This is a genomic window from ANME-2 cluster archaeon (assembly GCA_014237145.1).
In the GTDB taxonomy this organism is placed as follows: domain Archaea; phylum Halobacteriota; class Methanosarcinia; order Methanosarcinales; family Methanocomedenaceae; genus Methanocomedens_A.
The window spans coordinates 1-57,671 of record JAAXOC010000044.1; the positions used below are offsets into that span (position 1 = coordinate 1).

General features: G+C 43.6%; 61 protein-coding genes, 2 tRNA genes and 2 pseudogenes (1 of these 65 running past the window's edge). 33 read left to right on the forward strand and 32 right to left on the reverse strand.

What is annotated here, in order from left to right:
* Positions 1–123 precede the first annotated feature (123 nt).
* Entirely contained in the window at positions 124–930 is an 807-nt protein-coding gene (locus HF974_06090; GenBank protein MBC2697906.1) for a hypothetical protein, read from the forward strand.
* Between the two features lie 614 nt (positions 931–1,544).
* Here the strand turns inward: HF974_06090 and HF974_06095 are convergent.
* From HF974_06095 to lysA, 4 genes are all read right to left on the reverse strand, one after another.
* Positions 1,545–2,681, reverse strand: a complete 1,137-nt coding sequence (locus tag HF974_06095; protein ID MBC2697907.1) for a class II fructose-bisphosphate aldolase — start codon at positions 2,679–2,681, stop codon at positions 1,545–1,547.
* Positions 2,678–3,904 carry an NAD(P)/FAD-dependent oxidoreductase gene (locus tag HF974_06100; GenBank protein MBC2697908.1) on the reverse strand — a complete coding sequence of 409 codons (1,227 nt, stop codon included), beginning with the start codon at positions 3,902–3,904 and terminating at the stop codon, positions 2,678–2,680. The genes HF974_06095 and HF974_06100 overlap by 4 nt, the downstream gene beginning before the upstream one ends.
* Positions 3,901–4,074 (reverse strand): 4Fe-4S binding protein, encoded by a 174-nt coding sequence (locus HF974_06105; GenBank protein MBC2697909.1) that lies wholly within the window; start codon positions 4,072–4,074, stop codon positions 3,901–3,903. The genes HF974_06100 and HF974_06105 overlap by 4 nt, the downstream gene beginning before the upstream one ends.
* A gap of 115 nt (positions 4,075–4,189) precedes the next feature.
* Positions 4,190–5,470 (reverse strand): diaminopimelate decarboxylase, encoded by a 1,281-nt coding sequence (lysA, locus tag HF974_06110; protein MBC2697910.1) that lies wholly within the window; start codon positions 5,468–5,470, stop codon positions 4,190–4,192.
* A gap of 264 nt (positions 5,471–5,734) precedes the next feature.
* Here lysA and HF974_06115 point away from each other — a divergent pair.
* The 3 genes from HF974_06115 to HF974_06125 all read left to right on the forward strand — a co-directional run bounded on the left by HF974_06115 (position 5,735) and on the right by HF974_06125 (position 8,007).
* Positions 5,735–5,839: transfer RNA gene (locus HF974_06115), tRNA-Ala, on the forward strand.
* Positions 5,840–5,908: 69 nt separating this feature from the next.
* Positions 5,909–6,730, forward strand: coding sequence for a diaminopimelate epimerase (locus HF974_06120; protein ID MBC2697911.1), 822 nt, complete (start codon positions 5,909–5,911; stop codon positions 6,728–6,730).
* A complete protein-coding gene (locus HF974_06125; protein MBC2697912.1) occupies positions 6,727–8,007 on the forward strand; it encodes a DUF1743 domain-containing protein in 1,281 nt (426 codons plus the stop codon). The genes HF974_06120 and HF974_06125 overlap by 4 nt, the downstream gene beginning before the upstream one ends.
* Before the next feature lie 31 nt (positions 8,008–8,038).
* Here the strand turns inward: HF974_06125 and HF974_06130 are convergent.
* Both HF974_06130 and HF974_06135 read right to left on the reverse strand, forming a co-directional pair.
* Positions 8,039–8,110, reverse strand: a tRNA-Arg gene (locus tag HF974_06130).
* Positions 8,111–8,163: 53 nt separating this feature from the next.
* A pseudogene (locus HF974_06135) lies at positions 8,164–8,516 on the reverse strand (hypothetical protein).
* A 208-nt stretch (positions 8,517–8,724) separates the two neighbouring features.
* Here HF974_06135 and HF974_06140 point away from each other — a divergent pair.
* Complete coding sequence (locus tag HF974_06140; GenBank protein MBC2697913.1) at positions 8,725–10,050, forward strand: ATP-binding protein; 1,326 nt, start codon at positions 8,725–8,727, stop codon at positions 10,048–10,050.
* Between the two features lie 16 nt (positions 10,051–10,066).
* Here HF974_06140 and HF974_06145 read toward each other — a convergent pair whose 3' ends face one another.
* The 5 genes from HF974_06145 to HF974_06165 form a co-directional block, all read right to left on the reverse strand.
* Positions 10,067–10,600 (reverse strand): flavodoxin family protein, encoded by a 534-nt coding sequence (locus HF974_06145; GenBank protein ID MBC2697914.1) that lies wholly within the window; start codon positions 10,598–10,600, stop codon positions 10,067–10,069.
* Positions 10,601–10,793: 193 nt separating this feature from the next.
* Positions 10,794–11,402 (reverse strand): tetratricopeptide repeat protein, encoded by a 609-nt coding sequence (locus tag HF974_06150; protein ID MBC2697915.1) that lies wholly within the window; start codon positions 11,400–11,402, stop codon positions 10,794–10,796.
* A gap of 20 nt (positions 11,403–11,422) precedes the next feature.
* Positions 11,423–11,860 carry a hypothetical protein gene (locus HF974_06155; GenBank protein MBC2697916.1) on the reverse strand — a complete coding sequence of 146 codons (438 nt, stop codon included), beginning with the start codon at positions 11,858–11,860 and terminating at the stop codon, positions 11,423–11,425.
* 104 nt (positions 11,861–11,964) lie between these two features.
* Entirely contained in the window at positions 11,965–12,720 is a 756-nt protein-coding gene (locus tag HF974_06160) for an MBL fold metallo-hydrolase (protein MBC2697917.1), read from the reverse strand.
* 11 nt (positions 12,721–12,731) lie between these two features.
* Entirely contained in the window at positions 12,732–13,913 is a 1,182-nt protein-coding gene (locus tag HF974_06165; GenBank protein MBC2697918.1) for a cysteine desulfurase, read from the reverse strand.
* Between the two features lie 355 nt (positions 13,914–14,268).
* Between HF974_06165 and HF974_06170 the strand changes: the two genes are divergently transcribed.
* Both HF974_06170 and HF974_06175 read left to right on the forward strand, forming a co-directional pair.
* Positions 14,269–16,125, forward strand: a complete 1,857-nt coding sequence (locus HF974_06170) for a phosphoenolpyruvate carboxykinase (GTP) (protein MBC2697919.1) — start codon at positions 14,269–14,271, stop codon at positions 16,123–16,125.
* Positions 16,126–16,545: 420 nt separating this feature from the next.
* On the forward strand, positions 16,546–17,568 hold the full coding sequence (locus HF974_06175; protein ID MBC2697920.1) for an FRG domain-containing protein: 1,023 nt from the start codon (positions 16,546–16,548) through the stop codon (positions 17,566–17,568).
* A gap of 292 nt (positions 17,569–17,860) precedes the next feature.
* On the opposite strand, the gene HF974_06180 is transcribed toward HF974_06175, so the two are convergent.
* Positions 17,861–18,160: a hypothetical protein gene (locus HF974_06180; protein ID MBC2697921.1), complete on the reverse strand. Its 300-nt coding sequence runs from the start codon at positions 18,158–18,160 to the stop codon at positions 17,861–17,863.
* Between the two features lie 155 nt (positions 18,161–18,315).
* Here HF974_06180 and HF974_06185 point away from each other — a divergent pair, with 155 nt between their 5' ends.
* From HF974_06185 to HF974_06255, 15 genes and pseudogenes are all read left to right on the forward strand, one after another.
* Entirely contained in the window at positions 18,316–18,810 is a 495-nt protein-coding gene (locus HF974_06185) for a winged helix-turn-helix transcriptional regulator (protein MBC2697922.1), read from the forward strand.
* Entirely contained in the window at positions 18,803–19,066 is a 264-nt protein-coding gene (locus HF974_06190; GenBank protein MBC2697923.1) for a DUF3467 domain-containing protein, read from the forward strand. Before HF974_06185 ends, HF974_06190 begins: the two co-directional genes overlap by 8 nt.
* 254 nt (positions 19,067–19,320) lie before the next feature.
* On the forward strand, positions 19,321–19,494 hold the full coding sequence (locus tag HF974_06195) for a hypothetical protein (protein ID MBC2697924.1): 174 nt from the start codon (positions 19,321–19,323) through the stop codon (positions 19,492–19,494).
* The gene (locus tag HF974_06200) at positions 19,484–19,660 is read left to right on the forward strand and encodes a hypothetical protein (protein MBC2697925.1); all 177 of its coding nucleotides are present in this window, start codon (positions 19,484–19,486) and stop codon (positions 19,658–19,660) included. Before HF974_06195 ends, HF974_06200 begins: the two co-directional genes overlap by 11 nt.
* Positions 19,657–19,749, forward strand: coding sequence for a hypothetical protein (locus HF974_06205; protein MBC2697926.1), 93 nt, complete (start codon positions 19,657–19,659; stop codon positions 19,747–19,749). Before HF974_06200 ends, HF974_06205 begins: the two co-directional genes overlap by 4 nt.
* A gap of 174 nt (positions 19,750–19,923) precedes the next feature.
* Positions 19,924–20,616 (forward strand): DUF166 domain-containing protein, encoded by a 693-nt coding sequence (locus HF974_06210; GenBank protein ID MBC2697927.1) that lies wholly within the window; start codon positions 19,924–19,926, stop codon positions 20,614–20,616.
* A 3-nt stretch (positions 20,617–20,619) separates the two neighbouring features.
* Positions 20,620–21,876, forward strand: a complete 1,257-nt coding sequence (locus HF974_06215; GenBank protein MBC2697928.1) for an NADP-dependent malic enzyme — start codon at positions 20,620–20,622, stop codon at positions 21,874–21,876.
* Between the two features lie 281 nt (positions 21,877–22,157).
* Positions 22,158–23,081: a malate dehydrogenase gene (mdh, locus tag HF974_06220; protein MBC2697929.1), complete on the forward strand. Its 924-nt coding sequence runs from the start codon at positions 22,158–22,160 to the stop codon at positions 23,079–23,081.
* A pseudogene (locus HF974_06225) lies at positions 23,078–23,899 on the forward strand (fumarate hydratase). The gene mdh and the pseudogene HF974_06225 overlap by 4 nt, the downstream one beginning before the upstream one ends.
* 129 nt (positions 23,900–24,028) lie before the next feature.
* Positions 24,029–24,661: a fumarate hydratase gene (locus tag HF974_06230; GenBank protein ID MBC2697930.1), complete on the forward strand. Its 633-nt coding sequence runs from the start codon at positions 24,029–24,031 to the stop codon at positions 24,659–24,661.
* Positions 24,662–24,944: 283 nt separating this feature from the next.
* Positions 24,945–26,501 carry a benzoate-CoA ligase family protein gene (locus HF974_06235; GenBank protein ID MBC2697931.1) on the forward strand — a complete coding sequence of 519 codons (1,557 nt, stop codon included), beginning with the start codon at positions 24,945–24,947 and terminating at the stop codon, positions 26,499–26,501.
* An 11-nt stretch (positions 26,502–26,512) separates the two neighbouring features.
* Positions 26,513–27,673, forward strand: coding sequence for a hydroxymethylglutaryl-CoA reductase (locus HF974_06240; protein MBC2697932.1), 1,161 nt, complete (start codon positions 26,513–26,515; stop codon positions 27,671–27,673).
* A gap of 205 nt (positions 27,674–27,878) precedes the next feature.
* The gene (locus HF974_06245; GenBank protein ID MBC2697933.1) at positions 27,879–28,622 is read left to right on the forward strand and encodes a TIGR04255 family protein; all 744 of its coding nucleotides are present in this window, start codon (positions 27,879–27,881) and stop codon (positions 28,620–28,622) included.
* Positions 28,615–28,941 (forward strand): hypothetical protein, encoded by a 327-nt coding sequence (locus HF974_06250; GenBank protein ID MBC2697934.1) that lies wholly within the window; start codon positions 28,615–28,617, stop codon positions 28,939–28,941. Before HF974_06245 ends, HF974_06250 begins: the two co-directional genes overlap by 8 nt.
* Positions 28,942–28,953: 12 nt before the next feature.
* Positions 28,954–29,547: a hypothetical protein gene (locus HF974_06255; protein MBC2697935.1), complete on the forward strand. Its 594-nt coding sequence runs from the start codon at positions 28,954–28,956 to the stop codon at positions 29,545–29,547.
* Positions 29,548–29,704: 157 nt separating this feature from the next.
* Here the strand turns inward: HF974_06255 and HF974_06260 are convergent, their stop codons facing one another.
* The 8 genes from HF974_06260 to HF974_06295 all read right to left on the reverse strand — a co-directional run bounded on the left by HF974_06260 (position 29,705) and on the right by HF974_06295 (position 35,766).
* A complete protein-coding gene (locus HF974_06260; GenBank protein ID MBC2697936.1) occupies positions 29,705–30,223 on the reverse strand; it encodes a type IV pilin in 519 nt (172 codons plus the stop codon).
* Positions 30,224–30,254: 31 nt separating this feature from the next.
* Positions 30,255–31,673 carry an LTA synthase family protein gene (locus tag HF974_06265; protein MBC2697937.1) on the reverse strand — a complete coding sequence of 473 codons (1,419 nt, stop codon included), beginning with the start codon at positions 31,671–31,673 and terminating at the stop codon, positions 30,255–30,257.
* A gap of 79 nt (positions 31,674–31,752) precedes the next feature.
* Positions 31,753–33,210 (reverse strand): RtcB family protein, encoded by a 1,458-nt coding sequence (locus HF974_06270; GenBank protein MBC2697938.1) that lies wholly within the window; start codon positions 33,208–33,210, stop codon positions 31,753–31,755.
* 72 nt (positions 33,211–33,282) lie between these two features.
* Positions 33,283–33,717 (reverse strand): archease, encoded by a 435-nt coding sequence (locus tag HF974_06275; protein ID MBC2697939.1) that lies wholly within the window; start codon positions 33,715–33,717, stop codon positions 33,283–33,285.
* Between the two features lie 68 nt (positions 33,718–33,785).
* On the reverse strand, positions 33,786–34,298 hold the full coding sequence (locus HF974_06280) for a hypothetical protein (GenBank protein ID MBC2697940.1): 513 nt from the start codon (positions 34,296–34,298) through the stop codon (positions 33,786–33,788).
* On the reverse strand, positions 34,295–34,600 hold the full coding sequence (locus HF974_06285; GenBank protein ID MBC2697941.1) for a hypothetical protein: 306 nt from the start codon (positions 34,598–34,600) through the stop codon (positions 34,295–34,297). The genes HF974_06280 and HF974_06285 overlap by 4 nt, the downstream gene beginning before the upstream one ends.
* 80 nt (positions 34,601–34,680) lie before the next feature.
* Positions 34,681–35,310 (reverse strand): mechanosensitive ion channel family protein, encoded by a 630-nt coding sequence (locus HF974_06290; GenBank protein MBC2697942.1) that lies wholly within the window; start codon positions 35,308–35,310, stop codon positions 34,681–34,683.
* Positions 35,311–35,373: 63 nt separating this feature from the next.
* Complete coding sequence (locus HF974_06295) at positions 35,374–35,766, reverse strand: hypothetical protein (protein ID MBC2697943.1); 393 nt, start codon at positions 35,764–35,766, stop codon at positions 35,374–35,376.
* A gap of 118 nt (positions 35,767–35,884) precedes the next feature.
* Here HF974_06295 and HF974_06300 point away from each other — a divergent pair, with 118 nt between their 5' ends.
* The 4 genes from HF974_06300 (at position 35,885) to HF974_06315 (ending at position 39,396) form a co-directional block, all read left to right on the forward strand.
* Positions 35,885–37,312: an ATP-binding protein gene (locus tag HF974_06300; GenBank protein ID MBC2697944.1), complete on the forward strand. Its 1,428-nt coding sequence runs from the start codon at positions 35,885–35,887 to the stop codon at positions 37,310–37,312.
* A 69-nt stretch (positions 37,313–37,381) separates the two neighbouring features.
* Entirely contained in the window at positions 37,382–38,068 is a 687-nt protein-coding gene (queC, locus tag HF974_06305; protein ID MBC2697945.1) for a 7-cyano-7-deazaguanine synthase QueC, read from the forward strand.
* 28 nt (positions 38,069–38,096) lie between these two features.
* Positions 38,097–39,188, forward strand: coding sequence for a GTP-binding protein (locus HF974_06310; protein MBC2697946.1), 1,092 nt, complete (start codon positions 38,097–38,099; stop codon positions 39,186–39,188).
* Positions 39,189–39,192: 4 nt separating this feature from the next.
* A complete protein-coding gene (locus HF974_06315; GenBank protein ID MBC2697947.1) occupies positions 39,193–39,396 on the forward strand; it encodes a hypothetical protein in 204 nt (67 codons plus the stop codon).
* A gap of 229 nt (positions 39,397–39,625) precedes the next feature.
* Here HF974_06315 and HF974_06320 read toward each other — a convergent pair whose 3' ends face one another.
* The 4 genes from HF974_06320 to HF974_06335 all read right to left on the reverse strand — a co-directional run bounded on the left by HF974_06320 (position 39,626) and on the right by HF974_06335 (position 42,449).
* Positions 39,626–40,786: an aminotransferase class I/II-fold pyridoxal phosphate-dependent enzyme gene (locus tag HF974_06320; GenBank protein MBC2697948.1), complete on the reverse strand. Its 1,161-nt coding sequence runs from the start codon at positions 40,784–40,786 to the stop codon at positions 39,626–39,628.
* A gap of 18 nt (positions 40,787–40,804) precedes the next feature.
* The gene (locus tag HF974_06325; GenBank protein ID MBC2697949.1) at positions 40,805–41,284 is read right to left on the reverse strand and encodes an Lrp/AsnC family transcriptional regulator; all 480 of its coding nucleotides are present in this window, start codon (positions 41,282–41,284) and stop codon (positions 40,805–40,807) included.
* A 36-nt stretch (positions 41,285–41,320) separates the two neighbouring features.
* Entirely contained in the window at positions 41,321–41,887 is a 567-nt protein-coding gene (locus HF974_06330) for a flavodoxin family protein (protein MBC2697950.1), read from the reverse strand.
* Positions 41,888–41,969: 82 nt separating this feature from the next.
* Positions 41,970–42,449 (reverse strand): hypothetical protein, encoded by a 480-nt coding sequence (locus HF974_06335; GenBank protein MBC2697951.1) that lies wholly within the window; start codon positions 42,447–42,449, stop codon positions 41,970–41,972.
* Positions 42,450–42,687: 238 nt separating this feature from the next.
* Here HF974_06335 and HF974_06340 point away from each other — a divergent pair, with 238 nt between their 5' ends.
* Together HF974_06340 and HF974_06345 are read left to right on the forward strand one after the other, a co-directional pair.
* Positions 42,688–42,957 (forward strand): UPF0147 family protein, encoded by a 270-nt coding sequence (locus tag HF974_06340; GenBank protein MBC2697952.1) that lies wholly within the window; start codon positions 42,688–42,690, stop codon positions 42,955–42,957.
* 673 nt (positions 42,958–43,630) lie between these two features.
* Complete coding sequence (locus HF974_06345; protein MBC2697953.1) at positions 43,631–44,902, forward strand: ORC1-type DNA replication protein; 1,272 nt, start codon at positions 43,631–43,633, stop codon at positions 44,900–44,902.
* Positions 44,903–44,913: 11 nt separating this feature from the next.
* Here HF974_06345 and HF974_06350 read toward each other — a convergent pair whose 3' ends face one another.
* Both HF974_06350 and HF974_06355 read right to left on the reverse strand, forming a co-directional pair.
* The gene (locus HF974_06350) at positions 44,914–45,456 is read right to left on the reverse strand and encodes a S26 family signal peptidase (GenBank protein ID MBC2697954.1); all 543 of its coding nucleotides are present in this window, start codon (positions 45,454–45,456) and stop codon (positions 44,914–44,916) included.
* Between the two features lie 173 nt (positions 45,457–45,629).
* The gene (locus tag HF974_06355; protein MBC2697955.1) at positions 45,630–46,181 is read right to left on the reverse strand and encodes a S26 family signal peptidase; all 552 of its coding nucleotides are present in this window, start codon (positions 46,179–46,181) and stop codon (positions 45,630–45,632) included.
* A gap of 76 nt (positions 46,182–46,257) precedes the next feature.
* Here HF974_06355 and HF974_06360 point away from each other — a divergent pair, with 76 nt between their 5' ends.
* Positions 46,258–47,775 (forward strand): DNA-directed DNA polymerase II small subunit, encoded by a 1,518-nt coding sequence (locus HF974_06360; protein ID MBC2697956.1) that lies wholly within the window; start codon positions 46,258–46,260, stop codon positions 47,773–47,775.
* Between the two features lie 14 nt (positions 47,776–47,789).
* On the forward strand, positions 47,790–48,752 hold the full coding sequence (locus HF974_06365; protein ID MBC2697957.1) for a 4-demethylwyosine synthase TYW1: 963 nt from the start codon (positions 47,790–47,792) through the stop codon (positions 48,750–48,752).
* Between the two features lie 133 nt (positions 48,753–48,885).
* On the opposite strand, the gene HF974_06370 is transcribed toward HF974_06365, so the two are convergent.
* The 6 genes from HF974_06370 to HF974_06395 form a co-directional block, all read right to left on the reverse strand.
* Positions 48,886–50,799 carry a beta-CASP ribonuclease aCPSF1 gene (locus tag HF974_06370; protein ID MBC2697958.1) on the reverse strand — a complete coding sequence of 638 codons (1,914 nt, stop codon included), beginning with the start codon at positions 50,797–50,799 and terminating at the stop codon, positions 48,886–48,888.
* An 82-nt stretch (positions 50,800–50,881) separates the two neighbouring features.
* Positions 50,882–51,523 (reverse strand): archaeal proteasome endopeptidase complex subunit beta, encoded by a 642-nt coding sequence (gene psmB / locus HF974_06375; protein ID MBC2697959.1) that lies wholly within the window; start codon positions 51,521–51,523, stop codon positions 50,882–50,884.
* Between the two features lie 168 nt (positions 51,524–51,691).
* Entirely contained in the window at positions 51,692–52,651 is a 960-nt protein-coding gene (locus tag HF974_06380; GenBank protein ID MBC2697960.1) for a class I SAM-dependent methyltransferase, read from the reverse strand.
* 40 nt (positions 52,652–52,691) lie between these two features.
* Positions 52,692–53,345 carry a DUF2150 family protein gene (locus tag HF974_06385; GenBank protein MBC2697961.1) on the reverse strand — a complete coding sequence of 218 codons (654 nt, stop codon included), beginning with the start codon at positions 53,343–53,345 and terminating at the stop codon, positions 52,692–52,694.
* A 64-nt stretch (positions 53,346–53,409) separates the two neighbouring features.
* Positions 53,410–54,213 (reverse strand): rhomboid family intramembrane serine protease, encoded by an 804-nt coding sequence (locus HF974_06390; GenBank protein ID MBC2697962.1) that lies wholly within the window; start codon positions 54,211–54,213, stop codon positions 53,410–53,412.
* Positions 54,214–54,891, reverse strand: coding sequence for a cell division protein FtsJ (locus HF974_06395; GenBank protein MBC2697963.1), 678 nt, complete (start codon positions 54,889–54,891; stop codon positions 54,214–54,216).
* Between the two features lie 178 nt (positions 54,892–55,069).
* Between HF974_06395 and mer the strand changes: the two genes are divergently transcribed.
* The 3 genes in view from mer to HF974_06410 are tightly spaced (each overlapping or abutting the next) and all read left to right on the forward strand, a layout consistent with a single transcriptional unit that may run on beyond the window.
* Positions 55,070–56,053 (forward strand): 5,10-methylenetetrahydromethanopterin reductase, encoded by a 984-nt coding sequence (mer, locus tag HF974_06400; protein MBC2697964.1) that lies wholly within the window; start codon positions 55,070–55,072, stop codon positions 56,051–56,053.
* Positions 56,054–57,193 (forward strand): F420H2 dehydrogenase, encoded by a 1,140-nt coding sequence (locus HF974_06405; GenBank protein MBC2697965.1) that lies wholly within the window; start codon positions 56,054–56,056, stop codon positions 57,191–57,193.
* Positions 57,166–57,671 carry the 5' portion of a nicotinamide-nucleotide adenylyltransferase gene (locus HF974_06410; GenBank protein MBC2697966.1) on the forward strand. 19 nt of this gene lie beyond the right edge of the window, so 506 of the gene's 525 nt are visible here — the first part of the coding sequence; its start codon is at positions 57,166–57,168; its stop codon lies beyond the right edge, outside the window. Before HF974_06405 ends, HF974_06410 begins: the two co-directional genes overlap by 28 nt.

Below are 57,671 nucleotides of genomic sequence, written 5' to 3' on the forward strand. Positions count from 1 at the left end.
GTTTTTAAAGAAAACTATTTAGAATTTTTTAGCAATTATCCACTATTGCCACACAGAAAAGTTATTAAGACATATGACTTAAACAATAGTTTCAAAAATAACAGAAAAGACTTACTAAGTTGTATGAAATTATTTGTTATATTTTTAGCTAAGAATGATGTACATATTAATGTAGTTTTTACCACTTTTGATACTAATCGATTACCAGATGGTATTAAAAAATACGGTGTTGGTAGATCTCCAACAAAGACAATAAAAACTTTAAAATTTTTAGATGAACTTAATAATTATTATTCATATATTGCTCCATGGAAAGTTTCAATAAATGAAAAATTTAGAAATATAGATGTTCAACTAGATAGTTTCAATGGTGAACATACAAAAGCATGGAGTGAACTTTGCAGTTTTAACAAAGTTAATGTGGTTCTAAAAGGAGATTTATGTAATTCCTTTATTTCTTCAGCTGATTTAGTAGCCGGATATATTGATGAATATCTGGCCTTAAACCATTTACATTTAGAAGAATCAACGATACAAGAAGCAATAAATGATTGTTTTAATCAGTATAATGATGTAAATTTCCAGACATTTTATGTCGGGCACGAAGATTTAGATAAAATAGTACCACATGAAAATATAAAAATAAATCTTTCAGATTATTATAAACGACCAATGATTTATATCATTAAAGAAAACTTCTTAGAAAATGAAAACAAATTTATTGAAAATTCTCCGCTATGGGACAAATTATTAAATTTCAGTTTTGAAATAAATTCTGGAATCAAATACATGAGTTATACTGAAGATCCGAAATATATCAAAAATGATGATTATTTTATTTATTTAGGGGAAAAAGGCAAAAATGAGGCAGAATATATAAAAAATTTATGGTGCCAGGATGTTAATATAGTTTCTTTAAATAAAATTTGAAAACTCAACGATTTATTAATTATGAAACAATAGTGTTAAATATCATTAAATGCAAACAGTGAAATAGAATATTCCTATACCAAGGGATAATCTAATTCGCACATATTTAATAGAAAAAAGCGCCCCGGTTAAACCGGGGCCAAATCTTATTTAAAATCATATTTTATTGATTCATAAAACATGTATGAATCTGCGAAAATTCTCAACTAGTGTCACGTCAACATCAAAGTGTCGAATTATAAGGCGTATTGATAGCATATTTGGATACATTCTGTAGTTAACTCGACACTAGCGCCAAGTTTCTAAAGAAATAAGCTGGCATCTATATATATATATTTTTAGTGGGGCATGAATTATCTTTCTGCAGTTGCGGTATACCCCGGATAAATGTACAAGGCCTGTATATAGCGTTTTTTCAGGATTATCGTATCCACTTCAAATCTAAGGGTAATTCAAAAATTATTAGACAGGATTAATAGAATCGACAAGATATACCCCAACGTAAACATCCTGTAAATCCGGTCAAAATACCATGCTTTTTGAAGTGAATACGGATTATCCCCTATTAGAGCTCTACTTCAGTCCGCACAGGAGAACAACCTTCTACCCTACCCTCACATCGAATCCCTGACAATCTGCGCCGTGCCCCCGGCATTGAACGCCTTTAAGAACACCAGTGTCTCGGCATACGTCAGCGCAGTAATGGCCTGCTTCGTATCCTCGCCCACACCATAGATCCTGTCAAAGAACTGCTTAATAGCAAACTTGCAGAACTTTCCGAATACCTCATTGTCAGCCTTACCCTTGGCCTGCTCCCTGTAATTCTCCAGCGTCCAGTTCCAGATATCACCGTACAGTTCAGGCTCATACACCTTGAACAGGTCCCACACCAGATTCTGGTAGAACGTAGCCACATTACCCTTGACAACATCCCCGTGCGGGAAATAATTGTGAATCAGGTCGCGGGGCGTACCAGTGATACCGTGCTGGGCAATCCTCACATCCAGGTTATGGTCCCTCAAAGCCTTTGCCACAGCCATGGTCCGTGGGATATCGATAGACACCTGCTCGATAAGGTTACCCTCGGCATCATAAGTATTGCCGTGGGCACTGCCGTTAGCAATGGCCAGCACATGTGGCTTGATGCCGTTCTCGTTCAGCGCCGTAATAAAAGTGACTCCCTCCTCAGGACTTGTCAGTACCCTGCCCGATTCGTCCTCCCTGCCTATCTCACCGACCTCAACCTCAAGGCCGTACCCCCTTCCTGCCATCTTCTCCTCGATATGCCTTCCAATCTCGGTGGTAGCATTGATATTATCGGCCAGCTCCTCCCTCAGGTCGCCGCCCTGGAAATTGAACAGGTGGGACGCATCAATAGCAAATGAGGTAAAACCCGCATCGATCTGGCCGTTTACCAGTTCCTTGGTACCCTCAATATCCTCTGGCGTGCCCTTCTTGATACCGATATGGTCAGCATGCAATGCCCATATGTCAAATCCAACCTCCCTGGCTGTTTCGTTGATCCTGCGCGAGAACTCGGCCGGGTTTAGTCCCGTGTATCCACCTTTCAGGTCACATTCAGACCTGGCAATCTCAACGATCAACGCCGCATCCATATCTTTGGCAGCCTGGAATATACCCTTGCTCACCAGGGCAATTCTGGGATTGGCCGCCAGTATAATACTATTCTTATCTTTCAGGCTGTTAAACAACAAAGCACCGGATTTAGGTCCAAGATCTACATCATTCATGAATTTACCTCCACACTCGCTTCCATTTCGATTTCCTTAATACCCTTAAATATACTCCTTAAGTCCCATAATAGTTTCTTATTAGCCTTGAACAGAGCCCACAAAAGCCCGATAAGTGTAACGCTGCCCAGGTCAATTCCCTCAAGGGAATGGCCCAGCGTATTCAGCTCATCATCTGTCAGTCTCATAAACCGCTCCTTGACAACCAAACTCATGTCCAGGTCACGCCCCAGTCCGGCACGCCATTTCGTCTCATACTCCTGCAGGAACAGAGCAGATACATCCGAATGCTTAATGGCATTGACTGCCACCTTGCCCGCAATATCCCCGGCCCATATGGAATTAAATATCCCGCCACCGGTTACCGGGTCTGACTGGCGTGCAGCATCCCCCACAAGCATGAGCCCGTCGGCCACTGTCCTCTCAATTGTACCGCACACAGGCACCCCCCCAACTATAAATTCTATCACCTTACCGCCAGGGTAACGCTTCTGCACAAAATCATCCAGTAGGTCCTTTGCCCTGACCTCGCCTGACATATTACCTGTAATACCTATCCCGACATTAGCCATATTATTACCTTTCGGAAATACCCAGATATACCCCAATGGAGCGATCTTGTGCCCCACGTAGAACTCACAAAAATCAGTATCAATCTCAATATCGGTCATGAGATACTGGGCACAGGTGCAAATATCCTTTGGCTTTAAGGTTGTATCAATACCGGCCCAGCGGCCTACCTTTGACTCAACTCCATCGGCACCCACCACAATATCTGCCCGGATGTTATATTTTTCATCCATGTGTTCTGCTTTAATGCCTTTAACAAAACCATCTTCCATCAACAATCCGGTTGCCCTTGTCTTGACCATCACCTCAGCCCCGGCCAGTGCAGCATCCCTGGCCAGCGCACGGTCAAACACTTTGCGCTCCAGTACATATCCAACTTCAGCGCCAGCGATCTCTTCACTCATCTCAACCATGGCACCGTCCGGTGCGTATATCTTCGAACCCTTGACCTCGGCAGATATCCATGCAGGGTCCGGCTGGATATATTCCTTAAGATATTTCTTATTCACACCCTCAGCACACCGCACCGGGTCACCTATCTGCTGCCGTTTCTCGATAAGCAGGACATCCAGCCCCGCGTTAGCTGCAGTTTTTGCCGTCATTGAACCTGCAGGTCCTGCACCTACTACGATAACATCATAACGGTCCTTCATTTTGGGACCTCCAGCGCCCCAACCGGACATATTTTAGCACATATCCCACAGTCAGTGCATGTCTCATCCACTTCGATCCATGTTTCAATAAGTTCAAGAGCACCGGGGGGACAGACACTCACACATGCACCACAATATCCACATTTGAACCTGTTTACTTTCACTGTCAAAACCATCGCTCCGGTCCGAAAATTTGTATATTCACTTTCATTTTAAATCCACTTAAACCTGTCGTATTTTTCAGTGAACCCTGGTAAATACTTGAACAATCTTTAAACCAAAATCTCATAAGAACCGTGCCGGAACAAGTTGTTTTGCCATCAGGTCATCAAAGTTCTCGGCCTTCCTGATAACATCCACTTTACCTTCATTGACCAGTATTTCCGCACACCTGGGCCGCCCGTTATACTGGCTGCTCATACAAAAACCATAGGCTCCGGCATCAAGTATGGCAATAATATCACCCTTCTCCACTGCGGGCAGTTCCCTGTCATGTGCCAGTATGTCACCAGTCTCACATATCGGCCCGACCACAGTATATATACTGGAGACCGGGGCAGCCACCTTATTGGCCACTACCACATGGTGATAGCTATCGTACATTACCGGTCTTATCAACAGGTTGAACCCCGCATCTACGCCCACGAACTTCTTTGCCGCCTTCTTCATCGTATTCACAGAGGTAAGCAGGATGGTAGTATCTCCCAGTAAATACCTGCCCGGCTCGATCACAAGCTTTACATCCACACCAATTGCCTGGGACCGCTTCCGGAATATGGGGAGTACTATATCAGACAGGTCCTGTGGTGTCGGTGCGACCTCACCTTTCTTGTAAGGGATACCCAGGCCCGAACCGATATCCAGGAATTCCAGTTCCACACCAAGTCGTGTCACCTGTTCAACCAGGTCCATCATACGGTTGATGGTTTCGCTGAACGGGGATGTGTCAAGTATCTGGCTGCCGATATGGCAGTGCATACCAATAGGGTTTATCCCTTCAAGTTCTACTGCTTCCTTGTAGGCTTCCACAACTTCCTTGTGTGGTATCCCGAACTTGGAGGTCTTGAGTCCTGTACTTATCTTGGGATGGGTTACAGGCGATACATCAGGATTGACCCTCAAGGCTATATCCATGGTCTTTTTCTGTGAAGAGGCTATCCGGCTTAGTGTATGCAGCTCATCCAGTGAATCTACTGATACCCTTACTCCGGTCTCAACCGCCATTTCCAGTTCCCTGTCGGTCTTGGAGTTGCCGTTGAAAAGTATCTTTTCCCTGGGTATTCCTGCAAGCAGGGCAAGATAAAGTTCACCGTCACTGAATACATCGGCACCTGCACCCTCTTGTGCCAGGATACGCATGATTGTTAGATTATTATTGGCCTTGGCAGCATAATAGAGGTCTACTTCGGGAAATGCCTGATGGTACCTGCGGTAATTGTCCCTGATGCGCTGCTCGTTCGTTACGTACAGTGGTGTCCCGAATTCTTTAACCAGATCAATGGTATCCACACCTCCGATTATGAGGTGACCATTGCGTTTTTCAAGATGGTTTTTTATTGTGAACATGGATATCCCCCTTTTAGTATTATGTAATATGTAATAGGAATTTTACGATACAATTAGGATAATATGATAAAAACCTTATCAGGTTTTTAGTTTTGCATTTGAAGTATAGCACTATGAACCCGGATTATTCTTAATAAAAGCGAACATTTCTGTACTTCGGACATTAGGCATTTGGTATTGGGCATTGAGCATAAAACATGATTCCTCCATAAACCAAACAAAAGCTTTATTTCAGATTGGATATATGACAGAACACCCCAATGTGGGCCGGTAGATCAGGGGAAGATCGCTACCTTGGCATTTGGACTGGCCAAACAGGCTGTCCAACCTGAATGGTAGAGGCCTCGGGTTCAATTCCCGACCGGTCCATATTTCATTTTCGTAAAATTTACCTGACAGTCGAAACCCTTATTATAACATCTACCGATTTCTGCTATTATGATACAATTCACCAAGCTCCATGGAAATGGCAACGATTTCATTGTCATCGACGAATACAACGGCTTAGTAGTACCGGATAATAGCAAACCCGGCTTTGCAGAAAAATACTGCGACAGGCGGTTCGGCATCGGCGCTGATGGTGTGATCTTCCTGTCAGTATCAGCTTCATCTGACATAAAAATGAAGCTATTCCAGCCCGACCGTTCAGAAGCAGAGATGTGCGGCAACGGTATCAGGTGTCTGGTGAGATATGCCATGGATTCAGGATATATCTCCCCTGGCACTGCAATGGTAGAGACTATGGCAGGGATACTCCCTGTTGAAGTGAAAGGCCAGGGTAATAAGATGCGAGTGAAGGTGAACATGGGAAAGCCCCTGTTCGACGGTAAGGACATACCCATGAGAGTCAAAGGTGAGTTCATTGACGAAGAACTTGAAAATATGCAGGTATCCCTCGTCAATACAGGCGTCCCCCATGCCGTGATATTTGTGGATGATCTGGAAAGTATCGATATAGACAAACTGGCCCGGCCTATTAGGTACCACTTTGTATTCCCAAAAGGAACAAATGTAAATTTTGTCAATGTTACTCCTGACGGCATCTTGAACGTGCGCACCTATGAACGGGGTATAGAGGGGGAGACCCTTAGCTGCGGTACAGGCTCAGTGGCTGCTGCCGTGATTGCTCACCGTCTGGGCCGGACCGGGAACGAGGTCACAATAAACACACTGGGCGGAATACTCAATATCACAATCGAAAATGATCTTACATTCATGGAAGGCCCGGCTGTTACCGTATTTAACGGAACCATCCCATGATCATAGGAATTGATGATACAGACTCTGTAGATGGGATGTGCACCACCTATCTAACAGCCATTCTCACTGACAAACTAAAAGGACTGGGAGATATCAGGGGGCTGCCACACCTTATCAGGTTGAATCCGAACATAAAATACAAGACCCGGGGCAATGCAGCACTGGCAGTAGAGATAGATGCTTACCCGGATTCTGAAGAGCAGATAATGACTACTGCCATATCCCTTGTGGAAGACATGGCCGACATGGACTGCGAGAATACTAACCCTGGCATAGTCTTTTTAAGCGACAAGGAACGAAACAATCCTGGATTCAGGCAAGACCTGGAAAGTTTCATGTGGCAGGCCATGCGTGATGTATTATTAGTAGAGGATGCCCGCTCCCTTATTGGTAAATACGGGATAACCCACCAGGGATTCAAGAACGGTAGAGGCCTTATCGGTGCCCTGGCAGCATGCGGTTCTGTGCTGTGCGGCCTGCCCGACCACACCTATGAACTTATCGCATACCGCAAGCCAGGGAACTTCGGCACTCCAAGGGAGATCGACAGGGAATCTGTGTTCAGGGCAGACAGGGAGACTTACCCGGGAACATGGGATACAGTGGATATTTCAAATAACACTATTGTATTTGCACCACACTCCCCTGACCCTATACTGTTCGGGATCAGGGGCGACGATATCCGGTCCATTGAAAATGCTTTCGATATTATCGGCTCAGAACCTGCCGGGCTTACACTATTATACAGGACCAACCAGGGAACGGATTTTCACCTGCTTGATGCACAGATCAGTGATGTACTGGAAGAAAGGTCTTACAAGTTGACAGGGACTGTGGTTGACAGGCCAGTAACTATCAGGGGGGGTCATATGTTCTTCACCCTAAAGGGTTCAGGCAGCATCAGGTGTGCGGCCTTTGAGCCAACCAAAGGTTTCAGGAATATTATTAAAGAACTGATACCAGGCGATAAAGTGAGTGTTTATGGTGGTGTTGCAGACGGGACCCTGAATGTTGAGAAGATAAAGATACTTGAACTGGCAGCTTATGAAAAGACCAGTAATCCTGTTTGCCAAACGTGCGGCAAGCGCATGAAATCCGCAGGTAGCGGGCAGGGCTTCAGGTGCAAAGGCTGTAATACAAAAAGTGACGAGGTCGTCAGAACCCCTGTGGATAGAGGTATCAGACCAGGTATATATGAAGTGCCGCCCTGTGCCAGGAGGCATATCTCAAAACCACTGGTCAGGTCAGCCGAACCTGATGTTTATCCTTCGAGATAAGGAATAATTCGTTTGGGAAAGATAAGAAGTACGTCCCGACCGGGACTCGAACCCGGGTCTAAAGCTCCGCAAGCTTCAAGGATATCCGCTACCCTATCGGGACACTGCTCCCTTAAAAACACAAGGAGAGCAAACTTCTTATTCTATCCAATTATCTTAAACCTTATCTATCACCTGTCGAAGGCTGTTCACTTCGCCCCTCAGTTCCTGCAATTCCATGTGTACTTCCATGAGAAGATTGTGGGTGGGACTGCGGTCGTCCTTTACTGCCTGCTGCTGGGAGAACACCATCTTACTTGGCAGGATAAATATGTACACAAATATCATGGCCACAAGCGCAGCAGCAGCCAGGACCCCAGGAACAGCAGGTAATTTGGGAATAACTGGCGCATATACGCGTCGCCGGGGTTGTAGTACTGTATCCTGGTCACCAACACGAAGTTAAACAGGGAGAACAGGAACATGGTCTCACCGAGCAGTATGAGCATTCCGCCTACGGTCGTAGACATGCGTTTTTGTTTTGGTATGAATCTGGTAATGGGCATTGTTGAATCACTCCGATCAGATATTCTTTTGAAAGTATTTAGGGATTGTAGTCTTTGAAATGCAATGTGGGGGCTGTAATGGGTAGATTGTCAGACCAAAACGACAATTTAATACTAAAATTGTCAGATTCAACCGACAATTTCATAAATAATGAACTCAAACTGGATAAATATGAAAGAATACCTGTTTCAGGTTAACAACTGGTGGACAACCGGTAACATCCCGTCCGAATACCAGGATACGATCCCACGTGAAAAAACAAGGGAAATTGAACGGTTCATAGATGACCGGGAGATACTGACGCTAATAGGTCCCCGCAGGTCTGGAAAAACAACCATCATTTACCAGCTTATAGACTCACTCCTGCAAAGCGGAACAAATCCGAAGAATGTCCTGTATATATCCCTGGATGATCCGGAAATAACCCTGGATATGGGAGATGACCTATTTATCAGGCTGTTTGAATCGTATCAGGAGATCATCTTACGAGAATTGAAAAAAGGGAAAATATACATCTTCATAGACGAGATCCAGTATTTCAAAGGCTGGGAGATGTGGCTGAAAAAATACTTCGACCAGTATTCGAATATAAAGTTCATTGTATCCGGTTCAAGTTCACTTGCCATAAAAGATGAATCTGCTGCTCTTACCGGACGCAATTTACGGTTCTTGATATATCCATTTTCTTACCGTGAGTTCATACGGGCTAAGGATAATATCCTGATAGAAAAAACAGTTTTTTCCTACGAAAACTTTGAAGATGCTTATAATGCTGCCCTTCCGGTAAAAAATAAACTGGTACTCTTATTCCAGGAATATCTTCACTGTGGCGGCTATCCAAGAACAGTTAATGAGGACGCTGGCAAATCCAGGGAAATATTAAAACAGTATTTCTATGATACGATATACAAAGATGTTTTAAAAATGTATTCTGTCAAGGATGTAAGGGCTCTTGAGAGTATTGCAGCGTATCTTGCACAGAATATCGGTAACAGGTTTAGCTTTAGGAAAATTTCATCTGCCCTTGGTATTGATGTGGATACCGTGATAAGGTATGTCAGGTATCTTGAGGAAACGTACCTTGTTTTCATGGTGAATTATTTTTCCTATTCATCAAAAGCGGTGATGCAAAAAGAAAAGAAGGTCTACATGATAGATACAGGGCTCAGGAATGCTATTTCCACATCTGCTGATGAACCTGTACTGGTGGAAAATTGTGTATTCACCCATTTGATCAGGAAATTTGAAAACGTCAGTTACTGGCGGGATATTGAAGAGGTGGACTTTGTAGTTTCAATTGATAATGCACTGTTACCTGTAGAAGTTAAATACCAGAATTCAATAGGCCAGAGCGACATCAAATCTGTTTTGAAATTCTGTAAGAGATTCAAGTTAAATAAAGGTGTCATAGTCACAAAGAATGATCTTAAAAGAAAAATAATCAATGGGATTGAAGTCTGGTTCATTCCTGTATGGCTGTTTATAGCAGTAATATAGTTGATGTCATTTATGGCTACAGGGCAGCCCCTATCCTATAAGCCCGGTCCAGCTCTTCGACATTCCCGGAAATCTCGCCTTTCCCGTAAGCCGTTGGCAGCAATACATCTGCTATATCCACACTCAGGTAGTCCAGGGACAGCCTGAACATCGTAACAACAGGCTCACATGCATCAGCCCCCTCGGCAGAAGGGATTATCAGCACTGCCCGTTTGCCTTTCAACTTATCAGTCTCGCTGTATGGTAGCAGCCTGTCCATCAATAGCTTCATTGGTCCAGTGGGTCCGTACCAGTACAGAGGTGTGCCAAACAGGATCACATCAGCAGCATCGATCCTGGGGTAGATGTCCTGCATGTCGTCATCCCTGCTGCAGAACCTGTCACCTGAACTGCAGTTGCGGCAGTCTATGCATGGCAGGAGGTTGAGGTCGTACAAGTATAGTTTTTCAGCCTGGTGTCCGGCAGCCTGTGCGCCGTTAATGACCTTGTCGATCAGTATGTCTGTATTTCCCTCTTTTCTGGGGCTGGCCATAAGTGCAAGTATTTTCATTTGTTCATATCTCCGGTTGGTGCTGATCAATACTCTTTACTGCTACTTCTCTTTTACTCATTGTCTCAATGGCACCGGCGCCCGCCTGTGCCATCTGGCAGAGTGCACCTGCTGGTTAAAAAATGTTTTATACAGGGGAAATGGGAAAATAGGCCATTACCTATTTCATCATTACAAAAAAAACAAATACGTCTTATTTTGTCTTTTTTATCTCTGAAGATATCATTTCAATTATTTCCTCATCTTCCTCCATTTCCTTTGCTTTTTTAAGAGCAATTTTAAGTTGGGTTTGGCTGTCTTTCTTTTTACCCAATTTTAAATATAGGCGGCCCAGATCAAAATTAGGCTCAAAATCTTCAGGAAACTTATCTATTATGTCCTTGTATACCTGTTCAGCAGCCTCATAGGATTTTTCCATTTCAAATTGTTTTCCCATATCCAGCATATCAAACATATCGTACTCAACCATATTATCCATAAAATCGCTGAAAAAGTTTTCAATTATTGAATTATCCAATTCGTTATTTTTTAATTTCTCTAGAAGGTCGCCCATATCCTCTTGTGTTATTATGCCTTTATTGATCAATGCCAAATATAACAACGTTACAGGCATCTCTAAAGATGAGATATTGTCTTCTTCTTCTTCTTCAATCAAACCAAAGTTTCTTGATAAAAAACTCGAAACTGCTATATTTACAAAATCCGAAAAAGAAGCAAAATCGCCATCTTCAACAAGATCAGTTATTTCCCTGTGCAAATAGGGTGATATGCGTATCTTCTCGGTAATCATTGATTTTCCCATAATATCATCTTCCCTTAAGTTTATTTCTCCATCATTTGCTTTTGAAAACGCCTTTTTAACAGTACATCACAATACACATCCATCACATCATCTTTATTGATAGCTACTGCTGTTTTCACCTCATCATCACTCATTTCTTCGAATTCAATAGCAAGTTCTTCAAGTACATCAAATAACACCGCATCTACTTTTGCTTCCGTAAGACCAGTCAGGCAGATAACCTTCCTGAGTACTTCCAGATACGGGACATCTGACTCACCACTAAGTTCAAAAACAACTTCTGCCGCCTGACGAATTTGTTCTTCTTCAGATGGTAAATGCCGGATATGCATCTTTAATTTATCCAGGACAGCATTTTTTCCCAATTTCTTCTTGAGTTTTTTATACTTGAAAACCAGGTCATTAATACGATTTACTTTGGTTTCAGTCAGTTGCTTAAGTCTGCCTCGAAGCTGCATATCGACAAAACTAATTTTGTGTTATTTAAATGTAGCTATTTTGTCTACTTCCTGGCAGAAAAATGCCTTTACTCCTCCGTATATTGCCCTTATTATCCCATGTCTCAAACCTCAATGATCTGCAGGTCATATCCGATCTCCACAAGACACCCGCAGGCTTCTGCCAGCACCTTAACCATCCCGGCCTCGAATCCCCTGGTCTGGGGATACAGGTGGGTAAGTACGATCCGCCCTATTGAAGTTCCCTCGATTTTTTCTGCCAGGGTGCCAGGGGTGGTGTGGTTGGTCACTTCAAAGGTGTCAGGGAACGAACACTCATGGATGAGCAGGTCGATGCCCTCTGACGCTTTTACGATATCATCCACAGGTTCGGTATCTCCTGAATAGAGCATGGTCTTCCCCCCTGATGTTACCTTGAACCCCAGCGAAGGCAGGGCATGGACCGTGTGTAGACATTCCACTTCCAGCCCATCGACCCCTACCACCTGACCGGGCACAAGTTCCGTTATCCTGATATCTACCTTGTCCTGCATGTACGGATAGGCTGCCAGCAGGTCGTCCAGCCACTGCCCGGTACCCACAGGACCCCACAAGTTCATTTTGATTGTATCACAAAGCCAGTTTGCCTTGACCAGTGCCAGCAGGTCGCCGCAATGGTCCAGATGCAGGTGGGAAAGGAACACACTGGTGATGTGGGTATGCCTGTATCCGCTCTGGAAAATTCTCTGCAGTACACCGCAACCGCAATCAAAAAGTACAGGACTATATCCATTATCGCATCCTGCATCCACTATCAGCCCGGACTGCACCCTGTCCTTTTGTGGTATGGCAACACCGGTTCCAAGCAGAATAATTTTCATTTGTGTACCTCTCAGGTCAGGGTGGTAGCTATCTGCTCCACTGTATCTACCAGCAGGTCCACTTCTTCGGTCAGGTTGTATGCACCAAAGGAAGCCCTGATAGTCCCCTCAACCTTGAGGAAGTTGACGCTGGGGATGGCACAGTGATAGCCGCTGCGCACGCAAATCTTGCGGGTCTCATCCAGTATCATGGCTACATCATGGGAATTTAAGCCCACTACATTGAAGGGTACCACAGCAGCCCTGTCCTGTGGTCCGTACACCTCCACCTTATCTATCTCAGAAAGCCGTTTGGCAGCGTCCCTGCCCAGAGCTTCTTCATGCCGCTGAATATCTTCTACGCCCAATGACTTCACATATTCCACACTCCTGCCCAGTCCTATAACGCCCGGAATATTTGGCGTACCATACTCGAACCGCCCGGGCGCATCCTCCAGTTTATAATCGTCCCCGGTCATGGCATAAATTGTGCCGCCGCCAAGGTATACAGGCTTGATGGAATCGGTATCCTTCAAATACAGCACGCCTGTACCCTGGGGTCCGAGCATTCCTTTATGACCGGACACTGCCATGAAGTCGCAATCAATCTTCTTCACGTCAAAAGGCATGTGGCCCACGCTCTGTGCGGCATCTACCAGTGACATGCAGCCATTTCGATGAGCGATCTTTGTTATTTCTTCCACATCCATAACAGAGCCAAATACGTTGGATACATGAGTTAGTGCTACCAGTTTTGTTTGTTCAGTAATGGCACTGTCAATGTCCTTAGGATCAACTGTTCCATCCGGATTTGGTGTAACTGCTGTTATTTCCACGCCTTTTTCTTTTAAACTGAGCCAAGGCAGCAAATTGGAATGATGCTCAACATGGGTGGTTACCACATGGTCGCCGGCCTCCCAGTCAAGTCCCAATGCTACCATATTGATACTCTCGGTGGTGTTGCGGGTGAATATGGTATGTTCGTATTCCCCGCAAAGGAATCCGGCAACGGCTTCCCTGGCATCCTCGTAATGGTTGGTGGTCTCCCTGGCAAGCCTGTGTGCGCCCCGGCCGTGGTTGGCGGCATAATTGTAGAAATAGTCGCACATGGCTTCCACAACCTGGCGCGGTGTCTGGGTGGTGGCTGCACTGTCAAGGTATACATATTTCTCAAGTACAGGAAAGTCCTTGCGTATGTCTGGAGGATTGAACATTGTTGGTTGTATTGACCTTTATTAGAAATATATTTGTTGAATATGGTTGCTTAACTATTTGTACGTTATTTTGGGTGCACTCCAGCACTCGACAGGATTTCTTCTCTGTGTCCTCTGTGAGCTCTGTGGCAGATAAATATAAACAATAATTTATACAAATTTTATTACCCTACTTTTTGAAAGGGATACTTTTAGTCACTTAATAAGCATCATAATTCAGGATAAAGCCAATTCTCTTCCGGTTTCGCAATTAAGTAACGATATATTTAATAGTGATGTATTTTTATTTACACTTGTTTTCGAAGATGAGAACGGTAGAAAAAAGCAAAGTGGAACAGTAGGAGGAAAAGGAACAATGGATACATTACAAGAGAAGTTGGGCGAGGTAAATTACCAGAAACTTATCAAAATAGATAATCCCAAGCTCCATAAATTTATTGCTACATATATTGATCTTTGCAATCCGGATAAAATTTTTATCTGTACAGATTCACCTGAGGATTTGCAGCACATCAGGCAAGAGTCAATAAAAGCAGGCGAGGAAGAAGTGCTTGCTGTAGATGGGCATACAGTACATTTTGACGGCTATTACGACCAGGCAAGAGATAAAGATAATTCCAAGTACCTTTTACCGCCTGGTGTCGAGTTAGGACCTAATATTAATGCGATGGACCGGGAGGAAGGACTCAAAGAAATTAACCCGATCATGAAAGACATCATGCAGGGGCACCAGTTGTTCGTGCGATTCTTCTGCCTGGGACCGCTCAATTCAGAATTCTCAATACCAGCAGTTCAACTCACCGATTCCGGTTATGTTGCACACTCAGAGGATCTGTTGTACAGGCAAGGATACGAAGAGTTCGTAAGACTGGGACAATCTGCACGGTTTTTAAAGTTTGTACATTCCGCAGGAGAGCTGGACGAAAGGAATACCTCCAAAAACATTGAAAAACGCCGGGTTTATATTGACCTTGAAGACGAGACAGTATTTAGCCTGAATACACAGTACGGCGGCAATACAATAGGGCTTAAGAAATTAGCGATGCGTCCTGCAATAAACAGAGCCTCAAAAGAAGGCTGGCTGACCGAGCACATGTTCATTATGGGTGTGGTCGGACCTTCCGAACGGGTAACGTATTTTACAGGCGCATTTCCTTCGCTCTGCGGTAAGACATCTACATCCATGCTGCCCGGAGAGTCTATTGTCGGTGATGATATCGCCTATCTCAGGAATGTGGATGGCACAATACACGCAGTCAATCCCGAAAATGGCATGTTCGGGATTATACAGGGCGTAAACTCAGTAGACGACCCATTGATCTGGAAGGCGCTCCACAGTCCGGGTGAGGTAATATTCTCTAATGTGCTGGTCACTGAAGAGAAAGGCCTTCACTGGATAGGTAAAGATGCCAAGGAGCCGGAAAAGGGGTTAAATTATTCAGGGGAATGGACGCCAGCAAAAAAAGACGAAAATGGTAATATTTTGTCATCTTCACATCCGAATGCCAGGTTCACGCTTGACCTGAAACTATTAGAGAATGTGGATCCAAAACTCAGTGATCCTGATGGTGTGCTTGTCGGTGGGATAATATATGGCGGACGGGATTCGGACACTAAGGTACCTGTTGAGGAATCCTTTGATTGGGTGCATGGTGTTGTTACGATGGGCGCCGCACTGGAATCAGAGACTACGGCTGCTACACTGGGAAAAGAAGGTGTCAGGAAGATCAATCCTATGTCAAATTTGGATTTCCTTTCGATTCCTATCGGAAGATATATCGAAAGTCATCTGGATTTTGGTGCTAAATTGAATAATCCGCCATCTATATACTGTGTTAATTATTTCCTGAAAGATGCAGAAGGGAATTATACAAATGATATAGCAGATAAGGCGGTCTGGCTTAAATGGATGGAACTGCGTTCACATCACGAAGTTGAAGCGATAGAAACGCCTACCGGATTCATACCAAAATATGAAGATCTTAACAGGCTGTTCAGGGAAGTGCTTTCTAAAGACTATCCAAAAGAGAATTATATTAACCAGTTCTCTGTGCGTATAACTGAAAATCTTGCTAAGATCGAGCGAATCCAGGAGTTCTACAAGACTAAAGTGGCTGATACACCACAGATATTGTTTGAGGTGCTGGAGGAGCAAAGGCAGAGATTGATCGAAGCACAAAAGAAATATGGCGATTATATATCGCCATTATAGTGAACCAGTAGAATATTGCGGCAGGAATTACCTGAACTGAAAAAAATGGTGTGAAAAAAGTCTCAGGGAACCAAGCTGCAATCATAGAAGTGTTGGGCATGGCTGGTAAATTGTTGATAAATATATCGCCGGACAAGATAGAAAATCGTGATGCGGAGTATTATAAACAGGCCCTGGACTTAAGTCCGGGGTATAGGTGACTCGCGTAATATCGCAAGTATGGACATCTAATATAAGGTTGGGGATGCCCTGGACTTGTAGTCCGGCGGTGGAACGGCTGGGGCTGCGGGTTGGCTGATTTATGCTCGAATGAGAGATATTCATTTAATAAAAATATTTAATTGTGAGTCAAAAATGATACATTACTATCAACAACGAAAGTAGAATATAATAGTGAAGAGATTGTTTGGTAACGTAGTAATGACAGGAATAGTTTATAGAGACGTTTTTGAAGTAATAAAATGCATCCAACACAAATTTGAAAATATTGAGAGGAGTTTGAACACCAGCCCTACGTGGAGAGGAGAGTTCTACAGAGATTTGCTTTTTCATAAGACAGAAAAATTCTGTCCCACAACGATGCCAGACGGAACAACATGTCTTGTTCCAGATAATCAGCGAATGTTTTTATATAGAGGTCAAACTGAAGATCATCCACAGTGCATCCCTCGACTCTATCGAAAGAATCCGAGTGAAATAGAGATATTTCTTGCTCGTTTGCATACTGTAGAATTTGAGATGGTATTCAGACATCATCCAGCAGTTCAAGAGCTTATTAAAGACGGTTTGTATGTAAATTTTCCAGGCCTTGCTCAGCATTATGGCATAAAAACGGAATTACTTGATTTAACTAGTGATTATTGTACTGCTGCCTTCTTTGCTGTTTGCAAATATAATGAATCTGATGATTCATATCAGCCAATTTCTAATTCAAATGACAAATCTGGCGTCATGTATGAATCTCCGTTTTTAGATCTTTATACACCCACAATAAGTGAACACAAACTTGATGTTGTTGGATTGCAGCCTTTTCCGAGACCAGGTTTACAAAAAGCATATTCTTACAAATTAAGTAAAAATGAGCATTTTCCCGCACATAAAATGCAATTCAAACATTCAGAAGTTGCTTCGAAGAGAATTTTTGAAATGTTTGAAAATGGAAAACGGATAATACCTAAAGACCCCATTCACACAAAAGCAAGCGAAATAATTAAAGGTCTTAAATTTTCCTCTACTGCATTTCAAGAAGTCCTTAATCGCTATCCGTTCAATAAGGATAAATCGTTTTACCTTAATGAACTGGAACATAAAGAGATTCATATTGTGAATTGGCAACCCCACAACTTTTCAACAAAACAGACCAAGTTGTTTAAAAAACAATGGTATCGTGAAAACAAAGAGAAATTCTATCAACAAATCAGTCCACCTCGAATGACATTTTAAGTCATAGTAAATGACAAATCGGACTAAATGTAACCGATTAATGCTATCAACTAATATTTCATCAAACTCGACATAACTATAATTCTTATCACAATTTTATTTAAAGATAAATTAATCTAATTAAATAATACTACCCGAGCATCCCCTTGATGCCCCGTTTTTTAAGTTGTGCCATTTGGCCAGTACTCCTATTTATCTAATTATGCATTTAGCAGGCTGTCCCAAAACCCCGCAGCTCTGCAGCGGTTGGGTGTGCCGTCGTAACGTTTGACTTCTCAAAAAAGCAAAATATTTACGATTTTAACAAAATATGTAATCCTGAATATACGTTATTACGCAATTTTTTTGCCAATTCCTCGGCAATTTTTTTCCCTTTAGCATTTAAACAATAGTTTTCCTTTCTATAAAGACGTAAAATACCTTTGCTAATTAGACTTTTTATTGTTTTTTTTAGATTTGCATGATATTGTTTAGGTAATTTCTTTCGAATCGTACTTTCATTTATATTTTTGTGTTGTGATATATGTAGCCTTCCAAGAACTTCAAGAATCTTTATTTCGTCTTCTGTTAGGGCATCTTCAATATCATTCATTGTGTTATAACTGAGTAAGAGATTTATAAATATTCCGTAATCGAAAAGATTAAAGCGTAATACTTATGTATATTAATTGTACTTTATAGACTATACATTATACTATAGGAATTGATATGTCTGTGTTATCAGAAATTTTTGGAAATTGTCCGCAAATGAAGATTATTGAAACTTTTGCGGAAAACTACAATGACAAATTGTATGCTGCTGATATTGTTCGAATGACAGATGTGCATAAAGCAACTGTTCATTCACATTTAAATAAATTACTGGATGAAGGTTTGATAGAAAAGATAGAAAAAATTGGAAATATACAGTTCTATCAACTTAATTTGGATAATCCAAAAGCAAAAATAATCTTAATGCTAGAAAGTTATATTGTTTCAGAGCGTCTTGAAAAATTAGCTATAGAAAATCTTGAAAAAGAAATAGAAGTTTCAAGTTTAACGCTTACTACTCCTGAGTTAACTGCTTCTAAATCAGTTACTTCTGATCCAGTATATAATGAACTTTCTTCACATGTTGATATCTATAAGAAAAATGAATCCTACTCCATTATTACAAAACTTATTACATTAAAAAATTATATGACTAATTTTTCTAACATAAACGATATATCAAAAACATCAAAGGGGACCACTTATGGCTAAAGAGAATCAAAAAGATATTCCAGTAAAAAAAATTGATGTGAATGAACCAAAGATACGATATGATTATACATTTTATTCTAATGTTGCTCGAGCTACCACAAGCGAGGTAGATGCTTACATTGATTTTATGCAGTTTCCACCAGTAGAAAATATAACACCTGCAGTAAGAATATATTTATCACAAGCTCATCTCAAGCAACTATTTGATGTGTTAAGTAAAATGCCTGGGTTTTTAGAAAAAGAGGATGAAGAGTAAAAGTATTTTTGCTTAATTTTATTTTTTTTATGTGACACATTAGAGCCAATTGTCAACGCTTGTTTCTATTTGCCTATGCGTCCTAAAGATGCCCTGCTTTTCTAAAACAGGATTCGTGACTTCATGGGCGAGGTCGTGACTTTCAGGAGGATGACATGGCGTACATGGAGGTCGGGATGGTCGTGTAGTCGAAAGGTTTTTATGGAGTGGGATTGGTACATAATAATTAAGTGACTCTAAAATATGAGTGAATCATGACTGAAGAAAACAACACAGTATCTAACTTGCATATACTACCAAATTTTCATTCCAATACACACTTTCTAGCACAAGAAGATATGGAAGAAATATATGATGAGACATTCTGGGCTCGTCAACGCGAATTGCTTAAAGAAAAGGATAAGTTTGTAAGCATTGATGAGTTATGAAATACGTCTTCATCCAAAAGCTGCAAGTTTTCTCAATAGGTGCAATCAAGCAACTAAAGAGCAATTAAAATCCAAAATAAGAGTATTGGAGAATAATCCGAAACTCAAACGATCTGGTACTGATATTAAGAAAATCAGAGATGCTAGCCAGAAGCATATAGGTTGAGGATAGGCGATTACAGAGTGATTTATGTTATCGAAGAGGGCATCGTTTGGATCACAGAAATAATGCATCGACAAAAAGGCTATCGTTAGCATTAATTTTTCTGCTATTGTACTCACATGTTCCACGCACCTCAGCTACGCTTACACATGTATGCGACCTTAAGCCCGCGGATGCCCCCAAATTCTATTCGGGGTGGCGCGGACGGGGCTTCAACTGAACATGCCTCCAAACCCTTATCCCTCCTGCATCCCAATATACCCACTATGCTCTCGATAGGAATCATTACCCGCGGCAAGTACGGCAGGCGGCTGCTGGACACTATCACCCGCCGCACAGAATTCACTGTCTCATCCGCAGACATACCCCCCACCCTGCCCGACTTCATCGACGACCCCGCACCCTTCGTGGACAACCTTGACCTTGACCCCGGAGTCCTGTCCTCAGACCTTCTCATAACCTACAGCCTGAATCCCGACATCACACCCGAGATCGTCGAACGTGCAGCCAGTGCGGGAGCAAAGGCCGTCATCATACCAGGAGGCTGGGCCATGGCAGGTGACCCTGAGCAAATGAAGGAGATATCTGCACAGTACGGCACCAGGATACTGGTAGAGGATATCTGCTGCGATATAGGTGGTGATACCTACTCTCCCGACCCCACCATCAACGAATTTGCATCCGTGCTGGGCCGCCCCAAGTTAGAAGTGCAGGTGGGGGACGGGAAAATAAGCAATGTAAAAGTGATCTGCGGTGCTCCATGCGGTTCAACATGGTGGATGGCAGAACATTTAAAAGGCGTCCCAGTCTCAGAAGCACCCGCCTGGGCCGGTTTGCTGGTGCAGCAGTACCCCTGCCGGGCTGTCCGGGGAATGACCGGGGGGATACACCACTCAGCAGAACTGCACAAACGTGCAATGGAAGCAGCAATAAAGAAGTACTATGGCGATAATGATTAGTGTATGGGAGAAAATGATTCGATATATGAAGAATCTTTAAAAGTACACGAACTGCATCGCGGTGTGCTTGAAGTAGCCAGTAAAGTGTCACTGGATGATATGCATGACCTGAGCATTGACTATACTCCAGGCGTAGCTGAACCCTGCAGGGTCATCCAGGCAGACCCGGATGAGGTTTATAAATATACCAGTAAAGGCAATTTTGTTGCAGTGGTCACAGACGGCTCTGCTGTACTGGGGCTGGGAGATATCGGGGCTTCTGCCGCCATGCCTGTAATGGAGGGTAAAGCAATATTGTTCAAACAACTGGGCGGCATTGATGCTTTTCCAATATGCCTGGATACGAAAGATACCGAAGAGATCATAAAGACCGTAAAGCACATAGCACCAACCTTTGGGGGCATCAACCTGGAGGACATTAGTGCACCCCGTTGTTTCGAGATCGAAGAGAGGCTACGGCAGGAACTGGATATACCAGTGTTCCATGACGACCAGCATGGCACTGCAGTTGTGGTATATGCCGGACTGATCAATGCACTGAAAATTGTGGATAAAGATATCAGTAATATCAGGGTAGTAATAAACGGTGCCGGTGCTGCCGGTGCTGCAATTGCGCTTACTCTTATACGAGCGGGTGTACGTGACCTGGTGATATGTGACAGCCGGGGCATACTCGGCCAGTCACGCAGGGAAGGTATGAACTCCATGAAGTTCATGCTTGCTGGCCTGACCAATATCAGGGGTTTGATGGGCGGGCTTAAAATCGCTATGCAAGGATCCGACGTGTTCATCGGTGTATCTGTAGGTGGAATTGTTTCTAAGGATATGGTGCACAGTATGGCTGCAGACCCCATAGTGTTTGCAATGGCAAACCCAGTTCCTGAGATCATGCCAGAGGATGCAATGGATGCCGGTGCCAGGGTGATGGCCACAGGCCGCTCCGATTATCCCAACCAGGTGAACAACGTGCTGGGGTTCCCTGGCATCTTCAGGGGTGCGCTGGATACAAGGGCAACAGATATCAATATCGAGATGAAGATGGCTGCTGCCAGGGCACTGGCAGGTATCATTGAAGATGAAAAACTGGATGATAAGCACATCCTGCCCGGACCGCTTGATAAACGAGTAGTACCTGTTATTGCGGCGGCAGTGGCTGAGGCATCAGTGCGAAGCGGGGCTGCAAGAGTTACACCACATCCAGACGAAGTGGCCAAGCATGCCAGGGAAATGGTGCAGTACAGTAAATTGCACAAAATATAAATTGATTTATAATCAAGAACCAAACAATTCAAACTATCTTTGCGTACTTTGCGCTTTTTGCGGTGACCAAGATCATACACCGCAAAGAACGCCAAGAGCGCAAAGTGTTCAGGGTATATGTCAAAGATATTATGTTCTTGACTATAATATCTGGCAGTGCAGGGTTATTTTTATTGATGTCAACAGATGAACATCAGCAACATCAAAACCTATAAACTTTATGGACTATATAGGATAATAAAATATCAGGATAATATTATTTTCGATCAGGAGGATTCAAATTGACAAAAATTACAGTCGTAGGTGCCGGATTTGTGGGTGCCACCACAGTCCAGCGTATCGCAGAGAAGGAACTGGGCGATGTGATGATGACAGACATTATAGATGGCATGCCCCAGGGTAAGGCACTGGACCTGATGGAATCAGCACCAATTGTTGGTTTTGATGTGAATGTGGTAGGGACCAATGATTACAAGGACATGCAGGATTCTGACATTGTTGTAATAACAGCCGGAATTGCCAGAAAGCCGGGAATGAGCAGGGATGATCTTATAAAAACCAACAGTAAAATAGTAAGCGAGGTCAGTGAGAACATCCAGAAATATGCACCCGACTCCATTGTTATTGTAGTAACCAATCCTCTCGATATAATGACCCATGTAGCCCTCATGAAGACGGGTTTCCATCCCGGCAGAGTGATCGGCATGAGCGGGGTACTGGATTCTGCCAGGTTCGCTACCTTTGTGTCTATGGAACTGGGCTGTTCTACCAGAGACGTTGATGCCATGGTACTTGGCGGACACGGGGACTTAATGGTACCGCTGCCCAGGCACACTACAGTGTCAGGTATACCAATCACTGAACTTATGGACGAAGCTGCCATTGACAGGCTGGTGCAGCGTACAATCAACGGTGGTGCCGAGATCGTAGAACTGCTAAAGACCGGCAGTGCATTCTATGCGCCCTCTGCAGCCATCACTTTAATGGTGGAATCCATTGTACGGGACCAGAAACGCATCCTGCCTGTCGCAGCCTATATGTACGGGCAGTACGGCTATGAGGAAATATACCTGGGCGTGCCTGTGAAACTGGGACGGATGGGTGTGGAAGCGGTAATAGAATTAGACCTTACTGAACCTGAACAGGAGATGCTTGCCCGGTCGGCAGAGGCTGTGAAAGAAGCTATTTCAACACTGGATTTATGAATGCATTAAAAAGCCAGGTAGTGGCAGATGCTGTAGAAGAGATAATCAAACAGGCAGAGAACAGACTGCCTGTTGATGTGATCAAGGCTTTGTTTGGTGCCATGGATGCAGAAACCGATAAAACAGCCACGTCCCAGCTCGATGCCATACTGGAGAACATATCTATTGCAGATGACAGGGCTATCCCAATGTGCCAGGATACTGGAATCCTGGTGTTCTTTGTCGATATTGGCAGGGACGCCCGTATTGGTTTTGACCTGGAGTGGGCCATCCGGGAGGGTGTGAAGCAGGCGACAAACAGCGTGCCTTTGCGTCCCAATGCAGTGGAGCCCATGACAAGGCTAAACTCAGGTGACAATACAGGGGATGGCCTGCCTGATATCAATTATTCCTTTAAGGACGGTAAGGCCATCACTATCACAGTGGCCCCGAAAGGTGCGGGCTCAGAGAATATGAGTGCTTTCAGGATGTTAAAGCCTTCACAGGTGGGTAGTGTCAAGGATTTTGTGGTCGAGACCGTGCAGAAGGCCGGAGGTATGCCATGCCCGCCCATTATTGTGGGTGTTGGTATTGGCGGCAGTTTTGACAAGTCAGCCAGGTTGGCAAAGCGCTCGCTGCTGCGGAGTCTGGGAGATATGGATGAGTATGAACTGGATATACTGAAAGCTATTAATTCACTTGGTATCGGTCCCATGGGACTGGGCGGCAGGACCACTGCACTGGCTGTGCATGTGGAAAAAGCTCACTGCCATACAGCATCGCTACCTGTGGCCGTGAATATACAGTGCTGGGCCAACCGACACGCATCAGTGACCCTGGATGCAGGACATGACCTGGCTCACGTGACTGAACAATACAAAACCAAGTACCACTTAACCGAACAGCACACGAACAAGCACCACCCGGCCAAGCAGAACATAACCAAGCACCAACTAGCCGAGGAAAACATAACCAAGCACCAACTAGCCGAGGAGAACACGAACAAGCATCACCTGACTGAACAGCATAAGACCGGGCAGGACGTGCCCCATCACCTGACCACACCCCTTACCCGGGATGATATTATGGAATTGCAGGCAGGGGACATAGTTTACCTATCAGGCACCATATATACGGCAAGGGATGAAGCACACTTAAGGATTCTGGAACTGACTAACGAGGGTAAGCCGCTGCCATTTGACCTGGACGGTGCTGCCCTTTATCACTGCGGGCCGCTGATGCAGAAAGACAAAGATGGCTGGAGGACAGTTGCAGCAGGACCTACTACCAGTGCCAGGATGACTGACATGACGCCCCAGGTGCTTGACAATTACAATGTCAGGGCCATCATTGGTAAAGGTGGCATGAAAAACATTGCACCAGTCCTGGAGGACAGGTGCGTGTACCTGGCATATACGGGTGGATGTGCGGCTCTGGCTGTGGATATGATAAAGGATGTCAGGGACGTGCACTGGCTGGATCTGGGGATGCCGGAGGCTGTGTGGGTGCTGGAGGTTGAGAACTTCGGGCCGCTGGTTCTGGGAGTGGATGCAAAGGGCAGGGACCTCTATGAAGAGGTACTTGGATTGGCTTTGAAATGAAACGGTTCACGATGTATTGAACCCTCCAATTAGTGATATGCAAATCATCATACTCATACTCTTTGAAAAGCTCTTGTATTTATTATTTTAATTTTTATTTCACTTAAATTTATTGAATTGTGACAGTATCTCCAAAACATTTCCAATTTTCGTATCAGATCTATGAGGATCTGGACCTCTCCAGATAGATCCAAACGGAGGATCTTTTCTATGACTCTGTAAACCAATATATTTAAATATAAAAAAAACAAAAAAACCAGTACAATCATTTTCGGAGGGAATTATGTCCATTGACCTTGATAATCTACCAGAACAATTAAATGCTGCTAGCATATTTATCGATGAGAACATTCGGGATAAAAGAGGGGATAATATTGCGATATACTATGGTGATGAAATACTGACTTATCATGATGTTTTTAATAAGGTAAATAAAACAGGTAATGCCCTGAAGAATTTGGGAGTAAATGTAGAAGAAAGAGTAATGCTACTATTATTCGACTCACCTGAGTTTGTTGCCACTTTTTTCGGAGCAATGAAAATTGGTGCGGTTCCGATTCCCATCAATACAATGCTGAATTCGAAAGATTTTCAATATTACTTAAATGATAGCGGCGCTAAGACATTAATTGTTCAAAGCACACTGTTAAAAGAAATAGAAAACATCAAGGATGATTTAAAATATCTAAAAAATATTATCGTTGTCGGAAGTGAAGAAACTAAGTATCAATCGTTTGATGATTTTATAAAAAATGAATCCAGTGATCTGGAAGCAGCAGAGACTAACAAAGATGATGCCGCATTCTGGTTGTATAGTTCAGGGAGTACTGGATCTCCAAAAGGAGTCGTGCACTTGCACCATGATATGTTCTATTCCAGTGATCTCTATGCAAAAAATGTTCTTGGAATTACTGAGAAAGATATTACATACTCAGTAGCAAAACTCTTTTTTGCATACGGACTTGGAAATAGCCTTTATTTTCCATTCAGGGTTGGAGCTTCAGTAGTCTTATTTCCAGATAAACCTGATCCAGATACGGTTTTCCATATAATTGAAAAATATAAACCTTCCCTTTTTTATGGCGTTCCAACACTATATACAAAAATGATTCAAAGCATGGAAAATATGGATAAGAAACCAAATATGGATTCACTTCGCCTGTGTATTTCAGCAGGAGAACAGTTGCCTGAAGAAATATACCACAAGTGGAAAAATCACACCAGTCTGGAAGTACTGGATGGAATTGGCTCCACAGAAGCTTTGCATATCTTTATCTCGAATTTTAAAGAGAACGTTAAACCTGGAAGTAGCGGTCAAATAGTTCCAGGGTATGAGGCTAAAATTGTAGATGAGAATGAAATAAATGTTGAAACAGGTGAAATTGGCAATTTATTGATAAAAGGAGACAGTAACGCACCCTATTATTGGAGAAATCATGTAAAAACTAAAGAAACAATGATTGGGGAATGGCTTCATACTGGAGATAAATATTATATGGATTCAGATGGATATTTTTGGCATTGTGGAAGATCTGATGATATGCTGAAAGTGAATGGAATGTGGGTATCTCCAATAGAAATTGAAAATATTTTGATGTCTCATGAGGCGGTTTTAGAGTGTGCGGTGGTAGGTAACTTTGGTGAGGATAAACTTGTTAAGCCCAAGGCTTTTGTAGTATTGAAGGAAGGCTTCAGTGAAGCTGAAGAACTTAAAGATGAATTGAAAAAACATGTTATTGATAGGACAACGCCTTTTAAATATCCAAGGTGGATAGAGTTTATTGATAGTCTGCCAAGAACAGCAACTGGAAAAGTACAGAGGTTTAAATTGAGATGTTGAATAGTGAAGGCATGGATAAGATCCCCCGTTCAATCACTGATAATTACTCTGGGGAAATTGTCGAAGAAAGGATTAACTGGCTAAAGAAAAAGACGGAACTTGAACTTTCATGCATAACAGAATATTCTATGTCTCCACAGGATACAAGAGGTAATATTGAAAATTTTATTGGGATTGCACAGGTTCCGGTAGGCTTAGCCGGTCCCATTAAAATAAACGGAGACCATGCAAAAGATCATTTTTTTATTCCATTAGCTACAACAGAAGGTGCGCTGGTCGCAAGTTATAATAGAGGTATGAAAATCATTTCTGAGTCAGGAGGTGCAAATCCCAGACTTTTGAATGATGAAACATATATTGGAGTGATCATTGATTTTAATGACCTTTCCGAAGTTATTGAATTTTTTAACTGGATTGATGACAATTTCAATAAATTGAAAAAAGTCGCAGAATCTACCACAAAACATGGAAAACTGCGACATATTGAAAATTTTGTCCAGGGAAAACGTGCATTGTTAAATTTCTATTATACAACCGGGGATGCAAGTGGTTTAAATATGATTACAGTTGCAACAAAAGCTGTAATAGATATCATTATGAAAAAGACAAAAGCCCAAAAATACATCCTGCCTGTTACTTTTAATGATAAAAAATCCACGTCAATGAATGTCATAAAAGGCAGAGGAAAAAAAGTCTCAGCAGATGTAGTAATCCCAAGAAAGATGGTAGAAAAAGCATTACGAACGACTCCGGAAGAGATGTCTCATAGTTGCTACTCCAATTATCTTATGGCAGGTGCAACCATTGGAACTTTAACATATAACCATCATTTTTCGAACGGGCTTGCAGCCCTTTTTATTGCATGTGGTCAGGATGTGGCTTATGTTGCCGAATCATCAGTTGGTTCCACAATAATGGACACAACAGGAGACGGGGACCTTTATGTAAGTGTCAATTTACCTGATCTGATAATAGCTACTGTGGGGGGAGGCACTGGTCTTGGAACCTCAAAAGAATATCTGGAATTGATTGGATGTTATGGAACCGGAAAAGTTAATAAATTTGCAGAGATAATTGCGGCAGTTTTATTGTCAGGTGAAATTTCCATATGGGGTTCAATAGTCTCAGGAGAATTTACACAGGCACATGACAGATATGGAAGAAATAGGTAGTGTACTACTTTATGTCTGGCATTTTAATTTTAAAAAGTGACGTTCCCAGGGATTTTGCTAACACTCAAATCCGGGGCATCTCGAGGGTGCATAAGAAGAAATAGGTTTATGTTTTTTATATAATTGGAATTCTTCATATCAAGTTACGATAAATTAATAATCGATAAATAGAAATACTATATAGATTAGAGTTGTTGAAGTTATTATGAATTCTACAGATGAGATATTTACTAATCCACCACTTCACGAAGTAGCTTTTGAAGTTCGATTTCCACATTTATTTTACCTGAATCAAAGAATTGGAGAATTTCAATTAGAAATAATGGATGATTTTCCTAAATCTTCACAAATTTTTGAACAAGCATTTGCCATTGATGAGAAGGGGGTTACAGTTAAAGATAATGAAAACCCAATACCAAGTTGGCATTTTGAAAATGAGTCAGGGAAAACTAAAATTACTGTTCATTCAAATAAATTAAATATCATTTCCAATGAATATAAATCATATAATCATCCTTCTGAAAAAAAATTTAGGGATATTATAGAACAAATAGTTACACTTTTTATTAAACAGGTTCCTATTAAAAATTTTACGAGACTTGGTATAAGATATATAGATTATTGCCCATTGGAAAAATTAGAAAATGAATACTTTAAAAATTTTTACACACCTCTTTTTGACATTGACAGATATAAATTGGAAGATATTCTAGAAAATAGAATGTTATTTAGAGTAAGAAAAAATGATTATCAGCTCTTACTTCAATCTGCTATTAGGGAAATTGATGACTCTTACAAATATATTATAGATTTTGATGGTTATGCCATCAATGTTGAAGCGAGTAATTTCATAAATGTTACTGATGATTTAAAACGTCTAATAAAAAAGGAATTTCTTTCTAATATTACTGAGAACTTTAAAGAATATATGAGAAGGACAAATGAATAAGATAAAGAATATCACGGCTAGTTTAATTGTTGAATCTGAAAATACTTCTGATATTGATTCAACGGGGGGGAGTATATTATTTCAAAATTCAGAAAAAAAAGAGTTTGAGGATGATATAGGGGTTGGTTTTGAAGAAATAGAAGGATTACACATTCAATATTTAGAATTCGGAAAATACAAAATCGGTTTAATTGAAAATGATAATCATGAAGTTGTGGGCATTAAGAGTGTCGAAATAATTAAAAAATTGTATTCTGATGAACAAATAAGCAAAAGATATAATTATTGGGATGTTGAAAAATATTATGAGGATGATTAAACGGTTTTTACTATGTTCTATAAAGTCCATCTCGATCAAATTATTAGACAAGGAGATATCATTAAAGGATTGATTAGTCCTGGTGTGATTACTTATAAATTTCTTGATATTGATAATTTTGATCATCCAGATCCTTCTTTTTCTATTGATGTTCGATTTAATCTAGTTGCAGTGATTACACCGTGTTGTACAATTCAGAAAGCAGATTACATATCATTATGTCCTTTAAATCCACTTTTAAAATCTATTAACAAAAATCCATATTTAATTGAAGATCCTACTAGATTGAATCTAAAAGTGAAACCAGAAAATTGTGTACCCCCGGATGTTTGGAAAGATAAGTTACCTCCTGATGAAAAACAAAGAAGAATTGAATTGGGATCTTCATATATTTATTTTCAATATTTTGTTCTTGAAAAACATAATGGCATTATTAACAATGACATGATGATTGATTTTAATAACATTTTTAATATAAGAAGAAAAGACTTAGGTAACAACAATGAAAAAATGTTGCCTTCAAAGTTACTCCAATTGAGTGACGAAACAAGAGAAATGTTGCGCCATAAATTAAGTGCCTATTATTTAAGAGTGCCTGAAGAATAATAATCCTCACGTTTAAAAATGTAATTTATAAACTCTTAATTATTTTTTAAATTCTAATGTAGAAGGATGCGCATGTTTGGCCATTTTGCAGTCACCGGTATACCCCGGACAAGATGTAACGCAGCCTGTATAGCGATTTTTCAGGTGTAATAGTATATCAAACCCGATGCTCAGGTGATGAAATTATCGCTCCCGAGGGGCGGTGATAGATGGTAACCTTGAGGAGGTCGCCGGAGTTTAGTTCCCGATTTGTGGTCTTTGCAATGTTGAAATCGCCCAGGTCACCCGGGTCCCATATGTTATCATAATCATAATTTGCCGTGGCCCCTGATAATTTATGAAGCACTCCGCCAAGAGCGCCATAGAAACCAGTTGTGCTCCCCACCACAGGAAGGTCCTCCAGATTATTATCCAGCGTTTCCCCGTTTACACTAATAAAAATACTGATCTCTGTTACATCAAAAGAATTACCGCCCCTGTGCACCAGCACCACTTCCTGATTGTTGGACAGATCCACACTCTTGATATCAATATTCGCGATCACCGGTTGCTTGAGCTCGTAGACATTGACCACAGTATAAGCAATGGCTGAAGCCGCCACTACTATTGCCGTGATCAGGATAACTCCTATTACTTCCGACATTCCACTGTCATTGCTAATACTCTTGTAAGTCATTCATGTTCCCACACAAATTCTTTTTCAGGTTCTAATCCCTGATCCTGTTGATCAACAGCAATCCCCCAATAATAACAATAAATATCATGACTGAAGCAACAGACCTCCTCGTTGTCCTGCCATCCCACACTATTGTATCACCATTGGAAACCACCGTATCAAACCTCATCAGGCGGTCCACGTCCAGATGCACTGACTGTTCCAGTATATCCTTCCCGTTAAAAACCCTGACAATATAATTGGTTTTTGGTTTTAATCCGGTAAAAATATACATGATATCCCCGGACCCACCAGACACCACTTCAGAACCCTGGATCACCTCCACATCAGATTCACTGTTAACACTGACCCGCAAATCAGCATAATCCTTAACCGGAATTGCCTCCCCGTCAGAATATCTCAGTTGAGCAGGTATATCTAGAATGGAAAGCAAGGTCGGTGCCAGATCCTCCTGGCCGTACCTTCCCTGATCCATACCAGGAGCCACATTGGGAGAGATGATCAATAGCGGTACAGTAACAGCTTCACTTGAATAGTAATCCTCTGACGCATGTCCACCCCTGGACGATTCCGGAGTCTTGAAAGCCATACCATGGTCGGCAGTGATAATTAGTGCAGTATTACTATCCCGGGCAGCACTATACAAAGGTTCCAACTTGCTATCCACACCCTCAATAGAGCCAATATACCCATCCACACCATTGTAGTGCCCGGCGCTGTCCACCACCCCCACATTAATGGTAAGGATATACTTCATATCAGGATGCTGCCGGGCCATAAGTGTTACAATATCCCTTGAAGCATCCAGTTCCCAGTCCGAATATGCAATATAGCTATCCAGCCCATCAGTCCCTTCTAAATATCCAGGCAGTTCCTGTTTCTGGAATTCAAGTTCCCTGACAATATCCTCGGGTACGGTCGCATCATTTACCTGCACATGTAGATATGGAGTTGATATTGAATTGGATGGGCTGTAGAGGATAATATTCTGTTCATTACACATTCCGGAAAAATCACCCATGTGCATGATGGCAATACAAAGGAAGCCTTCGTTTTTGAGCACATCGTAGATGGTAGCATCATCAAGTTCTACCATTTCCTGTTCTGCCCCGGAAAAACCTGTGATGATAACTGAATGGGCAGGTCCGGTACTGGGAGTCGGGACTATGATCTGGGGCAGTAGTATTCCGTCACTGATCATATTCTTAAAAAAAGGCACATCAGCGGAATCTACCGGATCACCATTGAGTGCCAGCGGGGTACTTCCCGGAGTAACATACGCTGACCCCATACCATCAACGATCAGCAGGACAATATTCTGCGGCGGGTTGGTCTCCCCCACCTCGATAGTGGTCTGGGCCCCAGTTAAGGATATGGAAAATGATACCCAGAGAATAAAAAATGCTAACAGCCCGTACCGACATATTCCTGACCCTGATATCATTTTCATCACTAAGAGAACCGAAGTCCTTCAATTTTATTTGTGGATTTCCCTGGGTCAATTTTAGTAAAAGGTTCTGCTATAAGATTTACCCTTTTGCTACCCCGATGGGTTTAACCCTTACCACCTTGCGGGCAATATTCAATTCATGTACCACGTTGACCACTTCGCTGCTGGATTTGTATACTTCCGGTGCTTCCTCTGCCAGCATGGACGGGTGGGTGGCCTTAACCGTGATACCCTTATCTGCCAGCTGTTTCTCAAGCACTTCGCCCCTGAATTTCCGCTTTGCTTCACCCCTGCCCATGACCCTGCCCGCTCCATGACAGGCAGACCCGAAGGTCAGTTCCATTGCCCGCTCACCGCCATGCAGGATATATGACGGCGTGCCCATGCTGCCAGGAATGAGTACGGGCTGGCCTACTGACCTGTACGCTTGTGGAATGTCTGTGTGCCCGGCAGGGAAGGCCCTTGTGGCACCTTTCCGGTGCACATAGACCGACTTCTTTTCACCGTCGATCTCATGCTCTTCAAGCTTTGCCACATTGTGTGCTACGTCGTACACCAGATCCATGCCCAGTTCATCGGCATCCCTGCCAAAGACCCTCTCAAAGGTTTCCCTGACCCAGTGGGTGATGACCTGGCGATTGGCCCATGCATAGTTGGCACCGGCAGCCATGGCCTTGAAATAGTCCTGCCCCTCCCTGCTGTCGGCAGGCGCACATGCCAGCTGCTTGTCAGGCAGATCGATGCCGTATTTCCTGGATGCCTGCTCCATGATCCGCAGGTAATCAGTACATATCTGGTGGCCTGCGCCCCTGGAACCACAGTGGATCATGATAGTGATCGTCCCTTCCTTGATCCCGTATGCTTTTGCAATTTCAGGGTCGTATATCTTATCCACTTCCTGTACCTCAAGGAAATGGTTGCCGCTGCCCAGTGTACCGAACTGGGGCTTGCCACGCTTGCGGGCCTTATCTCCCACTTTCAGGGGATCAGCCGCATCCATGAACCCGCCGTCCTCGCAATGTTCGATATCAGCCTCTACTCCATAACCGCTCTCTACCGCCCAGCGTGCGCCGTAGTTGAAGGCATCGTCCAGTTCGCTGCCGGACACTCTCAGCCTGCTCTTCGAGCCCACACCCGAGGGGACGGCCTTGAACAGCTCGTCCATCAATTCACTGATGCGCGGCCTGACCTCGCTTGCCTCCATGTCGGTCCTGATGATACGCACCCCGCAATTGATATCGAACCCCACGCCGCCTGGAGAGATGATCCCCTCATGTGCATCGAAGGCGGCTACACCGCCAATGGGGAAGCCGTAGCCAAAGTGGGCATCGGGCATTGCCATTGAATACTTCCAGATACCAGGGAGCATTGCCACGTTGGCGGTCTGGCGCAACGTGTTCACTTCAAGGTCGTGCATGAGTTTATCTGACACGAATATACGGCCAGGGACCCTCATGCCTTCCTGGAAGTCAGTAGGGATCTCAAAGATGTTCTCTTTCACCTTTCGTACCAGTTCCTTTGCCTGCTGCTGTGTCATATTCGATAATTCTCTGTTGTATGATATTACCCTAACGGTCGGTTTGTATCCTACTGTATATACTGTACATATTCACGTATCAACTATAACGTGTGCGCTGTACCCATCCTTCTCTTTTGTGATTTCCAACTGGTGGTAAGTGACAGCCTTTACCTCAGTTTCAAAACTGTGACGCTCCTGGTCTAAGTTCTCGCCAGAAGCCTGTCCGTGCAGGATATAACTGCCGTCGGCCTTTTCAATGGAATCCACCCGGAACTGGCCGAATACGATTTCCTCCACCTCGAACAGGTACAGCAGTTCAGACAGGTAGTCGTACAGCAGGTTCTCAAGCCCTTCAGATTCCAGTTTAATATCCACTGAGTGTTCGGGATCCAGTGCAGCAGTATCAATGATAACATGGAACATGGCATGGGCTGCCTGCTCAAAGACTTCTTCCAGGGTGGCGCCGTATGCCATGAACCTGACATCTGCAGGGTGGGGAAGGTATTCGTAGCCGGGAATGTTCATAAGGTTATATATATTTCAGACATAAGTAAAAGTGACGTTTTACTTATTGAATTTGTGTGATAATTAGGTCATATAGAGCTCATTTTGTCAATAATTTTCCTTACCAACATGGCATCCAGCCTTGCACCCACTGAAATTAGCTCGTCAACGGTTGCAATTCCAAATTCTGGAGTAATAGTCCCTAATTGTACAGCATGAAAAACCATCCCCAACGTACCTGTTACCGGAATGGATAATGCCTGCGCCCCTTTACGTGCAGGCTTATCATCCAGCACTGCAATCACATCATGCCCTGCCCCTAAAAGCTGGTGAGCTTTTGCAATAACATCTACTTCACCCCGTTTGATATCCTCACCAATGATCGAGGAAATCATTAAAGCATTTGGCACATCATCAAATGTATTCAACCAATTGTTTAACGCATTTTCCAGTGCAAGTGTTTCGGGTGTCTTTTTTCGTTTAACTTCCTCAACCACTCGTATAGGTGCAATGGATTTTCGTCCGGCCATCATAAGCAATTCCAGTTTTCCAATCTTGCCGAGCAAAATAATGGGAGATGCATTGATTACCAGATATTTCATCCAATATGCTCCAGCATATCAATATCCTGCAGAAAGTCATCTAATGAGTATTGGTAAAGAATCTTTCGTCTATGAGCCTCATCGATCATACTCGAAAGGCTCTTGCCAGCCAGTTCGGCTGCCTTCCACAGTGATATTTCCTCCCTCTGGTATAGCTCCAGTGCCTGTTCAATTAGTTCTTCTTCCAAGCCTTCATCAATCACTTTTCGCAGAACCTGTGATCGGCTGGTATGCTGGAACCGGGCCAGCCAGTCCAATTTTAATACTTCATCTTCTGAAAGGCGAGTGGTTACTGTCTCCATGTTTAATACATTTGATGTAATTGTATATATTAGTATTGACACGGATTTCAAAACTTTAAATGTTCAGAATGGGCAATTTTCTATGCCTTTTCAACATACACCGTCTGTGTGGGGAAGGCTATTTCCACGCCCATCTCTTCCAGCATCTGCATTATCTTCAGGTGGAATTCTTCCCTGACAGTAAGGTACTCGTCCCACACCGTGGTCTTGGTGAAACAGTAGATGAAGATGTTCAGGGAAAAGTCACCAAAGTCAGTGAAATGTACCATATAGAAATTATGGTCGAAACGGTGGTCTTCTTTGATGATCTGCTTGATGCCCTCGACCACTTCGGTCATCTGGATGGCAGTAGTACCATAAGTTACTCCCAGGTTGAACTTTATCCTGCGCTTTTTCATGGCAGAATAATTGATCACCCCATTCTTGATGAACTGGCTGTTGGGAACCGTGACCTGGGCCTGGTCGAACCGCCTGACGCGGGTGGACCTGAAACCTACTTCTTCCACTGTACCCTCAAAGCCGCCTATTTTTATCCAGTCGCCTATGTGGAAGGGTTTGTCAGCGAAGATGGTAAAGGAGCCGAACAGGTTGCTCACAGTATCCTGGGCAGCCAGGGCAAAGGCCAGGCCGCCTATACCTAAGCCTGCCAGCAGGTACGCTATGTTATACCCAAAGTTGTTCAGGATGAATAGTACACCCAGGGTGATCACAAATACACGCAGGCGTTTTACGATAAGGGGTGCGAACTGGTCATCCAGTTTACTAGCGGTCTTTTATGTGGTCTTGTAGATGAAGTGGCCTACTACGTCAATGAGCTTGAATAAGTAATACAAAAGGAGGAATGACAGGATCAGCACATATGCTTTCTGGACAACGCCTGTGATATTTACGACTCCTATCGTTTCAGGAAGCTGTAGAGAGATTATGGCAAAGTAGAAGCCGTGCAGCAATATCAGGTAACCTAATGGGGCTTTTGAGGCCTGTACTACCAGGTCATCAAATTCGGTACTGGTCTTTTGTGTGAGGAGGATTATTTTCTTCTCAACGATATGCAGGAAAAGGAATCTAACTATGTAGGTCAGCAATATGATGATGAAGAATGTTCCGAGCTTTTCCACTGAGAGGTTAAGCATTTCTATATTGAGGATTTCCGATATTGTTGCCATAGGACTATTGAATTAAGCGTGTTATCGATATTTAAAGGTTATCGCTATGGAAAAAGGTACATGGGGATATGCACTAAATTAACAAACCTTATATGCTTACTCGCCAGTATGTTACTGTATGGTAAGGTTTTTTAACCGCACACATGATCTGTCAATCCTTGAAGATTTATACCGCGCCCCGTCCTCATCACTTGTAGTACTCTATGGGCGCCGCCGTGTTGGGAAAACAGAGCTTGCTAAAGAGTTTATCAAAAACAAGAAAAGCATATATCTTTTTATTGAGACAAAACCTGAAAAACTTCTCTTAAAGGACCTGGAAGCTTCCCTTGAAAAGATAATGGATTTCAGGCCCAGGCTGGACGACTGGGATGATTTCTTTAATATCATCTTCAAGATCAAGGAAAAAATTATAATCGTGTTTGATGAGTTCCAGAATTTTAGAAAAATAGACCCACAATTCTTCTCGAAATTCCAGAAATACTGGGATGAACATCACAGGGAATCACGTCACATGTTCATAGTCATAGGTTCATACGTGGGCATGATAAAAAGAATATTCCAGGGAGATAAAGAACCGCTGTTCGGACGCGCCACATTACTTTATAATCTTATGCCGTTTGGTTTTTCAGATAGTCATACATTTTTGCGCGGTTTTTATGATCTGGATACAAAAGAAGCAATGAAATTCTACTTCATTCTCGGCGGCGTGCCAAAATATTTACTTCTTGCCGGAGAATTCGGCACACCAGATGCCAATAAGACATTTAAAAAACTCTTTATCGACACCCGGATACTTATGGAAGAAGGTATGAACATACTAAAACTTGAGTTCGGCACTGAACACAAAAGCTATTTTTCAATACTTGAAGCCATCGCATCAGGCAAAGCAACGCCTAAAGACATATCAGATTATACAGGCATACAAGCTTCCACAGTCTCAAAATACCTGCATGAACTGCTCCATGACTACGAGATTGTAAAAAAGGAAGAACCTGTGATACAAACAAAGGCAAGAAGCGGCAGGTATTTCTTAAATGATAATTTCTTTAATTTTTGGTTCAGGTTTATCTATAAGAATTATGGAACATTCGAAATAGACCCTGATATGGGGGTGGAACTTGTCAGGAAGGATTCCAATACCTATTTTGGTACAGCTTTTGAAAGTGTGGCAAAGGAATTCCTTATTGCAATAAATAAAAAAGATGGAAAAGATGGAAAAGATGGAAAAGATGGAAAAGATGGAAAAGGCAGAGAAGATAGGAAAGGTGGACTCCCATTCAGGTTCTTAGAAATAGGCAGGTGGTGGGATAAAGATGTTGAGATCGATTTGATCGGTTTTAATAAAACTACTCGTGAAATCCTGTTTTGTGAAGTAAAATGGAAAAATCTTACCAAAAATGAGGCAGAACAAATAATGCGAAAACTAAAAAAAAAAGCAGTAAAAGTGAAGGGTAAGTGGATAGAACATTACTGCCTGATCGCAAAAGAGATCGGGCAAAAAGAAGAACTTGATTTCCTGGCTTTCGATATTGCAGATATGGAATGAGTGCAACTTTGCTGATCATATACATCATATACTAATCCTTTTATGGATTGCACCAAATACTCTCCTCTAATGACAGGCGCAATAGCACTACTATCCTCGGGCCTGGACTCCACTGTGGCGTTCAAGCAGGCCCTGGACACCTTTGGCAGCGTGATCTGCCTCACATTTGACTACGGGCAGCGTGCGGCCACCATCGAGATCGAGAACGCTGCAGCCATCTGCAGCAAATATGGCTGTGAGCACCATGTGATCCCCCTGCCCTGGTACAGGGACTTTGGCGGCGCCCTCACCGGGACAAAGGAACTGCCTACCCCGTCTGCCAGTGACCTGGACAACCTGGAAATATCAGAAGAAAGCGCCCGCAGCGTCTGGGTTCCGGCGCGAAATATGGTCTTTTTGTCGATTGCCGCTGCCTTTGCCGAGGAGCGCGGACTAAAACATATCGTGGTGGGATTCGATGCAGAAGAAGGAGCTACATTCCCTGACAATACACCTGAGTTCATTGAACTGTTTGACAGGGCCATGGAATACGGCACCATGAACCATCCTGCCATATTCGCACCCCTTGCGGGACTTGATAAGGACGAAATAGTAAGGCTGGGGCTTAAGATACAGGCACCTCTGGAATACTCATGGTCATGTTACACGGCCGGACCATTACCCTGCGGCGTATGCGAGTCATGTATGAGACGAAAACGCGCTTTTTTAAGTGTAAGTATTACTGACCCTCTTCTGGCAAGACTGGGAAAATCTTAATGCTGACACCAGCGGTTATAGAATCGAAATGAGCCTGGACGAAGAAATCACAGCCATAGAGGATGAGATACGCAAGACCCCCTACAACAAGGCTACCTCACACCATATTGGTAAACTGAAAGCAAAACTGTCCCGCCTGAAGGAAGAAGTGCAAAAGCGTGCCTCGTCTAAAGGAGGCGGTGAAGGGTATTCGGTTCGCAAATCAGGAGATGCGACCGTAGTACTGGTGGGCTACCCGTCAGTGGGTAAATCAACACTACTGAACAGGTTGACTGGAGCCCAATCCAAGATAGCGGCATACGAATTCACCACACTGGACGTGATACCTGGCACAATGTTCCACAAAGATGCCACCATCCAGATACTTGATGTACCCGGCCTGGTCCGGGGTGCGGCATCGGGTCGCGGCAGGGGAAAAGAAGTCATATCAGTGGTCCGCAACGCCGACCTGATAGTGTTTTTAATAGACGTATTCCAGACCGAACATCTGGAAATACTTAAAAATGAACTATATGATGCCGGTATCAGGGTCAATACAAAGAGACCTGACGTGAAGATAATAAGGAAGTTCAGGGGCGGTGTCAGTATCAATGCCACTGTTGAAACTGAACTTGACAGGTATATCATCCTGTCCATATTAAAGGAATACAAGATCCACAATGCCGATGTGCTCATCCGTGACCAGGTGGGTATTGACGAGTTCATTGACGCCCTGTTGGGCAACCGCAGGTATATCAGGGCTGTGACAGTTGTCAATAAGGTCGACCTGGCCGATGATGAGCATATATCTGATGTCAGGACCCGTTTCCCTGATGCATTACTTATTTCTGCAGACCAGGACGAGAACCTGGATACATTGAAGGATGCAATCTTCGACCAGCTAAAATTCATACGCATCTTCATGAAACCCCAGGGTCAGCCCCCTGACCTGGATGAGCCCATGATCGTTAGGGGTGGTGTGAATGTGGGTGATATTTGTGATAATATCCACCGCGATTTTAAAAAGAGGTTCAGGTATGCCCAGGTCTGGGGCATATCTGCCAAACATGCGGGACAGCGGGCCGGCCTGGAACATATATTAATGGACGGGGATATATTGACCATAGTAATACAGAAATGAAAAAATGAAGGAAATGACACCGGTCCGGAAGATAAATATATTCCTGAATATTGGTATCTATGCTTCACTGCTGTGCTCGTTTGTCTCCCTGTACACAGACAGGCTGTTTATGATGTGGGTGTTCCTGACCCTTGGATTATTATTCCTGATAGTAAGGAATTTGTCCTTCATACTGGAGAAAATGGAAAAAATTGACTTTGGCAGATGAGTTAAACTTTTATCGGCAAGTCAGCAACGGCAAGTTCTTATCGACAAGTCAGTAGCAGCAAGTCCTTATCGGCAAGTCAGTAGCAGCAAGTCCTTATCGGCAAGTCAGTAGCAGCAAGTCCTTATCGGCAAGTCAGTAGCAGCAAGTCCTTATCGGCAAGTCAGTAGCAGCAAGTCCTTATCGGACGCCGGGTCGCTTTTCAGATAAGCCTGGCAGTTCCTCGTCTATTTTATGAAAGGAACTCTTCTATTTTTTCAAGCGCAGTTTTCAGTTCGTCCAGGCTGGAAGCATAGGAACACCGCAGGAACCCGTCACCGGACTGCCCGAATACCTCTCCCGGGACCACTGCCACTTTCTGCTGGTGCAAAAGTTCCTCTGCGAACTGTGAGGAGGTCATTCCAGTGGACTTAACTGAGGGGAAAGCATAGAATGCCCCCCTGGGCTCGAAACAGTCCAGGCCCAGCCTGTTCAGTCCGGTCACAAAAAGCCTTCTGCGACGGTTATACTCCCTTACCATGGCCTGCATCTCGGCCTCGCCGTTACGCAGTGCCTCTATGGCCCCCATCTGGGCTGTGATAGGTGCACACAGCATGGTATACTGGTGAATGAGCAACATGGCACTGATAAGTCCGGGCGGCCCCATTGCATATCCCACTCTTAGGCCGGTCATGGCATGGGACTTTGACAGGCCATTTAGCAGTATAGTACGGTCTTCCATACCGTTTAAAGATGAAAAGCAGGTGTGTTTCCCGTTATAGGTAAGCTTGTCATAGACTTCATCGGAAATGACCAGCAGGTCATGTTCCACCACAACATCGGCCACCTCTTCCAGGTCCTGCTTTTGCATTACAGCTCCTGTGGGATTATTAGGATAACTAAGAATAATTGCTTTCGTCCTGTCGGTAATGGCTGCTTCTATCTGCTCACCTGTGACCCTGAACTCATTGTCCCTGGTTGTGGATACAGGGACGGGTGTGCCTCCGGACAGTATAATACTTGGTTTGTAGGAAACATAACAAGGCTCGTGGAGTATTACTTCGTCCCCTGGGTTTACCAATGCACGCAGGGCCAGGTCTGCAGCTTCGCTGACCCCTGTGGTTACTAAAATCTGGTCATCGGGGTTGTAATCCACCCCGTAATCATTATGAAATGAATCCGAAATTGCCTCCCTGAGTTCAATGAGACCCGAATTTGATGTATATGACGTATGTCCTTTCTCCAGTGAATAGATACATGCCTCCCTGATGTGCCACGGGGTCACGAAATCTGGCTCACCCACTCCCAGGGAGATGACATCGTCCATCCCTATGACCATGTCAAAGTATTTCCTGATACCTGAGGGGGGAACAGTCTTTATTTTATCTGAGAGGAACTTTTTTACATCAGTCATTAGCTTATCACTTTAAACCTAAGGCGATATGGCAAGCCGTTTTGATTTTTCCTGCTCGAAGAGGGGAACACCGTCCTCTTTGTATGTCTTAAGCACGAAATGGGTAACAGTACTCTGCACCTGGTCAAGTGATGCTATCTTCTCTACAACAAAAAAGGCCACATCCTTCATGGATTTGCCTCTCACTGTTAATGACAGGTCATGATCCCCTGATATCAGGCGAATGGACCTGACCTCATTAAAACTGGCAATCCGATGGGCAATGGTATCATATCCTGACCTGTCACCCAGTGTGATCTTAAGCTCGATTATGGCATAGACATACTCTTCCCCGACCCTGTCCCAGTCTATTACTGCCTTATATTTCCGGATGATACCGCTGTCTTCAAGTTCCTTGATGCGTGTTTGAACCTCTTTTTCTGAATACCCTGTAAGCAGGGCTATCTCTGATGGGTCTTTTTTAGGGTCTTGCTCAATTATTTCAAGTATCTCGTTCATAACCATGCCTCTTCATCAGTTTTGTGTTGATTTTGATTATGTTGATGTAAATTTTTTAAGGGTGCTGCATAATTTATTTACCGTATCTTCGACTGTCTTCATTCCAACATCATCCGAATCTACGTCTTTTTGTGCGATGCCCCCGAAATGATTGTTATCACCCACTACGATCATTCCATGGATATGCATCCAGGCATGGATGGACCAGATAGTATATTCCTGGCCGCCATTTCGTGATGCACCAACAGCCAGGGCCGCACCGATCTTGTCCTTTAATAGAAATCCATTCCTTTTTAACGGAAGTGTACGGTCGAACAACATCTTCAACTGCCCTGAAAGTGTTCCGAAATATACAGGTGAGGATACGATTAATCCGTCCGCTGATTCGATTATTCCATATATCTTTCCCATGTCGTCATCAATAGGGCATGTTCTTTCGTTTTTGCATACTCCACAATCCGTACAGGGAGAAATGTTTAGATCGGCAAGGGATATTTTTTCAATATCAAATCCATTCTCTTTTGCGATTTCCAGTGAATGATCCACCATCCTGCTATTGTTACCCTTGCGGTTAGGACTGCCTGATATTCCAACTATTTTCATATTTTGTTTCACCTGCTTGTGCTTCAAAGAATAAGTATCATATTTTCAGTGTGTAATTATCATCTTTTTCAGAGGGTAAGTATTATCTCAAATTCTTCAGAGTTCTTGTGCCGGATTCAATGGCTTCCATTTGCTGTTTAATCTTGCCCTGATCTGTTTCGCGCTGAAGGTCCAGGCAGAGCTGGACTACTTTGTTAACAATCGTATTGCTGATAAAATCATAAGTCTCCGGGGATATATTTGAAGGAGGTCCTGTGGGCTGTGCAGTTACCTGCTGAGCCTCTGTTAAAGGTTGTGGAACCTTCGTGAAAGATTGGGAAGCCTCACTTAAATGTTGATTTTCAGGTAAGGGTATCGCTTCCTCCGATGTCTGGACCTTCTGAATCTTCTGTTCTGTCTGAGATGAGATCAAGGGAGGATTTTTCCCTGGTTTTCTATGGGTTTTTTGTATTTTTTCCCGGGATTCAATAGGTTCTTTTGAGTTTGAATCACAGATAGGACATATTACGTTGCCGTGGTACCTGAATAAAGGAGCCCCACATTCACAGTGATTTGCAAGCATAGTGCCGCCCAGTTCAAGTAATTTTCCTATTTTATCCAGTTTAATGTCTTCTTCACTTTTTTCCAATGTTATCACCGAAACGCTTCAAATACTATAAGTAATATGAACACTTAAAATGAGCGCTAGTTTTTATAATTTAGCAAACTAAAACATAACATATAAGCAAAATAAATTAAAATTATTTATTTTATTCAAATTTGATTAAAGTTTTTTCAATATAAGTTAAGAGATGATGAAAATGTCGGTAAATCCAGATGAAATTATCAAGCAATGCACAGAAGTTATTGAGCGTATAATTAACGATGATTCGGTCCCAAAGAATATCAGGCGATCTGCAGATGAAATTAGGACTATACTACTAAAAGAAGAAGATTCCCAGTCTATCAGAGCAGCTCTTAGCATAAGGATACTGGATGATATAAGCACTGATCAGAATCTTCCCCTTCATACAAGAACTTTAATATGGAATCTTGCAGGGCAACTTGAGACTATTCCGGTAAGTGACTGAAATATAAATATTATTAATATTTACCTTTTTTTTTATATTATATAATTTAATTATTGATAGTTTGTAATAGTTTGATATTTACTCAATAATACCTAAATCCCCACCCTTTGATTTCAACTGGAAATGTCTATTTTTATGTAGACAAAGTATGATTTATCCACATTTTTCACATATTGACGATTTTATTATATTTTATTATATTAGATTTCACTATTTTTTATTTCAAAGATGTTTAAAAATTAAATAACAAAGTTTATATATATTAAAATTAAAGTCAACAACAAGCTTTTATTTTTTATTAATATTTATACACTTTTTATCTAATTTTATCATTTCCAGTGGAAATCATACGGTCCCACTTGTTTATATATTCTCCAGAGGAAATTAAGGGGTTATACAAGAATTTCGTTCAATTATTGTGTCATTATTAATCTTACTCGAGAAAATATTTTTAATTTAAAGGCTATTGTTAATGTTTTTTGTAAATCTATAATGATTAATTACATTTTCTACTTGAAATGGAGGGGTGTTGACCAGAACCTATAAAAAGGTATATTTCATATGGAGTATTCAGTCAGGGTTGAAGAGAGGGCTTGAAAAGTGTTACTAAATTACACAAACTGTATGAATTGTATATTCCTTACATTTATCTTAAAAACGTGGTGAAATTTGTATGTCAAAAATAAAATTAACATCAAAAACATCTAAAAAAAAGCCCACACGTGGGATATTTGATGACTTTCTTAAAAATACTGAAATTTTTGAGAATAAAGAAGTATTAAGACCTAATTACACACCTGATAATCTGCCTCACAGGGATAAGCAGATCCAGTCACTTGCCAGTATGCTTGTTCCGGCTATCCGGGGAGACACACCTTCAAATATTCTTATTTATGGAAAAACAGGTACAGGTAAGACAGCAGTTGTAAAATTTATGGGGCAGGAACTGCAAAATACAAGTGAGTCTCATGAAACAGCATGTTTAGTGTTGTATGTTAACTGTGAAATTGTAGATACACAGTATCGACTCCTGGCTACATTGGCAAAACATATTGGAAAAGAAGTACCAATGACCGGATGGCCTACAGATCAGGTTTTTGAAGAATTTAAAAAAACTGTTGATAAGGAAAAACGTGTTGTAATAATAATAATGGATGAAATAGACAAACTGGTCAGGAAAGGTGATGATGTGCTCTATAACCTTTCCCGGATAAATGGCGACCTGGAGAACGCCAGGATAAGTCTGATCGGCATTTCCAATGACCTTAAGTTCACAGAATTCCTGGATCCCAGGGTTAAGAGTTCCCTTGGTGAAGAAGAGATTATTTTTCCGCCATATGATGCAGAACAGATACATGATATTCTGGAACAGAGGGCGGGTCTGGCTTTTAAGAGTAATATGCTAGATGAAACTGTGACCCGCCTGTGTGCCGCCTTTGCTGCTCAAGAACACGGAGATGCCAGACGCGCGTTAGACCTTCTGCGCGTGTCTGGTGAAATAGCGGAGCGGACAAAATCGCCAGTAGTTGAAGAAAAACATGTAAGGATTGCACAGGAAAAAATCGAGAATGATAGAGTTGTTGAAGTGGTCAGGACCCTCCCAACCCAGTCCAAACTCGTACTGTTAAGTGTGCTTCTGCTCAGTAAGATCAGGAAAAATAATGTTTCCACTGGTGAAGCTTACACTGTTTATAAACATATGTGTAATGACATCGGCTCTGATATACTCACCCAGCGCAGGATTACCGACCTTATTTCAGAACTGGATATGCTGGGCATCGTTAATGCTATGGTTGTGAGCAAAGGCCGGTATGGCAGGACCAAGGAAATATCATTGAGCGTTCCGATGAGTGATACTAAGGGAGTGCTCATGGAAGATTACAGGTTAAAACCACTGGAGAATTATCAACCTGATCTGCTCATTGTACAATCCAGATTAATGTAGGCCAGTAGATATCAATGTACAGCCAGTGAGAGATATCCTACCCAGGGAATATGCCACCTGGCCACCCCGATGACCCATTCCTTTTTTACAGGTTGGAGCCTGCTGGTAGAGGCCTTCTGGTCAATGGCCATATTATTGTCCCCTTTGGTTATGTATCCTGAATGAGGTGCAGCAGGTCCACCTGACCACATAGGCTCCCCCTCCTCCACCCAGTACATAGCCCTGTGGATGATTGGTGTATCTTCAGTACTTCCATACTTCATATATAAAATTACATCCCCGTATTCATCGAATGATGTATACCCTGATATAACACCCTCAGTATATGAGATGATCTGGGTCCGCTGGGCGTTTTGTATGATAACCACATCACCAATACCGATATTGGGTAGCATGCTGCCAGATTCTACAGCCACCGCCGGCATTGAAATACCAAGATTAATTTGCGAGATAAGCATGAGCAATCCGATCATTACAGCTGCGGACAGTAGGTCATTTAACCGGCAGATCCAGAAATTATTACTGTTCCTGAACAGTTTAGCATAATAAAACAATTTATCGATAATGGTTTTCTCTTCCCGTGGATTTATATGGCGAATATTTATAGCGTGTAAAGTGATAATAGTTTATACGATTTTATGGAAAACATTGATCATGCTTCATTCATTGTAGAGCAGTTTGCCGAGGCGGGTTACCGATAATCCAGGTTGATATATGTCGTTCCATATCAATGTACAGCCAGTGAGAGATATCCTACCCAAGGAATACGCCACCGGGCCACCCCGATGATCCATTCCTTTTTTACAGGCTGGAGCTTGCTGGTATCACTCTTCTGGTCAATGCCCCAATTATGATCCCCTTTGGTTATGTATCCCGAATGAGGTGCAGCAGGTCCACCGGACCACATGGGCTCCCCTTTATCCACCCAGTACATTGCCCTGTGGATGATTGGTGTATCTTCAGTACTCCCGAACTTCCTATATAAAATTACATCCCCGTATTCATCAAATGATGTGTATCCTGACAGGGTGCCCTCAGTATGTGAAATGATCTGGGTCCGCTGTGCGCTTTGAATGATAACCACATCACCAATACCAATATTAGGCAGCATGCTACCGGATTCTACAGCCACCGCCGGCCTGGGAGTACCAAGACCGATCTGCGAGATAAGCATGAAGATGCCGATCATTAAAGCTACGAACAGCAGGTCATTTAACAGGCCGATCCAGAAATTATCACTGTTCCTGAATCGTTTTACATAATAAAATAATTTATCGATAATGCTTTTCTCTTCCCGTGTATTTATGTGGCGAATACTTATAGCGTGTAAAGTGATAATAGTTTGTGCGATTTTAATGCAAAATACTGATTATGCTTCATTCATTGTAGAGCAATTTGCAGAGGCCGGTTACCAGATAGACCCTGACGCCCTCACATTGCTTACGGAACAGGACACCAGTCCTTCACTTATCAGCCAGATACTTGATTCACTTGACGAGTCCACACTTGTGGTGGGCCCTGGCCAGATAGACCCGGCTTTTAATACCAGGACCACACCGCAGCCAGGGACCGAGTACCCCATGGTACCAAGGGACCCGGATTATGAAGATGAAGATGAATGGACTGGTGAACTGGACGTGATCTCAGATATTACTGAACAGTCAACATGTGTAGGTGAATACAGGGAATTCGTGGACTTTTTCAGGAACAGGTTCTCCAGGCTGGGGGATATGTTGAGGAACCGGGGTGTTGGTTTCAGGCCCATAGAAAGCCTGAACAGGCGCAAACTTGGCCTGGTGGAAGGCAGGGAGGAGGTTTCGGTTATAGGCATGGTTTCCGACCTGCGCATATCCAAGAACGGTCACAGGATGATAGAGATCGAGGATACTACAGCAAGCCTGCGCACAATGGTGCTGAAGAATAAACATGATATTTTTGAGCAGGGCCAAAAAGTGATGCTGGATGAAGTGATCGGTGTCACCGGCAACCTGAGTGATGATGGAAATCTGCTGTTCATAAATAGTATCATGTGGCCTGATATGCCACTCAGGACCAGTTCAGAACTGGGCGAGCGCAATGTGAGCGGCAAGGCTGTAATGATATCTGATGTGCATGTAGGTAGTGACACCTTCCTTGAAGACCAATGGCTGGGTTTTATCGACTGGCTGAATCACGGAGGGTCAGTGGCAGGCAACGGATCTGTGGACGTGAAGGATATCAGGTATCTTGTGGTGGCAGGTGACCTGGTGGACGGTATCGGAATATATCCGAACCAGGAGGAAGAACTGGCTATTACCGATGTCTATGAACAATATAAGGTAGCTGCGGATTACTTCAACCAGATACCCAAATACATCAAGGTGATCATATCCCCGGGCAACCACGATGCGGTCAGGCAGGCCGAACCCCAGCCCACATTTCCTGAAAAGATAAGGAAGATGTTCAGGCCGGACGTGGTGTTCGTGGGCAATCCGGCAGTGATATCCATGGATGGGGTACGAACCCTGGTCTATCACGGGCGCAGTATTGATGATATAGTGGCCAACATGCCTGGCATGAAATACGAAGATCCCACACGGCCCATGATCGAGATGTTGAGGCGCAGGCACCTGTCTCCCATGTACGGCAGCCGGGTATCTATTGCGCCTGAAAGAGAAGACCACCTGGTGATCGACAAGCCACCCCATATCCTGCACTGCGGCCATGTACATACAGTTGGATACGCTACTTACCGTGGCGTCACAGTGATAAACAGTGGTACTTGGCAGTCCCAGACAGAGTTCCAGAGACGTATGAACCTTAAGCCTGATCCAGCCAAGGCTGCCATCGTGGACCTGGCCACACTTAACACAAACATTATCTCATTTCAATAACTCATATATTACCAATGAGCACCTCACCCAAACATCAATTATTACCAATGAGCACCTTACCCGAACATCAATTGGAATTATTCAAAAAAATGGGATATCACATAGTAGGCAGTCATGGCGCTGTCAAACCCTGCCTCTGGTCTGGCAGGTCTATAAAGGGAATGGGCAGCTGCTATAAATCCCAGTTCTACGACATCCGGTCACACCGTTGTATCCAGATGACGCCTTTTTTAGGCTGCAACCAGTCGTGCCTCCATTGCTGGCGCCCGGTCGAACACCCGGTCGACATGCCTGCCGAGTGGGATTCTCCAGAGGAAATTGTGGGGGGTTGTATCATGGAGCAGCGCAGGTTGATGTCAGGGTACGGCGGCCTGGATGATGCTGACAAAGTAAAATGGAAGGAATCCCTGGAGCCCAAACATGCGGCCATATCATTGGCAGGGGAACCCACACTGTACCCGTTCCTGCCCGAACTGGTCCGGGAGTTCCACAAACAGGGACTTACCACCTTTGTGGTGACCAACGGTACAAAACCCGATGTTATTGAAATTATCAGGCCCTCACAACTGTACATGAGCCTGGACGCTCCGGATAAGGAGACTTACATTCGTTCCTGTGCTCCAGATCATCAGGATCAGTGGGAGCATATCCTGGAATCCCTGGAAGTGCTGTGCCACCATCCTTGCCGGATTGCCATCAGGCTAACTCTGACAAAAGGTTTGAATTTTAAAGATGTCACCGGGTATGCCCGGCTTATCAAACTTGCAGAACCCGACTTTGTGGAGGTAAAGGCATATATGCATCTGGGTTATTCCCGCAAACGACTTAAGCGGGATGCCATGCCCGGGCATGAAGAGATACTTGAGTTTACTTCAGAACTTGGCAGGGAGCTGGGTTATCATATGGCCGATCACGTTGAACTCAGCAGGGTGGCATTACTGTCAAAGAATGAAAAAGTGACTCCTGTAACCCTGTAGTTTAGACCGGTCTGGTAGTCTTTAGGTTAATTTGTGCCCTGTATGTCATACCTGCCTGATAGTTTCCAGATTCATTGGTGCCTTGCATCTCAGATCAACCTGATAGTTTCCAGGTTCATTGGTGCCTTGCATCTCAGATCAGCCTGATAGTTTCCAGGTTCATTGGTGCCCTGGTTTCGATACGGTATTTTCTGTATATCGAACTGGCCAGGTCCAGACAACACTTCTCATCACCATGTTCCGTAAGGACATGTTCGGGCCTGGGTTTCATCTTCTTGATATAATCCATCAGTTGCCTGCGGTCAGAGTGTCCCGAGAATCCATCCACTGTGTGCACATTCAGGTTGATCTTGATAATATCAGTCTTGCCGTTATTATAGACGGGAACTTCACTCCAGCCTTTCTGCAACCTCCGGCCCATAGTTCCTTCTGCCTGGTATCCCACAAATACCAGTGCGTTCTTTTCGTCAGGGCCGTATGCCCTCAGGTATTCCATGATTGGGCCGCCGTTTAGCATACCAGAGGTTGCCAGTATGACACCAGGTCTGGGGTTGGTCAGGATATCTGTTCGTTTCTCAACAGAATCCACCTGTTCGAAACAATCGGCCAAAAACGGGTTCATGCCTTTATGGAATATCAGGTTTTTCAGTTCTCCATTCAGGTATTCGGGGTAAGTAGTATGGATGGCCGTGGCTTCCCAGATCATACCATCCAGGTAGACCGGGATATTATCATCGATAAAACCTTTACGGATGATCTCCTCCAGCACCAGCATGACCTCCTGGCTCCTGCCCACTGCAAAGGCCGGGATCAGGACAGTACCGCCCCTGGCTATCGTTTCTTTTACTATTTCTTTTAACCGGTTCTCGGCCTCCCTTCTATTGGGCTGCATATCTTTAGAACCGCCGTAGGTTGACTCGGTGATTATGGTTTCAATCCTGGGAAATGAATTGACTGCCGGGTCGAACAGGCGGGTCTTCTCATATTTATGATCCCCGCTAAATGCAATATTATACAGCCCGTCGCCCACATGGAAATGGACCACAGATGAACCCAGGATATGGCCGGCATTGTGCAGGGTAAGCTTCATATCCGGAGCAATATCGGTAACGTCACCGTAATTAAGTGTAATGGTATGTTTCAGGGTCTCACGTATCATTGAGGATTCATACGGTATGGTCTTGCCTTCCTTGGCAGCCACATCAATGAAATCCAACTGCAAGAGAGCCATCAGGTCCCGGGTTGGAGGTGTACAGTATACTGGCCCCTCATACCCGTATTTGTACAGCAGGGGTATCAGGCCCGAATGGTCCAGGTGGGCATGGGTAAGCACCACTGCATCTATCTGGCTGATAGGCGTTACCTCTGGTATGTACAGGTAAGGTGTGCCGTTATCATCGGAACCTACGTTCACTCCACAGTCAATGAGTACCTTGGTCTCAGGGGTTGACAGCATGAAACAACTGCGTCCTACTTCCCGGCAGCCTCCCAATGCAGTGACCCTGACCCATTTATCCTTGGATGATACTTCCCTGTGGATTTTCCTGCCAATGGTTTTAAGCAGGGCTTTACGTTCTTCTTTGTGGTCCCTGTTGTACTGTCGGATATTCTTTACAGTGGATGATTTTATAGGCGGGGTCCTTACCACCTTTGGTGTCCAGCCAATTTCCTTGGTAATCTCCCTTAGAGTGCTGCCATGTCGGCCGATTACGATACCTGGCTTCTCGGCTTCGATTATCACTTCACCTGTATCAGGGTCAAAATAATGACTTGTAATACCAGCATCTTCAGGTACGATCTTGGAGATCGTTTCAATTACAACATCCGGATCTGCCAGTACTCCAGGATCAGGCCTGACCACTAACCGCTTCCTGAGATCCTTTGCCAGATTACGGATGACATCACCATTATCTGCAAGTTTTTTCGGTTCCGGGGTATATATTACAAGTTCCGGTCCCTCGAACTCTATAAGTGATATAGTCACTCCCGCTGGTAATTTTTTTGATATCTTTGCTTTTAATTCTTCGAGTACCTGTTCTACCGACATGGTATTTACGTCCTGTGAAAAAATCAGAAAATGAATATTAAAAAATTAAGTATAGATGTAAGGTTTCCTTAATGTTCGGGTCTTATAAAGCATCAAGGAAAGCATCACGTGTTTCTTGTATAACAGAATCCTCTATCTCGAAATACCCTTCCGATGTGATCTTGGTAACCTTAATACCGTTCCCGGAAGCAGAATCTCGTTTCATAACGTTATGTAGTGCCCTGATTGCAAGCTTTACACCATCATCAATAGGCATATTCTCTTCGTATCTATCCTCAAGTATTCCGTAGGCAAATGGAGATCCTGAACCTGTGGCTACGGCTTTGTTCTCTTCAATCTGGCCTCCGAGGGCATCAAGTGAATAGAGGCCCGGGCCGTTCTTGTCCACTCCACCTACAACAAGCTGGACCATTAATGGAAAATACCTGTTTCCTGCAAGGATGTTGGACAACAGACTGGTGATACCTCTGATGGTCATGTTATCCTGTCTGCGCATTTTATATAATTTTGATTCGACCTGCATTGTTTTTACAAGCCTTTGTGCATCTCCCACTGAACCGGCTGTGGTCATTCCCACAAGGTCATCTATCTGGTATATTTTCTTTGCATCTTTACTTGCGATGAAATGACCCATAGTAGCCCGGCTCTCTGTGCCCAGTACCACGCCTTCACTGCAGACTAGTCCAATAGTTGTTGTACCTTTAAGTTCGTTATCATTAACCATCTCTATACCTCATAGAAAAAATGAGAAAATCAGCTAACTTTCACCTTATATTTGTATCTGCCTATATAAGAGTTTTCCCGTTTTTAGCCTTGCACTTTTGTAACTATTCAGCCCTGTCCAAATCTCGCCTGAAGCATTCAGTTTTTTCAGTCAATACCGTTCCAGTTACTACCCCTTGTGCCCCAGGTACACCCACTGGTCATATATCCCGTTCTCATCAGTATTATCAATGATCTCACCTACCGCACCCAGACCGTCCAGTACACTTTCCAGGATATCCATCTCTTCACGCTTATTAACTGTGAACAGCAGCGTCCCTCCCGGCTTAACTACCTTCAGGGATTCATACATCATTGCGGCCCAGATATCCTTGTTAAAACTATAAATAGTACCAAGCATGAAACCAATAACAGCATCAAATGAGGCCCCCTCAAAGAAATCAGTCAGCCTCGTGGCATCCATCACAATAGTCCGCCTGGGCTTCAGCACACCATGTTCCAGTCCTTGGCACACCTGGCAGCGGTCATAATCAGTTGTCAGCGGGAATATGCCCAGCTTTTCCAACGACAGCGTCGCCATACCGTTGCCGCAGCAAATTTCCAGTACCATGCCGGATGCATCGAACTCATCACCAAGTTTCCTGAACAGCTCATCCAACCGTTGGACCCTGATATCCAGGTACACCATGTCATAGGTTTCAGTAGGCTTAACGCAGCCATCACATAACTGTCTCTCGACCAGGGCAATGGAAAAATATTCCTGTAATGCACCTATCAATTCCCTGGCCGGTACATCGATCAAGTTCACGTCATCAGCAGCCTGTAATAGAACAGAGGCCAGACCGCCAAATCGTTCCACAGCCGCCGACTGGATACCGGACCGGGCCACCACATTGGTGAACACTGCCCAAAACGAAGGATATTCCCCTGTAGCCGGGTTATTTATTGCCAGACAGATGATATCCCTATCATCCTGCACGGCCCTGACCTCACCGTCAATCCCCTGGGACTGTACCATCTGTTCCATGAACCCCAGGGTCCGGTAGAGGTCGTTCAGGTTACTGTAACTTTCTTCAGGCAGGAACAGGTTCTCATCATTATCCAGGCCCAGAACCTGGTGAATCAGCATAAAACAATAAACCCCTGGAAAAAAATTAACAAAATACTATTTATTCATCAGCCTCATCGAACTTATAACTGTCATCACCCATCATGGCGGCTGATATGGAATCTATACCGTCGATCCATTCGGCGACCAGGCCGTAAGGCATATCTGATAAAGTATCCTCAGGGATTTCGGCCCCTGCGATCACACTTGCCCCGATTGTGGCAACATAACCAATAGCAGTTCCCGGGTCATCTGCCTCCTCTGCTTCCAATGCACTTTTTATGATCGGGGTAAGATCAGCCGACTTGTCATAAGCACCATCGATATAACACTCGCAGGAAGCAAAAACACCGATCAATGAGGTCTGCAATGAATCGAGCATAAGGTCAATAGGCTCACTGATCGAATCCATTGGGTTCAATACAATGTTCTTAACCTCATCCAGGGCATCGAAGGCCCCGTCACCCGTCAACTCATTATTTTGGTATTTAGCAATGACCTTTAAACATGCAAGGATTATGTCATCTTCCATATTGACAAATATCTTGCCAGAATCACCCGGGTCTTCGTCTTCATTGAGTTCAAAACCACTCTCTTTGACCTGCTCTATCCAGTTGTTCCATCGGTCTTCTGAATAGAATGGAAATACGGTTTTAGATTTGGGGCTTGCTGCTGGTTCTTTCTTTGTTTTTCCTTTTGACTTTTTCTTAGCCATTGTGCTATGCTCCTGCAATCTGGTATTCAACTTTTTGAGTATTATACTTTGCGACTAAATGCAATCACCATACTGACTGTTTCATTTCTTTCTTTATTTTAAAACCCATATACAGTCCGAACATCAGTCCGGACAGGTGTGCTGCATGGGCTATCATATCATTGGACCCCATCATAAGTATATCTACGAGGGCAAACAGTATCAGTGCCTGTGTGATTTTCATAGGGAAGAAATATACATAAACTCGTATATCCGGATCCAGCAGTGCAAGACAGGCAAATATACCGTATATGGCCCCGCTGGCACCTACTACTGGTGAGCCTGAAAATAGCATATGTCCCAGAGCAGATAATAATCCGGCCCCGAAATACACGATAAGGAACTTGTGACTTCCTATCTTCCTCTCAAGGGTGGGACCGAAGAAGAACAGTACCAGCATGTTGAAGAACAGGTGACCGCCACTTCCATGCAGAAACATATACGTGAAAACGGTCCAGGGGCGAACTGCAGCCAATTCGGGTACCAGCAGGAACAGACCCGTAAATGCCGGGATTAAATTCTGCAAAAAAAATGCCGCCACACATGCCATTATGATATACAGGGAATAATTCCTTGATATTGGGATAGCATACGGTGACCTCCCCCTATGCCCCAGTCTTGGTAAACCGATTGTGCGTTTCTTTGTGGTTTCCGGTTCGGGCTGGTACATGATCCTGCCGCTTTCCCTTACCTGTGTCTTGAGTTTTTCCAGCCCGGGGCAGTTGTGGTTCTCTGGCAGGCGGTGTTCAGAGCAGTATGTCCAGCCGCAGTACTTGCATTTATAGGGCAACATCTCCTTTTTACCGCATATGCTGCATATATCTGCCATTTACTCTTTCGCCTCGCTCTTTTTATTTCGTACTGCTATAACATAAACTTCTCTCTTTTCAGGCTCTAATATATGCTGGGTCGTCAATCCCAGTTCCTTTAGCCTGTTAGTACACTCATTAAGGACCGATCTGTCAGGAAGTTTTAAGACCTGCAGCACACGACCGCCTGATTTCAGTAGTGGTAAGACCCTTGCCAGTACTTTGATGGAATCAAGTGGCTCGACAGTAATATCGTTGAAGATTACATTAACTGGTTTATGCGACATTGATGACAGGGGCATGGTAAATACATCATCCTTTACAACGGTAATATTGTCATGGGACCTGGCGATACTATTAAGTTGCGGCATGAACTCTTCGCTGTACTCGATGCCCTTTACATGCTCAGCAATCCCTGATGCAAACATGAGAAAACCGCCTGCACTGGAACCCAGGTCCAGTATAACATCTCCGGGGTGGATCATGCCGGTGCGGTCCTGGATATTTTTGAGTTTCATGTATCCTGCCGGCACGTCAATATTCTCTTTCACCTCGATCTCATTTTCATATCCAACTTGTCTGGACGCTTTGAGGATTATTTTCCCATCAACCCTTACCAGACCATTGGTAATTGCACGCTGGGCCCTGCCCCGGCTGGCTACTTTTTCCTGTTCTACTAAAAATGCGTCCAGTCTCATAGTGACTAATTTACCTGTTGTCAATTATCTGTTATTCAATTAAACCCATTACAGTATATTACCCATTATAGATATTGTATTTCTACCAAATGCTTCATCTTTTGCTTTTCAGGATAAAACCAATATGCTTTTAAGTTATTAATGAATCAATACTTTTACTATTAATGGAGGGACATACATGTATGGAATAGAATTTGTACCAAGTGACCCCGTTCTGAAGTTGGCTGAATATACGAAGTTAGCAGAAGATCAGGGATTTGACAATGTGTGGATTACAGACCATTACAACAACAGGGATGTTTATACTACCCTGGCTGTACTGGCCTTGAGTACCAACAAGATTAAACTGGGAACGGGAGTAACCAACCCGTACACAAGAAATATTGCAATGACAGCATCCAGTATTGCTGCGATAAATGATATTTCCGGTGGCAGGGCTATAATGGGAATCGGTCCCGGCGACCTGGCCACATTTGATGCAATGGGCATTGCATGGGAAAAGCCGTTAAAGACATCTAGAGAATCAGTCCAGGCTCTCAGGGATTTCTTTTCAGGCAAAAAGGTAAATATCGACGGCGAGAGGGTCAAGATCAAAGGTGCCAAGATGGCTTTCAAGGCAGGCAACATCCCTATTTACCTGGGTGCACAGGGTCCGAAGATGCTGGAACTTGCAGGTGAAGTAGCAGACGGTGTGCTGATCAACGCTTCTCATCCCAAGGACTTCGAAATTGCTATCAAAGCAATAGAAGCCGGTGCCAAGAAGGTAGGCAGGGATCCAAAAGAAGTAGATGTAGGCGCATATGCATGCTTCTCCATTGACAAGAATGCAGAAAAGGCCGTTGGTGCAGCTAAGATCGTGGTTGCATTCATTGTTTCAGGTTCACCTGATACTGTGCTTGAACGCCATGGTATTGATGTTGCAGCAAAAGGAGAAATTGGTGCAGCTATTGCAAAAGGAGACTTTGGTGCACTGATGGGCGGTTTAGTGACAGACACTATGATGGATTCATTCAGCATCTGCGGAACACCTGAAACATGCGCTGAGAAAGTTGCCAATCTCCAGAAGATCGGTGTGACCCAGATCGTATGCGGTTCACCAATCGGTCCGAATAAGGAGAAATCGATCAAACTCTTCGGTAAGGAAATAATCGGAGGCAAGTAGGTGAGCGCTGAGATCCCCGCACCACAAATGGGGTTCCCGAAGATATACCAGGTAATAAAAAATTCACTGTGTACTGCATGCGGCGGATGCGAAGCCATCTGCCCTATGCAGGCAGCCAAGGTACAGTTGTACGATGAAGCGAACTATGATAAGTTCACTCCTACCGTAGATGAACCTACTGTGGTCAAACTCTTCAGTGAGATCAGCAGGGAAGACAATTATTGTGCCAACAGGCAATGTTATGTGGACTGTGACACATGTCTGGCCTGCCAGAACTGTCTGGCCTGTCAGCGTATCTGTCCAATCCTTGATGGCTTCCCTGGTGATGATGAATTAGATAATGTCATCGACCAGCGGATTGGCAAGAGTTCCATACACGGCCAGGATGGTGGAGCTGTTACCGGTATCCTGAAATCACTCTTTGAACAGGGTGAGATCGATGCTGCCCTTAGTGTTTCACGGAATGAAGATTGGGAGACCGAGGTAGTGGTGCTGACCAGTGCCGAACAGGTGGCAAGTGCAGCCGGTACCAAATATACCTATGAACCTGTATTATCCAGTCTGCGTGAAGTACTTAAGAACTATGAAAAGATCGCTGTGGTTGGCACTCCCTGTCAGGCACATGCAGCTTCACTGCTTCGGGAGAACCTTACAGATAAGATCAAGCTGGTTATTGGCTTGATATGTATGGAGAGCTTTACCTATGATGATATGGGAGAGAATATCATACCCAACATTATGGGTCTGGATCGGAAAACTGTAAAGAAACTTGACTTTGCAAAAGGCAAGTTCGTAGCAGAGACCGCTGACGATAAAGCGTTGGTCCCGATTAAGGAAATTGCTCATCTGGCCCGAAAACCCTGCCATCACTGTATGGATTACACGTCCTATTATGCCGATATCAGTGTAGGTAGTATTGGCAGCCCGGATGGATGGAGTACCATCTTTATCCGCAATAATATAGGCAAGGAATACCTGGATAAAGTCAAGGGAATAGAATACCACGACAAACCCATCTTTATGGATATCGTCGTGAAACTTGCAGCCCAAAAACACAAGAATAATGCATGGGACTATGAAAAGTTCAATGAGGTAGTCTGGGCTGGCGGAGAATGGACTCCAGAAGAGCATTCTACATAGGACGGTTCCAACCATACCACCTGGGACACCAGAACGTGCTTGAGTCGATAGCACAAGAGGTAGATGAAATCATAATCGGCATCGGAAGCGCACAGGCAAGCCATGAGCCCGATGATCTGTTCACGGCAGGTGAGCGGGTGCTGCTGATGACCGAAGCACTGGAGACCTTGGGTGTTAAACACTACATAATACCTATTGAGGATATCCAGCGCAATTCAGTCTGGGTGTCCCATGTTATTTCTATGACACCTCCTTTCAAGGTGGTGTATTCAAACAACCCGTTAGTGATACGGCTATTCGAGGAAGCAGGATTTGAGGTCAGGCAGTCACCACTATTCAAGCGGGAGAGATATTCGGGCACTGAGATACGCCGTAGGATGCTACATGGTGAGGAGTGGCAATCACTGGTGCCGATTTCTACTGCAATGGTTATCAGTGAGATAGGCGGAGTAAAGAGATTGAAGATCATATCCGGTGG

Bases quoted from the DNA above. Each gene is read 5' to 3' on its own strand.
- HF974_06090 (MBC2697906.1), top strand. From the start codon at position 124: ATGAAATTATTTGTTATATTTTTAGCTAAGAATGATGTACATATTAAT.
- HF974_06095 (MBC2697907.1), bottom strand. From the start codon at position 2,681: ATGAATGATGTAGATCTTGGACCTAAATCCGGTGCTTTGTTGTTTAAC.
- HF974_06100 (MBC2697908.1), bottom strand. From the start codon at position 3,904: ATGAAGGACCGTTATGATGTTATCGTAGTAGGTGCAGGACCTGCAGGT.
- lysA (MBC2697910.1), bottom strand. From the start codon at position 5,470: ATGTTCACAATAAAAAACCATCTTGAAAAACGCAATGGTCACCTCATA.
- HF974_06120 (MBC2697911.1), top strand. From the start codon at position 5,909: ATGATACAATTCACCAAGCTCCATGGAAATGGCAACGATTTCATTGTC.
- HF974_06125 (MBC2697912.1), top strand. From the start codon at position 6,727: ATGATCATAGGAATTGATGATACAGACTCTGTAGATGGGATGTGCACC.
- HF974_06140 (MBC2697913.1), top strand. From the start codon at position 8,725: ATGAAAGAATACCTGTTTCAGGTTAACAACTGGTGGACAACCGGTAAC.
- HF974_06145 (MBC2697914.1), bottom strand. From the start codon at position 10,600: ATGAAAATACTTGCACTTATGGCCAGCCCCAGAAAAGAGGGAAATACA.
- HF974_06150 (MBC2697915.1), bottom strand. From the start codon at position 11,402: ATGGGAAAATCAATGATTACCGAGAAGATACGCATATCACCCTATTTG.
- HF974_06155 (MBC2697916.1), bottom strand. From the start codon at position 11,860: ATGCAGCTTCGAGGCAGACTTAAGCAACTGACTGAAACCAAAGTAAAT.
- HF974_06160 (MBC2697917.1), bottom strand. From the start codon at position 12,720: ATGAAAATTATTCTGCTTGGAACCGGTGTTGCCATACCACAAAAGGAC.
- HF974_06165 (MBC2697918.1), bottom strand. From the start codon at position 13,913: ATGTTCAATCCTCCAGACATACGCAAGGACTTTCCTGTACTTGAGAAA.
- HF974_06170 (MBC2697919.1), top strand. From the start codon at position 14,269: ATGGATACATTACAAGAGAAGTTGGGCGAGGTAAATTACCAGAAACTT.
- HF974_06175 (MBC2697920.1), top strand. From the start codon at position 16,546: ATGACAGGAATAGTTTATAGAGACGTTTTTGAAGTAATAAAATGCATC.
- HF974_06180 (MBC2697921.1), bottom strand. From the start codon at position 18,160: ATGAATGATATTGAAGATGCCCTAACAGAAGACGAAATAAAGATTCTT.
- HF974_06185 (MBC2697922.1), top strand. From the start codon at position 18,316: ATGAAGATTATTGAAACTTTTGCGGAAAACTACAATGACAAATTGTAT.
- HF974_06190 (MBC2697923.1), top strand. From the start codon at position 18,803: ATGGCTAAAGAGAATCAAAAAGATATTCCAGTAAAAAAAATTGATGTG.
- HF974_06195 (MBC2697924.1), top strand. From the start codon at position 19,321: ATGACTGAAGAAAACAACACAGTATCTAACTTGCATATACTACCAAAT.
- HF974_06200 (MBC2697925.1), top strand. From the start codon at position 19,484: ATGAGTTATGAAATACGTCTTCATCCAAAAGCTGCAAGTTTTCTCAAT.
- HF974_06210 (MBC2697927.1), top strand. From the start codon at position 19,924: ATGCTCTCGATAGGAATCATTACCCGCGGCAAGTACGGCAGGCGGCTG.
- HF974_06215 (MBC2697928.1), top strand. From the start codon at position 20,620: ATGGGAGAAAATGATTCGATATATGAAGAATCTTTAAAAGTACACGAA.
- HF974_06235 (MBC2697931.1), top strand. From the start codon at position 24,945: ATGTCCATTGACCTTGATAATCTACCAGAACAATTAAATGCTGCTAGC.
- HF974_06240 (MBC2697932.1), top strand. From the start codon at position 26,513: ATGGATAAGATCCCCCGTTCAATCACTGATAATTACTCTGGGGAAATT.
- HF974_06245 (MBC2697933.1), top strand. From the start codon at position 27,879: ATGAATTCTACAGATGAGATATTTACTAATCCACCACTTCACGAAGTA.
- HF974_06250 (MBC2697934.1), top strand. From the start codon at position 28,615: ATGAATAAGATAAAGAATATCACGGCTAGTTTAATTGTTGAATCTGAA.
- HF974_06255 (MBC2697935.1), top strand. From the start codon at position 28,954: ATGTTCTATAAAGTCCATCTCGATCAAATTATTAGACAAGGAGATATC.
- HF974_06260 (MBC2697936.1), bottom strand. From the start codon at position 30,223: ATGACTTACAAGAGTATTAGCAATGACAGTGGAATGTCGGAAGTAATA.
- HF974_06265 (MBC2697937.1), bottom strand. From the start codon at position 31,673: ATGAAAATGATATCAGGGTCAGGAATATGTCGGTACGGGCTGTTAGCA.
- HF974_06270 (MBC2697938.1), bottom strand. From the start codon at position 33,210: ATGACACAGCAGCAGGCAAAGGAACTGGTACGAAAGGTGAAAGAGAAC.
- HF974_06275 (MBC2697939.1), bottom strand. From the start codon at position 33,717: ATGAACATTCCCGGCTACGAATACCTTCCCCACCCTGCAGATGTCAGG.
- HF974_06280 (MBC2697940.1), bottom strand. From the start codon at position 34,298: ATGAAATATCTGGTAATCAATGCATCTCCCATTATTTTGCTCGGCAAG.
- HF974_06285 (MBC2697941.1), bottom strand. From the start codon at position 34,600: ATGGAGACAGTAACCACTCGCCTTTCAGAAGATGAAGTATTAAAATTG.
- HF974_06295 (MBC2697943.1), bottom strand. From the start codon at position 35,766: ATGGCAACAATATCGGAAATCCTCAATATAGAAATGCTTAACCTCTCA.
- HF974_06300 (MBC2697944.1), top strand. From the start codon at position 35,885: ATGGTAAGGTTTTTTAACCGCACACATGATCTGTCAATCCTTGAAGAT.
- queC (MBC2697945.1), top strand. From the start codon at position 37,382: ATGACAGGCGCAATAGCACTACTATCCTCGGGCCTGGACTCCACTGTG.
- HF974_06310 (MBC2697946.1), top strand. From the start codon at position 38,097: ATGAGCCTGGACGAAGAAATCACAGCCATAGAGGATGAGATACGCAAG.
- HF974_06315 (MBC2697947.1), top strand. From the start codon at position 39,193: ATGAAGGAAATGACACCGGTCCGGAAGATAAATATATTCCTGAATATT.
- HF974_06320 (MBC2697948.1), bottom strand. From the start codon at position 40,786: ATGACTGATGTAAAAAAGTTCCTCTCAGATAAAATAAAGACTGTTCCC.
- HF974_06325 (MBC2697949.1), bottom strand. From the start codon at position 41,284: ATGAACGAGATACTTGAAATAATTGAGCAAGACCCTAAAAAAGACCCA.
- HF974_06330 (MBC2697950.1), bottom strand. From the start codon at position 41,887: ATGAAAATAGTTGGAATATCAGGCAGTCCTAACCGCAAGGGTAACAAT.
- HF974_06335 (MBC2697951.1), bottom strand. From the start codon at position 42,449: ATGCTTGCAAATCACTGTGAATGTGGGGCTCCTTTATTCAGGTACCAC.
- HF974_06340 (MBC2697952.1), top strand. From the start codon at position 42,688: ATGTCGGTAAATCCAGATGAAATTATCAAGCAATGCACAGAAGTTATT.
- HF974_06345 (MBC2697953.1), top strand. From the start codon at position 43,631: ATGTCAAAAATAAAATTAACATCAAAAACATCTAAAAAAAAGCCCACA.
- HF974_06360 (MBC2697956.1), top strand. From the start codon at position 46,258: ATGCAAAATACTGATTATGCTTCATTCATTGTAGAGCAATTTGCAGAG.
- HF974_06365 (MBC2697957.1), top strand. From the start codon at position 47,790: ATGAGCACCTCACCCAAACATCAATTATTACCAATGAGCACCTTACCC.
- HF974_06370 (MBC2697958.1), bottom strand. From the start codon at position 50,799: ATGTCGGTAGAACAGGTACTCGAAGAATTAAAAGCAAAGATATCAAAA.
- psmB (MBC2697959.1), bottom strand. From the start codon at position 51,523: ATGGTTAATGATAACGAACTTAAAGGTACAACAACTATTGGACTAGTC.
- HF974_06380 (MBC2697960.1), bottom strand. From the start codon at position 52,651: ATGCTGATTCACCAGGTTCTGGGCCTGGATAATGATGAGAACCTGTTC.
- HF974_06385 (MBC2697961.1), bottom strand. From the start codon at position 53,345: ATGGCTAAGAAAAAGTCAAAAGGAAAAACAAAGAAAGAACCAGCAGCA.
- HF974_06390 (MBC2697962.1), bottom strand. From the start codon at position 54,213: ATGGCAGATATATGCAGCATATGCGGTAAAAAGGAGATGTTGCCCTAT.
- HF974_06395 (MBC2697963.1), bottom strand. From the start codon at position 54,891: ATGAGACTGGACGCATTTTTAGTAGAACAGGAAAAAGTAGCCAGCCGG.
- mer (MBC2697964.1), top strand. From the start codon at position 55,070: ATGTATGGAATAGAATTTGTACCAAGTGACCCCGTTCTGAAGTTGGCT.